Here is a 51,171-nt window from a genome sequence, read left to right as displayed (position 1 = left end):
CCGCAGCACCACAAGCGAAACACCACAGACGCGGCACGCCGAAAGGCCGCCGCACCAGAAGTGCAGCTCCGCAGAGGCGGTCCGCAGGAAGGCCGCAGCACCACAAGGGAAGCACCAGGCCGTGGAGCACCGGATGAGACACACCACCACAAGGCAGCGCCCCAAGAGTGGAGCGCTGGAACGAGCGCAGCCCCAGCAGCGGGAACGCCGCGCCTGTGAAAGCGTCGAAAGGCCGCAGCGGCAAAGGGAAGCGCCGCGCGGACGGAGCGCCACAACGGCGCACCGTGGTGGCACCGGCCGCTGCACGTCCTCATCGGCGACTCGAACGTGCCCGAGATATCACGCGCAACCGGATCCGCGCTGCCCGCGAGCTGTTGCGGGCAGCACGGAGTGCGGTGTACCGCTCGTCGCAGTGGGGCGGGTGCTGCGCATCGCGCGCCGCCAGCCACCAGTCAGGGTTGCCACCTCAGCAGCGGCACCCCGCTCGTCGTGCGGATTTCCAGCGCCTTGATCTCCTCGGGCGGCAGGTCGGTGCCCACCGAGATCCGCGCGTCCCGGTCCGGGGAGGCGTTCCACGTCGCCAGCTCGGCCTCCGAACCGTCCGCCCGGACGGCCACCAGCAGGTACCCCGCCCCCTGGTAAGCGCCCCGGTAGCTGCACGACATGTCCACCCGGCTGCCACCCGACACCTCCGCCACCGCGGCCGTCGCCTGCACCGGATACGCACCCAAGGGCGTCATCGCCGTTCCGCCGGCCCCATCGGGCTGGGGCACGAAGATCGCCACCAGCACCGCCGCCGCGGCGGCCACCGCCACCCCGAACGTCGTCAGCACCCGCCGGCGCCGGACACGGCGCACCGAGCGCAGCAACGCCGGCAGCAACCGGTCCGGCGGCGGCTCCCCCTCGACCATGTCCGGCGTCACCTGCGACAGCAGCCCGGGCAGGCCGGCCAGCTCGGCCACCGCCCGGGAACACGCGTCGCATTCACGCAGGTGCTCCTCGTACGCGGCGCGGTCCTCCGGCGAGAGGGCGCCCAGCACATACGCCGCGTCGTAGGTGACGAACTCGTCGGGCTCGGTCACCGGGTCACCCCCTTCTCCTCCAAAGCGAGCTTCAGCGCCCGCAGCGCGTAGTGCGTCCGGGACTTGACCGTCCCGGCGGAAATCCCGAGCCGCGCGGCCGCGTCGGCGACCGAGAAGCCCTGGAAGTAACACAGCAGCAGCACCTCGCGGTGCGCCTTGGACAACCCCTGCAACGCTTCCGCCACCAGCCAGCCCTGCAGCGCCCGGTCGGTGTCGTCCGGCGCGGCCAGCTCGGGCGGCGAATCGGTGGTCACCTCCGACCGGTGGGCGGCCGACCGCCAGTCGTCGATCGCGATGCGGCGCGCCACCGTGAACAGCCACGCCCGTGCCGACCCCCGCGTCTGGTCCAGCACCCGCGGGTGCTTCCACGCCCGCAGCAGCGTCTCCTGCACGACGTCCTCGGCGCGAGCCCGGTCACCGCCGGTCAGGCGCAGCGCGTAGGACCAGAGGGCGGCCGCGTGGTCGTCGTGCAGCGCCCGCATCAACTGGTCTTCCGCGCCGTCGGTCACGCGAGCACGCTCTGCTTCCGCCGCACCCGCTGCGCGACCAGCAACGCCACCCCGAACACCACGCACCCGGCCTCGGTGACCACGCCCCACCTCTCCGCCGAGGTGACGAACCGCTCATGCACCCCGAACAACCCGCCGGGTGTCAGCGAGATCAGGTACGCGCCCAGCGTCGCGGCGCCGAACCCGATCGCGGCCAGCACCGGCAGCCAGTGGTGCCAGAACAGCACCGCGAGCGCGATCACCACTCCCGCGGCGACGTTGACCAGGAACAACGGGCCGATCACGTCGATGTCGTCGAAGCCCTCGTTGGCCCACAAGTCGTAGTGCACCCACGCCGATCCGAGCAGCCCGAGGACCACCAGGATCCGCAACAGCCACGCGACCATGACCCGACCTCCTCCACCGGCGATCCTTGCACCCGTTCACCACGGGCGGGAACGCGTTCGGGTTCAATCCGGCGGCGGATTGAACCGGGCGGGGCCCGCTCCCGTGTCACGGAGCATGACTGCTCACTCACCCACCCGCCGTACCGTCCTGACGACCGGGGTCGCCGTGGCCGGCGCCGCCGCGGGCACCGTGGTCCTGGCCGCGTGCGGCGGCAGCGACAGCGGCACGTCCGGAAGCAGCCAGAACACCGGCCCGGCCCCGGCCGGCACCACCGTCGCGGCGCTGAACGACGTCCCGGTCGGCCAGGCCAAGTCGGTCACGGTCGACGGCGAGCCGGCCATCCTCGCCCGCCCCACCGACACCACCGCGGCCTGCTTCAGCGCCGTGTGCCCGCACCAGGGCGGGACGGTGGCCCCCGAGGGCGGCGTCCTCAAGTGCCCGCTGCACGGCTCGGAGTTCGACACCCTGACCGGCGCGCTGGAGAAGGGCCCCGCGGAGACCGGCCTGACCCCGATCCCGGTCAAGGTCGAGGGTCAGAACGTGGTGACCGCCTAGTCCCAGGCGAAGAGCTGCTCGCCGGCGTCGACGGTGCCGCCGGTGAGCACGCCGGACAGCGCTTCGGCGTCCGCGTCGAGCGCCACCACCGGCACCACCGGTGAGTACCCCGCCGCGGCGACCGCGTCCGGGTCCCAGCTGATCAACGGCTGCCCGGCGCGCACCGACTCGCCCTTCACGACGTGCAGCGTGAAGCCCTCGCCCTTCTGCTTGACCGTGTCGATGCCCAGGTGCACCAGCACTCCCTGACCGCCCTCGGTCGCGACGACGAACGCGTGCGGGTGCAGCGTCACCACCGTCCCGTCGACCGGGCTGAGCGCGTCCTGCCGCCCGCCCGCGGGCAGCACCGCGACTCCGGGACCCACCATCGACTGCGCGAACACCGGGTCGGGCACCTCGGACATCGGGGTGACGCGGCCGGCCACCGGGCTCTGCACGCTCAGGCTCACATCAGGTCCTGGATGTCGCTGGCGATGGTGTCCGCCTCGGGACCGACGACGACCTGCACCACCGAGCCCATCTTCATCACGCCGTGCGCGCCGGCCGCCTTGAGCGCGGCCTCGTCCACCAGCGAGCCGTCCTCGAGCTCGCACCGCAGCCGCGTGATGCAGCCTTCGATCTCGACGACGTTGTCCGCGCCGCCCAGTGCCGCGAGGATCTTTTCCGGCCTGTCGTCCGCCACGGCGGCCTCCTTCTCTGCTTGCCGAACACGAACCCGTAACGGTGGTTGACACCCGCCCGGGTAGCGGAGCATTCTGCCCCATCAAGAAATGGTCTAGACCGGAACGTACCAATTCCCGGCGTCCGGTGCGACCCCGGAAACCAACCCGAAACCTGGAGGTGGCATGGCGCAGACCGCGACCACCGCCGACCGCGTGGTGGACGGGCCGACACCGAAACACGCGCAGCTGCGGGAGATCCTGCGGCGCACGATCGAGCGCGAGCTGCCGCCGGGGTCGCCGATCCCGTCCGAGCGCGAGCTGGCCGAGCGCTACCAGGTGTCCCGGCTGACGGTCCGCTCGGCGATCGGCAAGCTCGTCGAAGAGGGCCTGCTCACCCGCGCCCGCGGCAAGGGCACCTTCACCGCGACGCGGCGCATGGAGCTGCAGCTCTACCTGATGTCGTTCACCGACGACATGCGCCGCCGCGGCCTGACGCCGGCCACCGAGCTGCTGCACTGCGGCCTGGAGAACCCGCCCGCCGAGACCGCCGGCGCGCTCGGGCTGGGCCCGCGCGAACCGGCCTACCGGCTGGTGCGCCGCCGCCGCGCGGACGGCACCCCGCTGGCCGTCGAGCGCGGCTGGTACCACCCGGGCCGGGTGCCCGGGCTGCCGGATCTGGACCTGACCTCCTCGCTGTACGCCCAACTGGCACAGCACTACGACCTCCGCTTGGACCACGCCCGCCAGACGGTGTGGTCGGAAGCGGCGGACCGGGAGACCGCGCGGCTGCTCGGCATCCGCACCGGCGACCCGCTCCTGGTCTTCCGCCGGGTCTCCAGCGCGTCCGGAGTCCCCGTGGAGGACATGACCTCGTGGTACCGGGGCGACCGGTACCAGGTGTCCATGCAACTCGATCGCACAGTCCCCGCCGAACACGGAGGTAACCCGTGAGCGCCACCGTCGCAGATGGAACCAAGGGCAAAGGCAGGGGGATGGCGGGGCTGCAGCGCTTCGGCCGCAGCCTCATGCTTCCCATCGCCACCCTGCCCGCCGCCGGCCTGCTGAGCCGGCTCGGGCAGGACGACCTGCTCGGCAAGGACGGCCTCGGCTGGGACAAGGTCGCCGCCGTGCTCGCCGCGGCCGGTGGCGGCCTGTTCGACTGGCTGCCGCTGCTGTTCGCGGTCGGCATCGCCGTCGGCTTCGCGCGCAAGGGCGACGGCTCGACCGGGGTCGCCGCCGTGGTCGGGTTCGTGGTGTTCAACAAGGTCGTGCAGGTGTTCGCGCCGATCAGCGACCTGGAGGGCTTCAAGGAGGGCTGGTACCTGCAGCCGATCAAGTGGCCCTACAGCGTGCTCGGCGGCATCGTGGTCGGCCTGGTCACCGCGGCGCTGTGGCAGCGGTTCCACCGCGTGAAGCTGCCGCCGTACCTGGCGTTCTTCGGCGGCCGCCGGTTCGTGCCGATCATCAACTCGCTGGTGCTGCTGCTGATCGGCGTGGTGTTCGGCCTGGTGTTCCCGGCCGTGGACAACGCGATGCAGTGGCTCGGTGACGCGGTCACCGGCAACGCCGTCGTGGGTGGCGGGATCTACGGTCTGCTCAACCGGCTGCTGCTGCCGATCGGCCTGCACCAGCTGATCAACGTGCCGGTGTGGTTCATCTTCGACGGCGGCGACATCACCAACTTCTTCAACGGCGACCCCAACGCCGGCGCCTTCACCACCGGCTTCTTCCCGATCTTCATGTTCGCGCTGCCCGCCGCCGCGCTGGCGATCTGGCAGACCGCGCGGCCGGGCCAGCGCAAGGTGGTCGGCGGCATCATGATCGCCGGTGCGGTCACCTCGTTCCTGACCGGCGTGACCGAGCCGATCGAGTTCGCGTTCATGTTCGTCGCGTGGCCGCTGTACCTGATCCACGCGGTGCTGACCGGCCTGTCGCACGTCATCTGCAACGCGCTGGACATCCACCTCGGGTTCTCGTTCTCGGCCGGGTTCATCGACTTCGCGCTGAACTCCTCGGCACCGGCGGCGAACCGGGCGTGGCTGCTCATCCCGATCGGGCTGGTCTACGCGGCCATCTACTACTTCCTGTTCCGGTGGGTGATCACGAAGTGGAACCTGCGCACGCCGGGCCGGGAGGACGACGCCGAACAGCCCGCGGCCGACGCGAGCACGCCCAGCAAGTGAGGAAAGGGAGAACATGCCGCAACGACGTGTGACGGTCGCCAGCAAGGTGGGCCTGCACGCCCGCCCCGCCGCCCTGGTCGCGAAGACGGCGGCCGCGCAGGCGGTGCCGGTGACGATCGCCAAGGACGGCGCCGACCCGGTGCCGGCCGGGAGCCTGCTCAGCCTGATGACGCTGGCCGCGGGCCACGGTGACGAGGTGGTCATCGCCGCCGAGGGCGACGGGGCGGAGGCCGCGGTGGACGCGGTCGCCGAACTGGTCGCCAGCGACCTCGACGCCTGACTCGACGGCGGCTGTCCCCGGCGCGGGACAGCCGCCGTTTAGGCTTGCGGTATGCGGAGCCTGGAGCGGATCGATCAGTGGCCTGCCCCGCACGCGGCGGCGGCCGTGGTGCGGGCGGACGGAACGGTGGCGGGCAGCCACGGCGACACCGCGCGCACGTTCCGGCTGGCCTCGGTGACCAAGCTGCTCACCGCGTACGCGGCGCTGATCGGCGTGGAGGAGGGCGTGGTCGAGCTGGACACGCCCGCCGGGCCGGAGGGTTCGACGATCCGGCACCTGCTCGCGCACACCGCGGGCCTCGGGTTCGACTCCGACCGCGTGATGGCCCAGCCCGGCACGCGGCGCATGTACTCCAACGCCGGCTTCCAGGTCCTCGGCGACGCCCTGGCCGAGCACTCGGGCATCCCGTTCGCCGAGTACCTGTCGGAGGCCGTGCTCGCGCCGCTCGGCATGACCTCGACGCGGCTGGAGGGCTCCCCCGGTGCGGGCGGGGTGTCTTCGGTGGACGACCTGGTGCGGTTCGCGGCCGAGTTGCAGGCGCCCAAGCTGCTCGACCCGGCCACGCTGCGCGCGGCGACCACCGTCGCGTTCCCCGGCCTGAACGGCGTGCTGCCCGGGCTCGGCCACCAGAAGCCCAACGACTGGGGACTGGGCTTCGAGATCCGCGACTCGAAGAGTCCACACTGGACCGGAGCGGACAGCTCGCCGCGGACGTTCGGGCACTTCGGGCAGTCCGGCACGTTCCTGTGGGTGGACCCGGACGCGGCCGCCGCGTGCGTCGTGCTGACGGACCTGGACTTCGGCCCGTGGGCGATCGAGGCGTGGCCGCCCTTCACCGACGCCGTGCTCGCCGAACTGCGCGCCGCCTGACGCTCGGGCAGGGCCACCGGCGGCGAGTCGGCCGCTCCGCGGTGGTGCTGGAAACCCGGCCACTGGTCGTAGGCCATCCGGGTCATTCCCCGCCACCCGATCCGAATTGACGACTTTCGTCGGGTTCTTCTCGCGCTAGCTTCGGCGCTGTCGCGCACATCGTCGGGCGCGAATACCTCACCCCTGCGGAGGTTTAGTCGTCATGCGCATTTTCCGGTGGATTTCCACCATTCTCGCCGCGGCGGGTATCGCCGCGGGCGGCGCCACTCCGGCATTCGCCGCGGGACCGGCCGTCGAACCGTTCATCATCGGGGGCAGCACCGTGTCGAGCGCGCCGTGGGCGGCGGCCGTGTTCGTGGGCGGCCAGTTCAACTGCTCGGGCACCATCATCGCGTCGCGGTGGGTGCTCACCGCCAAGCACTGCCTCGGCTCGGGCATGACCGTGCGCGTCGGCAGCGTGTACCGCTCCTCCGGCGGCGTCACCGCGACCGTGACGCGTCAGGTCGCCAACCCCAGCACCGACTTCGCCCTGCTCCAGCTCGGCACGTCGGTCAGCACCACCTACGCCCGGCTGGCCAGCGCGGACCCGGCGGTCGGCAGCACCAACTCCATCTACGGCTGGGGCCGCACCAGCTACAACGGCTCCGCCTCCGAGCAGCTCAAGACCGCGACCGTGCGCAACACCCGCATCGGCGGCAGCTGCACCGACGCCTACGGCGGCCGCGCGATCTGCTCCACCGGCGTGAGCGGCGTGGCCTGGAAGGGCGATTCCGGCGGCCCCCAAATGGTCAATGGCGTTCAGGTCGGGGTGGCTTCGATGGCCGACGGCAGTTCTTCGCAAATCTACGGCAGCGTGGCCGCGAACCGCACTTGGATCAGCCAGACGGCGGGGGTCTGAAAATGCGGAAATCACTGCGCGACACAATCCGCGGCGCCATTCTCGCGACCACCGCTTTCGCCACCGCGCTCGCCGCGGCGCTGACGCCGGCTCAGGCCGCGCAGCCGGCCGGGGACACGGTCACCCCGTTCGTCGTCGGCGGCACCAACGCCACCCAGGGCCAGTTCCCGTGGATGGTGCGGCTGTCCATGGGCTGCGGCGGCGCGCTCGTCGCACCGCGGGTCGTGCTGACCGCGGCGCACTGCGTGTCCCGGACCGGCACCAACTCCAGCATCACCGCCACGATCGGCAAGGTGGACCTGCAGAGCAGCGGCGGCCAGTCGATCAAGTCCACCTACGTCTACCGCAGCCCGGCCTACGCCAGCACCGGCGCGCAGGACTGGGCGCTGGTCGAACTGGCCTCCGCCCCGTCCGCGCCCACGCTGAAGTTCGCCGCGCCCGGCGACACCTCCCTCAACAGCGGCACCTTCACCATCATGGGCTGGGGCGCCACCGTCGAGGGCGGCGGCCAGTCGCGCTACCTCAAGTACGCGACCGTGCCCTACGTCAGCGACTCCACCTGCCAGCAGTCCTACGGCAGCGAACTGCAGCCGGCCTACGAGTTGTGCGCCGGCTACCCGGAGGGCGGCACGGACACCTGTCAGGGCGACTCGGGCGGCCCGATGGTCAAGAAGAACGCGGCCGGCGAGTGGGTCGAGGTCGGGATCGTGAGCTGGGGCGAAGGCTGCGCCCGGCCGGACTACCCCGGTGTCTACGCCGAGGTGCAGTCCTTCTCCGCCAACATCAGCAACCGGATCAGCTCCAGCGGCACGATCGTGCGCTGAGCCGGCCAGGGGCGCCTCCCCGCGCGGGGAGGCGCCCCGTCACAGCGTCATGACCCGGACCGGGTTGCCGTCCCGCCAGGCGGCGATGTCCTCGACCGCGTCGCGGTAGAAGATCTCGTACACCTCGCGCGTCACGTAGCCCAGGTGCGGGGTCAGCGTGGCGTTGCGCATCGCGCGCAGCGGGTGGTCGGCCGGCAGCGGCTCGATGTCGTAGACGTCCAGCGCGGCGTGGATGCGGCGCGCCCGCAGCGCGTCCAGCAGCGCCTGCTCGTCGACGATCGGGCCGCGCGAGGTGTTGACCAGCAGCGCGCCCGGCTTCATCGCGGCCAGCTCGGCCGCCCCGACCAGACCGCGGGTGCGCTTGGACAGCACCAGGTGCACCGACAGGACGTCCGCGCGGGCGAACAGGTCCTCTTTGGACACCGCCGTCACGTCGTGCTCGGCGGCCCGCTCGGCGGTCAGGTTCTGGCTCCAGGCGATGGTTTCCATGCCGAAGGCCTGGCCGATCTTCGCCACCCGCTGGCCGAGGTTGCCGAGCCCGAGCAGGCCGAGCGTCTTGCCGTGCAGGCCGGTGCCCACAGTGGACTGCCAGGCGCCGTCCCGCATGGCGGCCAGCTCGGTCTCCAGGTGGCGGTGCGCGGCGAGGATGAGCGCCCAGGTGTGCTCGGCCGTGGGGTGCGGCAGGTAGCCGGTGCCGCAGACCGTGATGCCCAGCCGCTCGGTGGCCTTGAGATCGATGGCCGCGTTCCGGCGGCCGGTGCTGACCAGCAGCTTCAGGTCGGGCAGCCGCTCCAGCAGCTCGGCGGTGAACCGCGTGCGCTCCCGCATCGCGACGACGACCTCGGCGCCGGCCAGCCGCCGCACCAGCTCGTCGTGGTCACCGAGGTAGGTGGTGATCACCTCGACCTCGGCGCCCAGCGAATCCCAGTCCGCGAGGCTCCGCGCGATGTCCTGATAGTCGTCCAGCACCACGATCTTCATGGCGACCACGCTAGTCCAGCGGCAGCGGCAGGATGCCGCCCGTCGCCTCCCGGAGGGCGTCGCGCATCGCCTCGCGCGGGGCCGGCCGTCCGGTGAAGTGCTCGACCTGCCCGAACGCCTGGTGCAGCAGCATGTCCAGTCCGGTGGCGACGCGGCCGGCGGCCGCCTCGGCCAGCGGCGTGGGCCACGGGTGGTAAATCACGTCCAGCACGCACGGCGCCGCGGCCAGCTCGGCCACGTGCTCCGCGACCGCGGCGGGCGGGACCGTGCTCACCAGCACCGCGCAGTCGGCGGCGAGCTTGCCGAAGTCCGCCGAGGCCCACACGCGCACGTCGGCCTCGAGGCCGGCCCGGCCGGCCGCCTCGACGGTCTCCCGCGCCCGCGCCGGATCGCGCACCACGAGCACCGCACGCCGGATGCCCAGCGCCGCGAACGCCACCACGGTCGCGGCGGCCGTGCCGCCCGCACCCAGGATCAGGCCGGTGTCCCCGCCGGTGAAGCCGCCCGCGCACCGCAGTGCCCCGGCGACGCCGTCGACGTCGGTGCAGTCGGCCAGCCACCCGTCCGCGGTCCGCACCAGCGTGTTGGCCGCGCCGGCCGCCACCGCCCGTGGGGTGGCCTCGCTCGCGAAGTCCAGCGCGGCCCGCTTGCCCGGCATGGTCACCGACAGGCCCGCCCACTCCGGGCCGAGGCCGCGCACGAACCCGGGCAGCCCCTCGGCGTCCATCTCGACGCGGTCGTAGGTCCACCCGTCCAGGCCCAGCGCCGCGTACGCCGCGCTGTGCAGCACCGGCGACAGCGAGTGCGCCACCGGCTTGCCCAGCACCGCGGCCCTGCGCTCAGTAGGCACCGCGCTGCCTCGCCAGCGTCTTGTTCTGCTCGTGCTCGGGCAGGTCCGAGGCGAAGCAGGACAGGCCGTTCTTCTCGCACTTGACGAAGTACACGTAGGTGCCCTGGGTGGGGTTGGCCGCCGCCTCGATGGCCTCCGGGCTGGGCGAGGAGATCGGCGTCGGCGGCAGCCCCGGGATCTTGTACGTGTTGTACGGGCCGGGCCGGTTGCGGTCGTCGTCGGTGGTCGTCACGACCGGTTTGTCCAGCAGGTAGTTCACCGTCGAGTCCAGCTGCAGCCGCATGTTCTGCGCGAGCCGGTTGTAGATGACCTGCCCGATGTTCTCGAAGTCCTGCTTGACGCCCTCCCGCTCGATGAGCGAGGCGACGATCAGCGTCTCGTACGGCGTGCGGCCCTGGAACTGCGACGTCCCGCTGAGCCCGGCGGTCTGGATCCGGGTGGCCGAGGTCTTCAGCACGTAGCCGAGCAGCTCCTCGGCCGACCAGCCGGGCTTCACGTCGTACACCCCGGGCGCGACCAGGCCCTCGATGCGGCGGGCGTCGGTGGATCCGGAGATCACCGGCACCGCCCAGTCCGGCGCGCCCAGCGCCTTCAGGTCGGCCTTGGCCGCGGTGTCCCGCAACTGCTCGACCGGGATGCACGTGCTCCGGCCGTTCAGCTGCGCGCACGAGGCCTTGGACAGCAGCGAGAACACGCCCGGCGTGACAGTGCCGTCGGGCTGGGTGATGTCGTCCAGCTGGGTCCCGGCGCGCACCTGCAGCACGCCGACGCGCGAGCCGTCCTGGGTCAGCTTCGCCACCGCCGCGGCGCCGGACATCTTCGTCTTCACGACGTAGTAGCCGGGCTGCAGGCTCAGCACCTTCGAGTTGTCCTCGCTGGCCTTCACGAACGCCTTCGCGCTCGCCACGACCCCGGCGCCGGCCAGTTCCTGCCCGATCGCGCCGGTCGAGTCGCCGGCGTTGATCTCGATCAGGACGTCGGACTCGCCGCCGCCCTCGTAGTCGTCGTAGCCGAAGACGGCGTCGATGCCGTACCAGGCCCCGCCGCCGATGAGGGCGAGCACGACGAGCGCGACCAGCCAGCGCACCGGCTTGCGCCGCTGCCGCGTCTCGACCGGTTCGCTGTCGTCGGGCGGCTCGATGTACTCCGGCTCGGCGCGCTCCTCGTCGGCGTTCTCCGGGTAATCGTCGTACTCGTCGTAGTCGTAGTCGTCCTCGAGGTGGATGATCTCGGTCGGCGACTCGTCCGGCGGCGGCTGGCGCGGCCGGCGGGGGCGCGGCGGCGGTGGCCGCTCGTCGAACAGGTCGAGACCGTGGTCGGCCGGCGCGGGACGGCGTGCCGGCGGGCGGCGCGGCGCCACCGGGGGCGGTGCCTGCGGCGGCGCGGGCGGCGGTGGCTGGGGCGTCTCGGGGCGCGCGTGACGCGGCGCGCCGGGACGGCGGGCCGGCATCGCCCGGTCCCCGCCGCGCGGCGGGACCGGCGGCGGGGGCACGGGCGGACGGCGCCGCGGCGGACCGGGACGTGGGGAGCCCTGGTGTGGGGAGCCGGGGTGCGGGGGCTGCTCGCTCACGCCTCACCCGCCCGTGCCCGGTGGGCGGCCCGGGCGTCGAGCCAGCCCTGCAGGATCTCCACGGCGGCGGCCTGGTCGACCACCGCGCGCTGCTTGCGGCCCTTCACGCCGCGCTGGGACAGCATGCGGGACGCGCTGACCGTGGTGAGGCGCTCGTCGGCGAGCCGCACCGGAACCGGCGCGATCCGCCCGGCGAGGGCGTCGGCGTAGCCGGCGGCGATCTCCGCGGCCGGCCCGTGGCGGTCGGCAAGCGTGCGGGGCAGTCCCACGATCACCTCCACCACCTCGTGTTCGGCCACCAGTGCGGCAAGCTGCTCGAGATCGCTGTCGCTGTTCGCATCACGCGACAGGGTAACCAGCGGGCTGGCGAGGACGGGCGAGGGATCGCTGAGCGCCACACCGACCCGGACGGATCCGACATCGACGCCGAGCCGCCGGCCGGCCCCGGGATCGTGCTCCCCGGGGCGGTCCGGTTTCCGCGCGGTCACCCTGCCGCGACCGCGCCACGCAGCGCCGTGATGGCCTGCTCGATGCCCGCCGGGTTGCTGCCGCCGCCCTGCGCGAGGTCCGGCTTGCCGCCGCCGCGGCCGCCGACCGCCTCGGCGAAGGCAGGCACCAGCTTGCCCGCGGCGAAGCCCTTGTCGCGGGCCGCGGCCGTGGTCGCCACGACGAAGCTGAGCTTCTCGCCCTGCGGCGCGAACAACGCGACCACGCCGGGACGCGAGCCGAGCCGGTTGCGGACCTCCTGGGCCAGCGAACGCAGGGCGCCCGCGTCGACGTCGCCGTCGAGCTTCTCCGCCACCAGCGAGACGCCCTGGACGTCGCTCGCCTTGTCGGCGAGCGATCCGGCCGAGCCGAGCACCTGCTGGGTGCGCAGCTGGGCGATCTCCTTCTCCGCGTTGCGCAGGCGGGACAGGACGTCCTCGATGCGGGAGGGCAGCTGGTCGCTGGGCACCTTGAAGGTGTTCGCCAGTTGCGAGACCAGCAGCTGCTCCTTGCGCACGTGCTTGAGCGCGTCGGTACCGACCAGCGCCTCGACGCGGTGCACGCCGGAGCCGATCGACGAGTCGGACACGAGCTTGACCAGGCCGAGCTCGCCGATGCGGCCCACGTGGGTGCCACCGCACAGCTCGCGCGAGTACTCGCCCATGTCCACGACGCGGACGTTGTCGCCGTACTTCTCGCCGAACAACGCGATCGCGCCCAGCTCCAGCGCCTTGTCCTTGGTCGTGGTGTAGGCCTGCACCTCGACGTCGTTCTGGAGGTAGTCGTTGACCTCCTCCTCGACCTCGGTCAGCACGTCGGTGGAGACCGGGCCGGGGGTGGTGAAGTCGAACCGCATGCGGCCCGGCGAGTTCAGCGAACCGGCCTGCGCGGCGCGGCGGCCGTAGGCACCGCGGACCGCGGCGTGCACCAGGTGGGTGGCCGAGTGCGACCGCGCGATCGAGCCGCGCCGGGTCTGGTCGACCGACCCGGTCACCTCGGTGTCCAGGCCGATCTCGCCCGCGATCACCTCGACGCGGTGCACCCACAGGCCGGGCACGATCTTCTGCACGTCGACGACCTTGGCCTCGCCGCCGGAGCCCAGCAGGACACCGGTGTCGGCGACCTGGCCACCGCTTTCGGCGTAGAACGGGGTGCGGTCGAGGATCAGCTCGGCCTTGTCGCCCTCGCGCACGACCGGCACGCCCTGGCCGTCCTTGAGCAGGCCGATGACCTTGGCGCTGGCCTGCAGGTCGGTGTAGCCGAGGAAGTCGGTCTCGCCGTGCCGCTCCAGCAGCTCGCGGTAGACCGACAGGTCGCCGTGGCCCTTCTTGCGGGCCGCCGCGTCGGCCTTCGCGCGCTGGCGCTGCTCCTCCATCAGCGTGCGGAAGCCGTCCTCGTCCACCGACAGCCCCTGCTCGGCGGCCATCTCGAGGGTCAGGTCGATCGGGAAGCCGTAGGTGTCGTGCAGCTGGAACGCGCGGTCACCGGCCAGCACGTTGCCGCCGGCCTTCTTCGTCTCCTCCGCGGCGAGGTCGAAGATCCGCGACCCGCTGGTCAGGGTCTGCAGGAACGCCTCCTCCTCGACCCGCATGACCTCGCTGATCCGGTCGAAGTCGCGCGCGATCTCCGGGTAGGACGGCGCCATCGCGTCCCGCACCACCGCGGCGAACTCGGGCAGCACCGGCTCGTGCACGCCGAGCAGGCGCACCGAGCGCACGATGCGGCGCAGCAGGCGGCGCAGCACGTAGCCACGTGCCTCGTTGCCCGGGGTCACGCCGTCGCCGATCAGCATCACGCCGGAGCGGGCGTGGTCGGCGATGACGCGGAAGCGCACGTCGTCGGTGTGGCTGGCGCCGTAGCGGCGGCCGGAGAACTCCTCGGCGCGCGCGATCACCGGGCGCACCAGGTCGGTCTCGTAGACGTTCTCCACGCCCTGCAGCAGGTAGGCGACGCGCTCGACGCCCATGCCGGTGTCGATGTTCTTCTTCGGCAGCTCGCCGATCGGCGGGTGGCCGTACTTGGGGCTCTGCTCACCCCGCACGTCCTGCATGAAGACGAGGTTCCAGATCTCCAGGTACCGGTCCTCGTCGACGACCGGGCCGCCGTCGCGGCCGAACTCGGGGCCGCGGTCGTAGTAGATCTCCGAGCACGGGCCGCCGGGGCCGGGCACGCCCATGTCCCAGTAGTTGTCGCGGCCGTCGCGCGCCTGGATGCGCTCGGACGGGATGCCGGCGATCTTCTGCCACAGTCCCGCGGCCTCGGAGTCGTTCTCGTAGACGGTGACCCAGATGCGGTCCGGGTCGAAGCCGAAGCCGCCGTCGTCCTGGGATTTGGTGATCAGCTCCCAGGCGTTGGCGATGGCGCCTTCCTTGAAGTAGTCGCCGAAGGAGAAGTTCCCGGCCATCTGGAAGAACGTGTTGTGCCGGGTGGTCTTGCCGACCTCGTCGATGTCGCCGGTGCGCACGCACTTCTGGATGCTGGTCGCGCGCGGGTACGGCGGCGGCACCTCGCCCAGGAAGTACGGCTTGAACTGGACCATGCCGGCGTTGACGAACAGCAGCGTCGGGTCGTCCAGGATCAGCGACGCGCTCGGCACCGGGGTGTGGTCCTTGCCCTGGAAGTGCGCCAGGAAGCGCTTGTTGATCTCGTGTGTTTCCACTGGTCAGTCCTCGTGGGGAAGCGGCGGGCGCCGCGGATGTCAGGGGCTGCGGCGTCGGCGGAGGGCGCGGCGGCTGGGCCGCGTCAGCCCTCCGCCCGGCGAGCTCGCGCCGGGCGCCGGGCCGCGTGCCGTCCTTCGGAGGCGCGCGGGGTGCTCACCCCGGACCGGTCCTCCACCATGTGACGCAGCTCCTGTTCCCGCTCGCTCATCCCGGCGCGCACGTCGGCGCCGAACGATCCGATGGCGCCGGCCAGCTCGGACACGGCGTCACCCAGGTTCGAGGCTAACCCCGCCGGCGACGCTTGACGAGCGGTTTGACCTGCCTTGCGGGTCAGTGCGACGCCGGTCACGACGCCGACGCCGAGCCAGAACAGGCGCTTCACTTGCGGCCCCGCTTCCGGCTGTGCTTGCCCTCGGCGAGCTCCTTGCTCTTGCGGCGCGAGCGGATGGCCTTGCTCAGGCCGTAGGACAGGGCGGCCGTCTTGACCAGCGGGCCGCCGAGGGTCGCGGTGAAGACCGACGACAGCGCGGAGACGTTGCCGCTCACGGCCTGGGCGTTGGCGGTGATCCCGTCGACGCGCTCGAGCTGGGTGTTGACGTGCGTGATCGTCTCGTTGGCGCCGAGCAGGATCGGGTCCGAGTTCTCGTGCGCCTTGCGGATGGCGATCGTCGCCTCGTCGAGCGTGCGACCGAGCTTGAGCAACGGGATCGCCAGCAGCAGCACCAGCAGGACGAACGCTCCTGCGGCGATCAACGCGGCGATCTGCCCTGCCGACACGGGCCCTCCTCGGGTTCTAGCGGCGTGAATGCCGGTCAGGTTACCGTGCGTCGCCGCCGGTGGCTGGACGGGCCCTCCGGGCTCAAGCGGTCCGGACGCGCGGGTCCCGGCGAGATCGACTTCGCCAGGTTTCGCTCCGGGTCAGCCGCCGCGCACCGAGCGGCGCAGCCGGGGGACGCGTTCGGACAGCGTGCGTTCGGCGCCGCGCTGGGTGGGGTGGTAGTAGTCCACGCCGACCACCTCGTCCGGCGGGTACTGCTGCGCGACCACGCCTTCGGGCACGTCGTGCGGGTAGCGGTAGCCCTGGGCGTTGCCGAGCTTGGCCGCGCCCGCGTAGTGGCCGTCGCGCAGGTGCGGGGGCACCGTGCCCAGGCGGCCGGCGCGCACGTCGGCCAGTGCGGCGTCGATGCCCATGACGACGGCGTTCGACTTGGGCGCGGTGGCGAGGTGGATGGTGGCCTGGGCCAGCGCGAGCCTGCCCTCGGGCATGCCGATGAACTGGACGGCGTGCGCGGCGGCGACCGCGGTCTGCAGCGCGGTCGGGTCGGCCATGCCGATGTCTTCGCTGGCGTGCACGACGAGGCGGCGGGCGAGGAACCGCGGGTCCTCCCCCGCCTCGATCATGCGGGCCAGGTAGTGCAGCGCGGCGTCCACGTCGGACCCGCGGATGGACTTGATGAACGCGCTGATGACGTCGTAGTGCTGGTCGCCGTCGCGGTCGTAGCGCACCGCGGCCTTGTCCACGGTGGACTCGACGATCGGCAGGTCGATGGTCTTGTGCTCGGTGGCCGCGGCGGCGTCGGCGGCGGCTTCCAGTGCGGTCAGCGCGCGGCGGGCGTCGCCGGAGGCCAGCCGGACGAGGTGGTCCTCGGCCTCCCGGGTGAGTTCCAGCTCGCCGTCCAGGCCGCGCTCGTCGGCCAGCGCGCGGCGGATGAGCAGGCGCACGTCGTCGTCGGTGAGGGGTTTGAGCTGCAGCACCAGCGAGCGGGACAGCAGCGGGGAGACGACGGAGAACGACGGGTTCTCGGTGGTGGCGGCGACGAGGAGGACCGTGCGGTCCTCGACCGCGCCGAGCAGGGCGTCCTGCTGGGTCTTGGAGAACCGGTGCACCTCGTCGATGAACAGGACGGTGTTCTCGGCGTTGTACTGGCGGCGGCGCCGGGCTTCCTCGATGACGCCGCGGACCTCCTTGACGCCGGCGGAGAGCGCGGACAGGGCGACGAAGCGGCGGCCGGTGGCGGTGGAGACCAGGTTGGCGAGGGTGGTCTTGCCGGTGCCGGGCGGGCCGTAGAGGAGCACCGAGGCCGGGGCGGCGCCCTCGACGAGGCGGCGCAGCGGGGCGCCTTCGCCGAGGAGGTGCTGCTGCCCGACCACCTCGTCGAGCGAGCGCGGCCGCATCCGGACGGCGAGGGGCGAACCCGGCGGGACCGGGGCCGTCTGGGGCTGCGTCACGCGCTCCGGCGGCGGCTCCAGGTCCGGGTTCACCGTGAAGAGTTCGTCCTGCACGCCTCCACCGTAATGCGGACCCCCGACGAAACCGTCACTGCTCCGCCGGTTCCAGTTCCAGGGGCTCGACGCGGCGAGCGCGCCAGGAGTCGAGCGCCGACCGGGCCACGATGGCGGCGGCGTAGGGCAGCAGGTCGCGGCCGCGGCGCCACAGCCAGGGGATGCCCTTGACGACGAGCCAGCCGACGTGGTCGACGGTGCGGGGCGCGACGCCGCCGGAGCAGACGAGGCTCACCGGCGAGGGGACGGAGATCCCGGCGTCGGCGAGGAGTTCGGTCACGCCGCGTGCCAGGAGGCGGTGGCCGAGTTCGGAGGGGTGCAGCCGGTCGACGCTCCAGGCGGCGAGGTCGTACGCGCCGGGCAGGGAGCCCAGGTCGAGGCAGGTGGCGCCGTGGCGGCGGGTGATCAGTTCGATGACGTCGTTCAGCTCGCCGATGCGGGCGGTGAGGGCGCGGCGCAGCGGGCCGGGGAGCCGGAAGACGCGGCTGTGGTCGTGGAAGCGCATGGTGACGACGGTGGCGCCGACGCCGTGCAGGGCGGTGATCACGTGTTCGAGGTCGCGGGCCAGGCCGAGGGGGTCGAAGTCGGACCGGAGGGTGTCGTTCATGCCGACGATCAGGATCGCGACGTCGGGCCGGTGGTGCAGGGCCGCCGGCAGCTGGTCGGTGCGCACGCAGCGCATGCGGGCCCCGGTGAAGGCGGTGTTGAGGTACCCGGCGGGCGGGATGCCCAGCGCGTCGGCGACCAGCGGGCCGACGCCGCGCCAGGAGCCGCCGGGCACGGGGTCGCCGAGCCCCACGGCGGTCGAGTCGCCGAGCACGGCCAGGCGGACCGCACGGCGGGGAAGCGGGTCAGGGGTCTGGGTGAATTCTTCACGCACCGCAGTCACGTCTGAAGACCATCAGGCACGGACCCGCCCACCACGTGATCGGCGGGTAACACGCCCCGGACGGCTCAGCGAACGTCTGGGTTTGGGGGGTGTGGGTGGGTGGGGGTGCTGGCGTGGGTGTGACGTGCCCGGTCATGCGGCGGGGCCGGTCGTTGGCGCACGGAAGGGGCCAGTCGCGGGCGCACGAGAGGGCCAGTCGCATCACGGCCAGCCGCACCCGCACGAACGGGCACACTCGCGGCCACACGAGCGGACCACTCGCCGCAGTACGAGCGGACCACTCGCCGCCGTACGAGCTACCCACTCGCATCCGCACGAGAGGGCCACCCGCACCCGCACGAAAGGGCCAGTCACGGCCGCGCGAATGGGCCACTCGCAGGTGCACGAGCCGGCCACTGGTCCCCACGCGAGTCGGCCTGTCGCCCCCGCACGAAAGCGCCAGCCGCGGCCCCACGACCTGCGCCACTCGCGGCCGCACGAAACGGCCACTCCGCACGAAAGGCCCACTCACGGCCGTGCGAGTGCGCCACTCGCACTCGCACGAACGGGCCGCCCGTACCCCCCGCACACGGGCGGCAACCGGCTCCCGCTATCCCGAGAACCCCGCAGCCTCAGCGGAAAGCCGGGTACAGCGGCAGCTCCAGCCCGGGCCCGAAGCGCGTGTCCAGCGCCTTCGCGACCGCCCGGGCGTGCTCGGCGACCTCGTCCCGGCCGCCACGCTCGGCGTAGGTTCCCAGGTCCTTCCACCAGCTCACCAGCGCCGCCACGCGGCCGGGTGAGATCTCCGCGGCCACGCCGCCCAGGTCGGCCCACGTGGTCACCCACACGAGCAGCATCTGGTGGTCCAGCAGCTGCGCCGACAGCACGTCGTTGTCCGCGAGCGCCGGCCAGACCCCGGACACCTCCGCCTTCCACGCCGCGATCATCGCCTCGCTCATGCCGCTCGGCAGCGCCCGCGCGTCGTCGCAGGTGGCGAACGGGACGCGCAGGTGCGCGGCGTCCACCAGGGCGTTGCGGACCAGGCCGCGCTCGAAGTCCAGGAAGTGCACGCCGCCGCTGGTCACCAGGTTGTTGTCCGGGCTCAGGTCCACCGGGCTGAACGCGCGGTACGGCGACGACGCCGAGCCCTCGCACACGTTCTCCGCGTAGGCCCGCACGTCGTCCGGCGTGGCGACCCCGACCGCCTCCTCGAGCAGCGTCGGCAGCCGCGCGCACGCCACCGCCGGCGTGGTGTCCTCGTCCGGCACGAACCCGCCCAGCCGCCGCAGCAGCGCCTCGAAGTCGGCCTCACGACCCGCGGTTGTCGCGTGCAGCCGGCCCAGCGACCGCGCCCACGACAACAACGCCCGCTCGGCCAGCCGCGCGTCCTGCCCGCGCAGCTTGTCCCACAGGGTGGGCGCGCGGCCGAGGTCGTCGATCACGATCACGCGCAGCGGCCCGTCGTGGGCGAGCAGTTCCGGGCACATCCGGTCCTCGGCCGGCAGCGCGGTGAACAGCTGGTAGCTGACCGCCTCCTGCGCGAACGGGTCGGCGACCCCGCGCGGCGGCGCCTCCGGGTAGTGCTTGATCACCAGCGTCCGCGGCAGCCCGAACGGGGACGCGGCGATGCGGGCGCGGACCACCGTCGCCGGTCCGCTCCCGGGCAGCGCCTCCGGCTCCACCAGCCCGATCGGGCTGCCGAAGCGCCGCGTGAGCACGGTTTCCGCCGCCTGGACGGCCGCGTCCACGGTCTCCGTTCCGCTCACCGGAACAGCCGCCACAGCCGGGTCCTGGTCGTCCTCCGTGCCTGGGGAAGTGTCCACCGTCATCGCCTTCGACCCTACTAGCGGGCGAACGTCGCTCACCACAACGATTTTTCCACTTCCGGCAACGGCCGCACGGTGACGCGGTCCCGGTTTCGCCGCCGCAGCAGCAAAACGACGGCCGCCGCCGCAACGATCCCGACCAGGTTCACCGCCAGCTGACCGAACGAGTAGGCCGCCTTGACCCACTCCCCCACGACCGCCGCGACCACCGCGTACCCGGCCGCGGGGACCGTGGTGACCGAAATGAACACACCGACCAGCGCGGCCGATTTCGCCGACGTCATCGACAGCATCCCGGCCGCCCCGGCGAGCAGCGCGACGATCAGCGAGTACCACCCGACCTCGTAGACGAAGTCCACCTCGTGGGCTTCGCGGAAGCTGCTCACGTCGAGCAGCCCGACGGCCCAGCTCAGCACCGTGACCCCGGCGGTCACCAGCATCGCGAGCGGGAACCCGAGCCCGAGCGCCAGCAGCGCGCGGCGGATGAGGTCCCCGCGGCGCAGCACGAGCCCCACCGCGATCGCGGCGAGCGGCCCGAACTCCGGCCCCACCACCATCGCGCCGACGATCGTGACCGGCGAATCGGTCACGATGCCGACCGAGGCCAGCAGGCACGCGATCGTCAGGAACGTCAGGAACGTGGCGTTGAGCCGCGACTCCTCGCCGGTGCGGTTCAGCAGCTCCTGCCAGACGACCGCGTCCGCACCCTCGCCTGGCGCGTTTTCCTCCGCGCGGTCGGCCGAATCGGACAGCGCCGTGTCGAGCGCTTCGAGGGTGATCGCGCCGCTGTGGTCCAGCCCCAGCTCGCACAACGCCTCGACCACGTCGTCGGCGGCCTCGCGCGCCACGTCGGCCTCGATGAGGTCACCGGCCGGGGACACGGCGGCACCGGTGTGCACGATCAGGTGCGCCGTGCCCGGCTGGTCCCGCAGCACCGCCAGCGCGCGCTCGGTGTCCTCCGGCGGGCTGACGACCCGCAGGTGCAGCACCGCGGTCAGCCCTTGGGCGCCGGCGGCTTCGCGTCGACCCCCGCCTCGCGGCGCTGCTGGGCGGTGATCGGCGCCGGGGCACCGGTCAGCGGGTCGTAGCCGCCGCCGGTCTTCGGGAACGCGATGACGTCCCGCAGGGACTCGGCCTTGGCCAGCAGCATCACGATGCGGTCCCAGCCGAACGCGATGCCGCCGTGCGGCGGGGCGCCGAAGGAGAACGCGTCGAGCAGGAAGCCGAACTTCTCCTGCGCCTCGGCCTCGGACAGGCCCATCACTTCGAAGACGCGCTTCTGCACGTCGGCGCGGTGGATACGGATCGAGCCGCCGCCGATCTCGTTGCCGTTGCAGACCAAGTCGTAGGCGTAGGCCAGGGCGTTGCCCGGGTCGGACTCGAACTTGTCGATCCACTCCGGGGTCGGCGAGGTGAAGGCGTGGTGGACCGCGGTCCACTTGCCGGAACCGACGGCGACGTCGTCGGTCTCGTCGGCCGGCTCGAACAGCGGGGCGTCCACCACCCACACGAAGGACCACTCGTCGGGGTCGATCAGGCCGAGGCGGTGGCCGATCTCCACGCGGGCCGCGCCGAGCAGGGCGCGGGCCTCCTTGGGCTTGTTCGCGGCGAAGAAGACGCAGTCACCGGGCTTGGCGCCGACGGCCTCGGCCAGGCCCTCGCGCTCGGATTCGGAGATGTTCTTGGCGACCGGGCCGGACAGGGTGCCGTCCTCCCCGATGAGCACGTAGGCCAGGCCCTTCGCGCCGCGCTGCTTGGCCCACTCCTGCCACGCGTCGAGCTGGCGGCGCGGCTGGTTCCCGCCGCCGGGCATGACGACCGCGCCGACGTAGGGCGCCTGGAAGACGCGGAACGGGGTGTCGGCGAAGTACTCGGTCAGGTCGGTCAGCTCGAGCCCGAAACGCAGGTCCGGCTTGTCGGTGCCGTACTTGGCCATCGCGTCGGCGTAGGTCATGCGGGTGATCGGGCGCGGGATGTCGTGGCCGATCAGCTTCCACAGCGCCGACACGACCGCCTCGCCGACGGCGATCACGTCGTCCTGGTCGACGAAGCTCATCTCGATGTCGAGCTGGGTGAACTCCGGCTGCCGGTCGGCGCGGAAGTCCTCGTCGCGGTAGCAGCGGGCGATCTGGTAGTAGCGCTCCAGGCCGCCGACCATGAGCAGCTGCTTGAACAGCTGGGGCGACTGCGGCAGCGCGTACCAGGAGCCCGGGCGGAGGCGGGCCGGCACCAGGAAGTCGCGGGCGCCCTCCGGGGTGGAGCGGGTCATCGTCGGGGTCTCGACCTCGACGAAGCCCTGGCCGTGCAACACCTCGCGGGCGGCGCGGCTGACCTCGCTGCGCAGGCGGATGGCGCGGGCCGGGCCGCTGCGGCGCAGGTCCAGGTAGCGGTACTTGAGCCGCACCTCCTCGCCGACGTCGACGCGGTCGTCGATCGGGAACGGCAGCACCGCGGCTTCGGACAGCACCTCCAGCTCGGTGGCGAGCACCTCGATCGCGCCGGTGGGGATGTCCGGGTTCTCGTTGCCCGCGGGGCGCCGCGCGACCTCGCCGGTGACCTTGACGCAGAATTCGGAGCGCAGCTGGTGGGCGCGCTCGGCCATCTCGCCCTCGCGGAACACCACCTGGGCGACACCGCTCGCGTCCCGCAGATCGATGAAGATCACCCCGCCGTGATCGCGCCGCCGGGCGACCCACCCGGTGAGCGTGACGATCTGGCCGGCGTGCTCGGCACGCAGGGTGCCGGCGTCGTGGGTGCGAAGCACTGCGGTTGTTCTCCTTGCGAGGCGTTCAGCTCGTGGCGTCAGCAGGGATTTTCCTGCCCGTATGAGGCTAACGAACGCCCCGGTGGGCGAGTCCACCAGGTTATGGCCGGGCGTTCGCGCGAGGGGGTGCGGGGGCGCCGCGGCGGGCTGGTGACCGCCGGTGGGGGTGCGGCCGGGTTATGGCAGGGGCGGCTGCGGGTGCGCCGGCGGCTGCGCTGGGTCGGCAAGGCGGCGACGCCGCAGGTCCTCATGCCACCGGCGAAACGCGGCCCCGGGCCCCGCGGCCGGCTACAGCAGGCTCAGCTGCTCGCCCGGCAGCCGCGCTGGGAGCGCCGCCGGGCGGCACCGCGGGGCCTCATCCCACCGGCGAAGCGCGACCCCAGGCCGCACGGCCGGCTAGAGCAGGCTCAGCTGCTCCCCCTGCGGCGGGCGCTCCGGGGCGCGCGGGGACGGCGTCCGGTGGGACTCCTCGCGGCGGTTGAGGCCGTGGCGCCTCAGCAAGGGCGCGACCCGGGCGGACAGCGCCCTCCGGTAAGCGGGCATCGCGTAGCTGCCGTGGCCGTAGATCTCCCGGTAGCGCTCCACCAGGTCCGGCCGGTGCGCGCCGAGCCAGCGGGCGAACCACTCGCGCGCGCCGGGCCGCAGGTGCAGCGCCAGCACGGTGGCACGGGCGGCCCCGGCGGCGGCGATCTCGGCGAACAGCGGCTCCAGCGCCTCCTCGGTGTCGGTGAGGCCGGGCAGCACCGGCGCGACCATGACGTGGCAGGGCAGGCCGGCGTCGGCGATGCGGCGGACCAGGTCCAGCCGGGCACGCGGGCTCGGGGTGCCTGGCTCCAGACTGCGCTGCAGGCCGCGGTCGAGCAGCGCGATCGACACCGCCATGCCGACGTCCACCTGCCCGGACACCGAGGTGAGCAGCGGCAGGTCCCGGGTGAGGACGGTGCCCTTGGTGAGGATCGAGAACGGCGTGCCGGAGTCGGCGAGCGCGCGGATGATGCCGGGCATCAGCCGGTAGCGGCCCTCGGCCCGCTGGTAAGGGTCGGTGTTGGTGCCCATCGCGACGTGCTCGCGGTTCCAGCTCGGCCGCCGCAGCTGGGCGGCCAGCACCTCGGGCGCGTTCACCTTCACCACGACCTGGGTGTCGAAGTCGCGGCCGGCGTCGAAGTCGAGGTAGGTGTGCGTGTTGCGGGCGAAGCAGTTGTGGCTGACGACCCCGGCGGCGATGAAGTCGCCGGTGCCCGTGGTGATGTCGAACAGGGTTTCGGCCCGGCCCAGCGGCTCGATCGCGACCACGTCCAGAGCGGCGTCCTGCTCGGCCACCGCACCGGCGGGGCCCACCAGCGTGTCGCCGGGCGCCAGGTGCGGCCGGTCGTCGCCGGTGACGTGGCGCCAGCCCTTCGCCGTGAGGAACCGGTGGTCGCCACTGGCGACGAGGGTCGTCCCGTTCCGCAGGGTCAGCCGGTGGGCCGGCTTCACGGTGGCCCAGTGGGCCAGCACCGTGGTGCGCACCAGGTGGCGGTCCTCGCCGCGCGGCTCGGTGCCCTGGATCTCGTCGCCGACGCGCAGGTCTGCCAGCGGTCTGGTGCGCCCGTCGGCCATCAGGATCGGGGTGTCCCCGGCCAGGCAGTAGGTGCAGGCGTGGCTGCAGCCCCGGTACGGGTTGACGGTCCAGCCGAACGGGACCATCGACTCGCCCGGCACCTTGTTCAGCACCGAGCGGGCGTGGACCTCGTGGAACGTGACGCCCTGGAACTCCGGCAGGCGTCACGGTCCGGACGAGGCCGTCCAGTCCCAGCAGGGCCGGTTGCGCGTCACGGCCGGCGCGTTGACTCTCCCACCTCACACACTCAGTCGAACACGCGTTCGAAGCGCTGTCAACACCAGGAGACCAGGAGGTCGGCCAGCTCACGGGGGCGGCTCAGCGCGGCCAGGTGCCCGCCCGGGATCTCGTCCAGCTCCAGGCCCAGCCGCTCCCGCACCACGCGGCGCTGGAACTCCAGCGGGAAGAACCGGTCGTCGCGGCCCTGGACGAACCGGGTCGGCACGTCCGGCCACTTCGCCAGCGGCCACGGGGTGGTGAACGGCGTCCCGGACTGCCGCGGCTCACCCTGCCGGAGGGCTTCGGCCTTCACGTCCGGCGGCAGGTCGTGCAGGAAGTCGCGCTCGCTGTCCATCTCCTCCGGGTGGGCCTGGTCGTAGCCGGTGTTCGCCCACCACTCGCCGCCCGTTTCGCCCGGCGCCGGGACCATCGCGTTGAGCAGCACCAGGAGCGACACCGGCACGCGTTCGCAGACGAGCGGAGCGGTGAAGCCGCCCATCGACTGGGCGACCAGGACGACGTCCTCCCGGTCGCCGATCGCCCGCACGACCACGTCGGTGTACTCGGCCAGCCCGGCGGAATCGTCCTCGGCCGGCAGGTCAACGGCGATCGCCTCGTGACCGCGGCGCATCAGTTCCGGGACGAGCCGGTGCCAGTACCAGGCCTGGCCGCCGGCGCCGGGGACGAGCACGAAGGTGGCCATGTCATCGCCCCCGCCGGGCGAAGTCCTCGGCGGTCCCGCCGCCGGGGAACCGCTCCTGGAAGTCGAAGGTGCCCACCCACTCCGGCCGGACCGCGATCCGCGCCATCCGCACGCCGGGCCGATCCGCGTCAGCGACGGCCGCTTCGCCCTGCTCGGGCCCGTAGTAGCGGCGCTGGGCGGCGGCGTATTCGGGCAGCACGCCGTCGACCTCGGTCACCACGGCGTTGCCGCGAACGAGCAGCACCTCCGGCGGCGGGCCGGCCCGGTCGATGGTGATAGCGACGGCGGGACGGGCCCGGAGCGCGGCGAGTTTGGCGGTGCCGGCGAACGTCGCCATCACCACCTCCTCGCCGGTCCTGTGGAATAGCATCGGCAGCACGCGGGGCGTGCCGTCCCGGGCGACGTAGGCGAGGCGGGCCAGCTCGGTCGAGGCGAGCATCCGCTGAGCCAGATCGGTGCCGAGGAGCTTGAGGTCTCCCTGCGGGAGCGTGGTCGTCATGCTCCTAATTTAGGAGTGACTGGTGTCATAGTGCAAGCGGCAGCTACTCTTTTCTCGTGCGGAGTTACGACGACCCGTGCGGGGTGGCCCGGGCCCTGGACGCGGTGGGTGAGCGGTGGGCGCTGCTCGTGGTGCGCGAGGTGCTGCTGGGGCCGAAGCGGTTCCGGGACCTGAGCCGGTCGCTGCCGGGGATGAGCCAGAACGTGCTGTCGCAGCGGTTGCGGGAGCTGGAGGGCGCGGGCGTCGTGCGGCGGCGACGGCTCGGACCGCCGGCGAGCACCAGCGTGTACGAGCTGACCGAGCACGGTGCCGAACTGGAGGCGGTGGTGATGGCGCTGGCGCGATGGGGCAGCCGGCGACCGGTGCCGCCGGCCGGGGAGCTGAGCGTGGACGCACTGGTGCTGGCGCTGCGGACGACGTTCTCCCCGGCCCTGGCGGAGGGATTGTCCGCACGCGTGGAGCTGCAGCTTGGCGACGACACCTTCACGGCGACGATCGATTCCGGTGAGTTCTCGATCCGCCGAGCCCCCGCGGAGGACGCGGACGTGGTCCTGCGGACCGACGCCACCCGGCTCCGGTCGCTGGTGTTCCTCGGCCAGCCGCTCACCGAGGCCGACGTGGTCGCGGGTGAGTTCGGCGCGGCGGAGCGGTTCGTCCGCTGCTTCCCGCGCCCCGGCGCTTGACGGGCACCACCGGCCTGCCACTCGCGCGGAGCTGGGGGACGACACGTCCACGGCGGTGAGCGATTCCGGCGAGCTCTCGATCCGCCGGCACCCGGCGGACGACGCCGAGGTGACCGCGGGTGAGTTCGACGTGGCGGAGCGGTTCGTCCGCTGCCTCCCGCGCCCCGGCGCTTGACGGGCACGTGACCAGAAGGCGCCCCGGTGAGCGGACCGGAGTCAGACCGCTCGTTCGAGGAGCTCGTGCAGCAGAGTGACCACCTCCTCCGCCGCGAAGTCCATTCCGTTCTCGCCCACGCTCACCTCGAACGAGCACCGCCGCGGGTCCGGGGACGAGCGCACCCTCAGGAACAGTTGCACTCCCTTGTCCGCCACCAAGTCCGCGGCCGCACGCTCCACCGCGGCCTTCGGTGCGGGCAGGTGGACGTGGAACATCCCGGCCTGCGGCGGGTCCGGATACGCGTACGCCACGCCGTCCCGGTTGATCGCCGTCGCCAGGGCCCGCGCGTGGGCGTGGAACTCAGGCATCCGGGGCAGCAGCGACTCCAGCCCCTCCAGGGCCGCGACCGCCAGCGGCCACGCGTCCGGGATCGCCCCGCCCAGGCGACGGCGCCAGACCGCGGCCTCCGCGATCAGCGTCTGGTCCGCGGCCAGCACCGCGCCCCGCACGCCTTGCAGTCCTTTGTAGAGCGACACGTACACGCTGTCGAAGAGTCCGGCGATCTCCGCGAAATCCTTGCCGTAGAACGGTTGCGACTCCCACAACCGCGCACCGTCCACATGCGCCGCCGCACCGCGCGAGCGCGCGAAACCGACCTGCGCGACCAGGTCGTCCCACGACGGCAGCACCCCACCCAGGTCCCGCTGCGGCAACTCCCACACCACCGCGGCCAGCGGCTCCCCCACTGCCTCCAGGTCCGCCAGCCGCATCAGCTCGTTGCGGTCCCCCACCGGCCGGAACCGCAGCCCGTGCACCGCCGCGTAGCCCTGGTCCTCCCAGTTGTCCAGGTGCGTGTACGGGTGCGCGGCGAACGTCCACCGCCCGGACCGCTCCGCGTGCACCCGCAACGCGACCTGCTGCGCCATCGTCCCGCTCGGGAAGAACAGCGCCGCCGGTGTGCCCAGCAGCGCGGCGATCCGGGCCTCCAGGGACGCCACCGGCTCGGCGGGCGACACGTCCTCCCCCACCCGCGCCAGCCATCGTTCGAGCACCGCCCTGGGCCGCCGCCGCACCGGGCCGTGCGACGCGAGCGTCCGCTTGATCTTCGTCTCGTCCACGAGCGCGATCATCGCAGGCACCACCGACAGTTTTCCCGCCTTCCACTCAGTGAAAGACCCACTGGTGCGTCCCGGGCAGCTCGGGAGGATGGCGGAAAACCTCGCGCATCAGGAGTGACAGTGAGCTTTCTCGACGACGAGAAGTGGACCGGACGCGTCTTCACCGGCAGCTGGGAGCGCGCTGCGGGCGGCGACGCGGCGGTCGTCGAGCCCGCGACCGGCGACGAGCTGGGACGCGTCGGCATCGCCTCGCCCCAGGACCTCGCGGCCTCCGCGGCCAAGGCGGCCGAAGCGCAGCGCGCGTGGGCGGCGACCTCGTTCCAGGAACGCGCCGCGGTCCTGCGCCGCGCCGGCGACCTGTGGCAGCAGCACGCCGCCGAGCTGAAGGACTGGCTGATCCGCGAGTCGGGCAGCATCCCCGGCAAGGCCGACTTCGAACTGCACGTCGCCGCGCAGGAGTGCTACGAGGCCGCCGCGCTGCCGAGCCACCCGACCGGCGAGGTCCTGCCGAGCGAGGCGCCGCGCCTGAGCATGGCCCGCCGCGTCCCGGCCGGTGTCGTCGGCGTGATCGCCCCGTTCAACGCGCCACTGATCCTGTCGATCCGCTCGGTCGCGCCGGCGCTGGCGCTGGGCAACAGCGTCGTGCTCAAGCCGGACCCGCGCACCGCGGTCTGCGGTGGCGTGGCGCTGGCCCGCGTCTTCGAGGAGGCCGGGCTGCCGGCCGGGGTGCTGCACGTGCTGCCGGGCGGCCCAGACGTGGGCGCCGCGCTGGTCGAGGACGAGCACGTGCGCGTCATCTCGTTCACCGGGTCGACCGCCGCCGGCCGCGCGGTCGGCGAGTCCGCCGGCCGCCACCTCAAGCGCGCCCACCTGGAGCTGGGCGGCAACTCGGCGCTGATCGTGCTCGACGACGCCGACCTGGAGCAAGCGATGAGCGCCGCCGCGTGGGGCTCGTTCTTCCACCAGGGCCAGATCTGCATGACCACCGGGCGGCACCTGGTGCACGCCTCGCTCTACGACGAGTACGTGGACCGCCTCGCGGAGAAGGCGAACCACCTGCCGGTCGGCAACCCGTTCACCGACCAGGTCGCGCTCGGCCCGATCATCGACGAGCGGCAGCGCGACAAGATCCACGGCCTGGTGACGTCCAGTGTGGACGCCGGGGCGAAGGTCGCGGCGGGCGGCACCTACGAAAACCTCTTCTACCGCGCCACCGTGCTGGCCGGCGCGGGCCCGTCGGTGCCGGCCTACGACCAGGAGGTGTTCGGCCCGGTCGCGCCGGTGGCGAAGTTCGCCACCCTGGACGAAGCGGCGAAGCTCGCGTCGGAGAGCGAGTACGGGCTGTCGCTGGGCATCATCACCGCGGACGTGGCGAAGGGCCTGGCGCTGGCCGACCGGATCCCGACCGGCATCGCGCACATCAACGACCAGACGGTCAACGACGAGGCGCTGGCCCCGTTCGGCGGCGTGTTCGACTCCGGCACCGGCTCGCGCTTCGGCGGCCCGGCCGCGAACATCGAGGCGTTCACCGAGACCCGCTGGGTCACGATGCGCGGCGACGTCGCCGGCTACCCGTTCTGACGGCGCGTCACCGCGCGCGTCCATTACCCGGCGGGTAATCGACGCGCGCGGCCGGCGTGCGCCACGGTCGGTGGATGGACAAGACCAACAAGCAACTGGTTGTCGAGGGATTCCGCGAATTCGCCTCGGGTAACACCGAAGTGCTGCGCACCCTTCTGCACGAGAACTTCATCGAGCACAGCCCCGGCAACCCCAGCGGGCGGGACGCGTTCATCGAGTTCATCGCCGCCGCCCCGGTCGCCGGCGCGCACCTCGATCTCAAACGGGTCGTCGCCGAGGACGACCTCGTGGTGATGCACTACAGCATGACACCGGAGGGCGACGAGCGCGGTGTCGCCGTCGTGGACATCTGGCGCCTGGAGGACGGGAAGATCGCCGAGCACTGGGACGTCGTGCAGCCCGTGCCGGAGGCCGATCAGATCCCGAACGGGATGTTCTGACCCGTCGCGGCTACCGGGCGGGCGGGGGCGCACCGAGCGCCCCCGCTCAGCCGACGATCCCGTCCACGAAGCACCAGCGCCAGTTCTCGCCGGGCTCGTAGCTGCGGATCACCGGGTGGCGGGTGTCGTGGAAGTGCTGGGTGGCGTGCTTGCGCGGCGAGGAGTCGCAGCAGCCCACGTGCCCGCACTCCAGGCACAGCCGCAGGTGCACCCACGACGAGCCCTCGCGCAGGCAGTCCACGCAGCCTTGCGCGTCGGTCTCCGGCGCGCCCGCCTTCTCCAGGTGGTCGCAGGTGCCCGCGGTGGCCGCGGGGGTCTCCAGTTCACGTTCCATGCCCGGCTCCTCCTCGGGTCGCTCCAGCAGCGACTCCTCGATGTCCAGCCCGTCCATCACCCGCCGGAGCACCTCGTCGTCGGCGGTGCCCTGGTCCCGCGCGGTGAGCAGGACCTCCCGCTCCGCCGTCAGCATCTCGGCGCGCAGCCGACGGTACGCGTCGCTGGGGGTCTCCTCCACCGCACTCAGCCGTCCGAGGTTCTCCCACGCCGAATCCGACCGGTAGGACTGCTTGTCCCGCAGGCGGTCGATGACCTCCGGCGGGTCCTGCGGCCGGCGGATCTCCTCCAGCCGCGCCAGGCCCGCGGACGTCATGTCGTGCAGCAGCGCGGCTTCCTGCAACGCGTCCTCCGCCGGGTTGGGCGGCGGCAGGCTCAGGCGGCGCACCAGGCCGGGCAGGGTCATGCCGTGCAGCAGCAGCGTGCCGGCCACCACGACGAACGCCGCCAGCACCAGCACCGCCCGCTGCGGAGTGTCGTCCGGGAGCACGAACGCGGCGGCGAGGGTGACCACGCCACGCATGCCCGCCCACGAAATCACCGTGAAGTACGACCACGGGGTCCGCTCCCCCGGCCGCATCCGGGCCACGAACCCGTAGGCGAACACCCACACGATCCGAGCCAGGATCGTGGCCACGAGCACGCCGGCGCAGATCAGCGCGAGCGACCAGGCCGACAGCCGGGAGTCGCCGACCTCCTCGACGATGCGCCGCACCTGCAGCCCGATCAGCAGGAAGACCACGTTCTCCAGCAGGAACTGGACGGTGCGCCAGTTCAGCCTGCTGGCCAGCCGCGACGGCCCGGACAGCAGCTTCGGCGTCTGGTGCCCGACGATCAGCCCGGCCACGACGACCGCGACCACGCCGGAACCGTGGATGGCCTCGGCGGGCAGGTAGGCCAGGAACGGGATGACGAACGACCACGCGGTGTCCATCACCGGGTCGGTGAGGCGGCGGCGCAGCAGGCTCGCGGCCCAGCCGATCACCGCGCCCACCACGACTCCCCCGCCCGCGGCGAGCAGGAAGTCGCCGCCGACCTCCCAGACGCTGACCGCACCGGCGATCGCGGCGATGGCGGTGCGCAGCCCGACGAGCGCGGCCGCGTCGTTGAGCAGGCTCTCGCCCTCCAGGATCCGCACGATGCGCCGCGGCATGCCGACCCGGCGCGCCACGGCGGTGGCGGCGACCGCGTCCGGCGGCGCGACGACCGCGCCGAGCGCGAACCCGGCGGCCAGCGGGATGCCGGGCACGATGAGCCACACGACCCAGCCGACCACGAGCGTGGTGAACACGACGAGACCGACGGACAGCGCCGCGATCGGCACGCGGTTGGCGCGGAAGTCGTACAGCGGGGTGCGCAGCGCGGTCGCGTAGAGCAGTGGCGGCAGCAGGCCGACCAGGACGACCTCGGGGTCGAGCCGGTAGTCCGGCACGCCGGGGACGAACGAGGCGAGGACGCCGATCAGCACCAGGCACAGCGGCGGCGACCAGTTGAGGCGCTGCGCGATGCCGGTGACGACGAGGACGACGGCCACCAGCGCGGCCAGCTGGACGGCGACGATCATCGGGACCGGGCCGGCAGCGCTTCGCCGGCCAGCGGCGCGGCGATCTCGTAGAGGCGGGTGGTGGCGCGCCAGAAGTGGCTGCGGCCGACGACCCGGCGGCGGGCGTACCCGCGGCTTTCCAGGGTGTAGACGATCGAGGCGCAGGTGGCGAGCGGGATCTCGGTCGCCCGCGCCAGCGCGGTGAGGGTGAGGCCCTCACCGGCCTCGACGAGGGTCTCCAGCACGGTCAGCGTGCGGTCGACCGAGGGGGATGCCGGCCTGTCCGACGCCATGCGTGGTGCCTCTCGGGGTGATCTTCTCGGATCTCGATGATAGTCACCCCCGTCCGGGGGCGTGAAGATGCGCCCAGGCTCGCGGCTCCGCGGCGAGGAACTCGGCGAACGTCCACGGCCGGCGTCCGGTGACGTGCTCGACGGTGTGGCTGGTGACCGCGACCTCGCCGGTCGCGATCGCCGCGTAGGAGCCGACCCAGCCGTCGATCTCCCAGTCCCGCGCGCCCGCCCGCGACGCGCGCGCCTCGTCCAGGGTCTCGGCGTGGTAGGTGATCTCCCGCCCGGTGACCTCGCTCAGCACCGCCGCGGTCTCGTGCAGGTCGATCGCCTCCGGGCCGGTCACGTCGTAGACCTGGTTCGCGTGCCCGTCGTCGAGCAGGCACTCCACGGCCAGCCGCGCCACGTCCTGACGCGCCACCCAGGCCAGGCGGCCGTCGGCGGCCGGGCCGCGCAGCACCCCGTCGGAGCCGACGAAGTGCGGCGCGACGTCCGCGTAGAGGGTGTTGCGCAGGGCCGTCAGCCGCAGCCCGGACTCCCGGATCAGCCGCTCGGTTTCGGCGTGCTCGCGGGCGAAGGTGAACGTCGCCAGCGGGGCCGCGCCGAGGAACGAGGTGTAGACCACGCGGTCGACCCCGGCCTCGGCGGCGGCGCGGACCGCGTTGCGGTGGAGGTCCATCCGCTCGGGACCCTCGTGGCCGGAGACCAGGAACAGCGTGGACACCCCGTCCAGCGCGGCGCGGAACCCGGCGGCGTCCGCGTAGTCCGCCGCGACCACCTCGGCGCCCTCGATCTCGGGCGCCCGCGCCGGGTTCCGCACGCACAGCCGCTGCGCGACACCCCGCTCGGCGAGCAGCGCGGCGACCCGCGAACCCAGCTGCCCGGTGGCCCCGGTGACGGCGATCCTGCCCACTGGTCCTCCTTCTCAGGTCCCGGTACCCGGCAGGATACGGTCGGCGGCCGGCCGCGCGAGGGCGCGGTTCACCGCCGTCGGCACCTGCGCCGGATCGGTGAGGACGGCCGCCACGTGGGCGTCCGGCCGGATCACCCAGATCTCGCCGGGCCGGGCGGCCAGCGCTTCGCCGAGCACCCCGGTCACGTCGATCTCGGACAGCCGCAGCAACCGCACCGGGGCCGCGGTGTCCACGGACGGTTCCAGGTCCACCCCGTCGGTGGTCAGCAGCAGGACGCCGTCGCGGGCCAGCTCGCGGAACCGGCCGCAGGAGGAACCGGTCACCGACACCGGCACGTCCGGCACCAGGATCCCCGGCCCCGCCGGCGGGACCTCCCCGCGCGGCGGACGCCCGGCGAACGGGCGCGACTCCGCGGGCGTGGTCAGCGGCGACTCCACGTACCAGAACGGTTCGGCCAGCCGGCCGGAGTCGACCTGTGCCCGCATCGCCGGGTCGGTGGCCGCGGCCTCCAGCACCTCGCGCCGCCGCCGGTGCTGCTCGGCGGTCTGCGGCACCAGGAAGTCCATCGTGGCCGTGGTGACCGCGATGTTCTCCAGCGCCGCGGCGTGCCGTTCGTCGTGGTAGGACTCCAGCAGCTCCTCGCCCGCCCAGCCGTGCAGCACGAAGGCGAGCTTCCACGCGGCGTTCTCGGCGTCGCCGACCCCGGAGTTGAGGCCGCGTGCGCCGAACGGCGACACCAGGTGCGCGCAGTCCCCGGCGAGCAGGACGCGGCCCACGCGCATCCGGTCGGCCACCCGCGAGTGGAAGCGGTACACCGACTTCCACACGATCTCGTAGGGCTGATCGCCGATGATCGCGCGGATGCGGGCGTCGAGCGCGCCACTGGCCTCTTCGGCGGCCAGGTCGTAGTCGCCGGGGACCTGCCAGTCGATGCGGAACGTCGAGCCCGGGCACGGGTGGATCAGCACCTGCCGGCCCGGGTTCCACTCCGGGTCGAAGTAGAACCGCCGCTCCTGCGCCCAGCCGGGCAGGTCGGCCCGGATGTCGCAGATGAGGAACCGGTCGTCGAAGGAGTGCCCGCCGAAGCCGACGCCGAGCATCCGCCGGATGTCCTCGCCGCGGGCCCCGGCGCACGCCACGGCGTAGTCGGCGCGCAGGTCCGCCTGCCCCTCGACGGCGAGCGTGACGCCGTCGACGTCCTGGGCGATGCCGGTGACCCGGTGGCCCCAGCGCACGTCGATCAGGGGCTCGGCGGCGATCCGCTCGTCCAGGATGTCCTCGGTGCGCGCCTGGGAGATGTTGACGAACGGGGGAAACGCCGAGCGGCCCGGATCGGCCATCGTGTAGGCGAACAGCTCGCGGTCCCGGTGGAAGGTGCGCGCGGTGGTCCAGGTGACGCCCTCGGCGGCGATCCGCCGCCCGGCGCCCACCGCCTCCCACACGTCGAGCACATCGCGCTGCTGGCAGATCGCCTTGGAGCCGACCAGGTCGCGCTCGGCCCGCCCGTCCAGCAGCACCACCGGCACGCCCCACCGGGCCAGCAGCAGCGCGGTGGTCTGCCCGACCGGGCCGTTGCCGATGACCGCCACCCGGTGATCTCTGGAAGCGGGGTCTGTCGTCGTGGTCATCGCTCAGCCCTGCAGCTGGTCCCAGACCTCGCGGTCCCGCTGCGCCGTCCAGATGACCGGGCGCTCGATGCCGGACAGCTCGTCCCACAGGCGGGAGACGTCGAAGGGCAGGCAGTGCTCGAAGATCGGCCAGTGGCCGTACTTCGGGGCGAGCGCGGCGTGGGTGCGCTCGAACGCCTCCTTGAGCGTGCCACCGGCCCGCTGCACCGCGCCGACCTCGCGGATCATCACGTCCAGGAAGCCGCGGGTCTGCTCGATCGCCGCGTCGACGGCGTCCCGGCCGCGGCTGACCGCACCGCGGCCACCGACCAGCGCCTCCGCGCCGAAGGACTTGACCCGGTCCAGCGTTCCCGCGGCCCAGTCGCGGTGGAAGGCGTCGCCGGTGTAGAGCGCGGCCTCGGCCTCGACCAGGTCGCCGGCGAACAGGATCTTCTGCCGGGGCAGCCACGCCACGATGTCGCCCTCGGTGTGCCCCCGGCCGCAGTACTGCAGCACCAGGTCGCCGCGGTCGCCGCCGAGGTCGATGGTGAGCCGGTCGGAGAAGGTCAGGGTGGGCCAGGTCAGCCCGGGCACCGAGTCCGCGCCCTTGGCCAGCCGCGGCATGCGGCCGAACTCGCTCTCCCAGTCCTCCTTGCCGCGTTCGGCGACCAGGGCGCGGGTGTTCTCGTGCGCGACGATGACCTCGGCGTCGAACGCGGACGCGCCGAGCACGCGCACGGCGTGGTAGTGGGACAGCACGAGGTACCGGACCGGCTTGTCGGTGTGTTCCCGCAGCTTGGCGAGCCACTCCCGGGCCGCGACCGGCGTGGCCAGCGCCTCGAAGCAGACGAGGAAGTCCTCGCCCTCGATGGCGCCGACGTTCGGGTCGCCCTCCGCGGTGAGCGCGTAGACGCCGTCGTCGAGCACCTCCAGGGTCTGCGCCTTCTCCGTCAGGTCGCCGGACGAGGCGAACGTCTTCTGAGCCACCCCGCACCTCCTTTGATCAAACCTTTGACTATTCGACGGCAGTCAGGGTAACCCGGGTCACCCCGCAAGGGAAGACTACGTCGGAAAGAGGACGTTGTTCGGTCGAACGGCGCGCGGGGGCCTAGCCTGGGGCGCATGACCGCAGAACCGGCTGCCCCCGACGAGCTGGACTACCTGACGTTCGTGGACTACGCGATCGCGAAGACGACCGCCGAACTGCCCGCGGTCGACGCCACCGCGATGCGCCTCGGGCTCACGCTGCACCGCCTGACCAGCGCACTCGTCTACGACTGGGAGTCCACGGTGCACCGGCCGCGCGGGTGGAGCTGGGGCGGGTTCCGGGTCCTGTTCGTGCTGTGGTTGGCCGGCCCGATGGAGGCCAAGCGGGTCGCGCGGCTGTCCGGGATGAGCCGGGCGGCGGTGTCCGCCCTGGTCAACACGCTGGAGCGGGACGGGCTGGTGTCGCGCAAGCAGGCCGAGCACGACCGGCGCGCGGTGCTGCTGAACCTCACCGAGGCCGGCCACCAGGCCATCACCAGCGCGTACGAGGCCCACAACGCACGCGAGCAGGCGTGGGCCAACGCGCTGACCAAGCCCGAGCAGACCATCCTGATCGGACTGCTGGAGAAGCTGACGACCAGTTCCGCGGCGCTCGACGCCAAGCGCCGCTTCTAGGAACCGGCCCCTTGATCGGCGTGGCGCGGGTCACTGAACTACCGCGCCACTTTCATCAAATCTTTGACTGCTTCAGGCGGCCGGGAGGGCAGCTTCGATCGCCTCGACGACCTCCGGGGCCTCCGGGTCGGTCCGCGGCCGGAACCGGGCCACCACCTTGCCGTCCGGGTCGACGAGGAACTTCTCGAAGTTCCACTGCACGTCCCCGCTCTCGCCGTCGGCGTCCGGCGTCTGAACCAGCTCGGCGTAGACCGGGTGCCGGCCGGGGCCGTTGACCTCGATCTTTTCGAACATCGGGAACGTGACTCCGTAGGTCGCCGAGCAGAACGTGGCGATCTCCTCGGCACTGCCCGGCTCCTGCCCGGCGAACTGGTTGCACGGGAAACCGACTACGGAGAACCCCCGGTCGCCGTAGCGTTCCTGCAGCCGCTCCAGCGCGGCGTACTGCGGCGTCAGGCCGCACTTGGACGCGACGTTCACGACGAGCAGAGCCTTGCGGCCCAGGCCGCCCAGGGTCGCGGGTTCGCCGGCGAGCGTGCGCAGCTCGATGTCAGCCAGGGCCATGGAGATCCTTCCGCGGTGATCGGTGCTACCACCCGTGGCAACGCCGGCCCGGCCGCGCCGTTCCCCAGCCGGCGCCAACCGTGACCAGCGTTACACCCGATCAGCCGAGCCGTTGCGCCGGAACCGGCGTGATCCCCTCCGCCGGCTTCAGCCCGAGGGCGTCCAGCAGCAGCGCGCAGTCCTCGGCGTCGGCCGCCGCGGACGCGACCGCGCGCACCGCGCGCCGGCGCTGCGCCGCGATCATCTCGGTGTCCTCGGCCGACGTGACCGGGACGTTGAAGCCGGCGACCTCCTGCAAATGGTCTCGCATGTCCATCCCCTGTCCGCACGTGATCCGTGTAGGGCGGCAGCCCCCGGGGTAGCCGGGGACCGGAGAAAGGAGCGGTTGATGAACTACTCCCCGGACCCGGTGCGTGCCGAGGGCCCGGCCGCCGTAACCGAAGGTACCCCGGACGGGCCGACCGTGCTGGTGCTCGATCCGACCGGCCTGGCCAAGCACGAGGGCCTGCCGGCGACCTGGCGGGACAAGACCGACCGGTGGCGGATCGTGTGGTGCCGGCTGCCCTCCGACGGCGGGCTGACGCAGGCCGACGACCTGCTGTCCGACCCGCCCGGCGAGGCGGTGCACGTCGTGGCGAGCGGGCCGTTCGCCGACGGCGCCCTGCGCCTGGCCGAGAAGCACTCCGCCGCGCTGCGCTCGGTTCTGCTGGTCGACCCGGCCGCGGACCAGTTCGTGCCGCCGGGCGACGGCGAGATCGCCGACCGGCACTGGGTGGACGACCACCGTGAGCGGATCGACGCGCTCGCGGAGTCCGGCGTCGAGGTGCGGGTGGTGGCGCACAGCACCGGCGGTGCCGAGGACCGGATCCCCGCGCCGCTGCCCCTGGGCCACCCCGACGTGGTCGCGGGCGTCGAGCAGGCGATCGCCGAACTCGAGAAGACCCACTGACACGAGGAGGGATTGGCGTGACCGAGCCCGACGAGGAGTCCGTCCGCGAAGCGCTGGAGCGGGAGTCGCCGCTGCCGCCCGACCCCGAGGCCCCGGTGGCCGACGCGCTGGCCCAGCGGCAGCACGTGGACGCCCCGCGGCGGACCGGCCCGGAGCCCGGGCTCCCGGCCGAGGCGGACCCCGGTGACGTGGCCGAGCAGCAGCAGGAAGTGGAGTTCGAGACGGACGAGGAGGCACTGCGTGGCTGACCCCGCCCGGATCGTGATCATCGGCGGTGGTTACGTCGGCGCCACGACGGCGCGGCAGCTGCGCAAGCGGCTCACCGCCGAGGAAGCCCAGCTGACCGTGGTCGACCCGCGGTCCTACATGACCTACCAGCCGTTCCTGGCCGAGGCCGCGGCCGGATCCGTCGAGCCGCGGCACGTGGTCGTGCCGCTGCGCGAGGTGCTGCCCGGCTGCACGGTGATGGCCGCGGAGGCGACCGGCATCGACACGACCTCGAAGTCGGTCACGCTGCGGGTCGCCGACGGGCACGTCGAGCGGCTCGGCTACGACATCCTCGTGGTCGCGCCCGGCTCGGTGTCCAAGACGCTGCCGATCCCCGGTCTGGCCGAGCACGGCATCGGGTTCAAGACCCTGGAGGAGGCCGTCTACCTGCGCAACCACGTGCTGTCGCGGCTCGACATCGCGGCCAGCACGGTGGACCGGGAGCTGCGGCGCAAGCTGCTGACGTTCGTGTTCGTCGGCGGCGGGTACGCGGGCATCGAGGCGATGGCCGAGCTGGAGGACATGACCCGGCACGCGCTGCCCGCCTACGGCCTGGACCGGTCCGAGCTGCGGTGGGTGCTGGTCGAGGCGGCCGACCGGATCATGCCGGAGGTCAGCTCGTCGCTGGCGAGCTACACGCTGGACGTGCTGACCAAGCGCGGCTTCGAGGTGCACCTGGGCACGACGCTCAAGTCGTGCGAGGACTGCCACGTCGTGCTCGGCGACGACACCGAGTTCGACGCCGGCACGATCGTGTGGACCGCGGGCGTCAAGCCGAGCCCGATGCTCGCCGACACCGACCTGCCGCTGAACCCGCGCGGCCGGGTCTGCTGCGCCACGACGCTGGAGGTGGACGGCACGCCGGGCGTGTTCTCGGCCGGCGACGCGGCCGCGGTGCCGGACGTGACCAGCAAGGAGCCGGGCGCGGTGTGCGCGCCCTCGGCGCAGCACGCGTCGCGGCAGGCGGTGGTGCTGGCGAAGAACATCGTCGCGACGCTGCGCGGCGGGCCGCTGGCCGGTTACCGGCACTCCTACGCGGGATCGGTCGCGAGCCTGGGCCTGTACCAGGGCGTCGCACAGATCTATGGCGTCAAGCTGCGTGGCTGGCCGGCGTGGGCGCTGCACCGCGCCTACCACCTGATGACGATGCCGACCGCGCACCGCAAGACGCGGATCGCCGCGGACTGGCTGATCTCGCTGCCGTTCGGGCGGCAGGTCGTGGCGACCGGCGAGCAGCACCACCCGCGGGAGCAGTTCGTGCGAGCCAGCCGGAGGTAGCCGTGGGGTTCCCGGTCGCGCGCAAGCTGATCGAGAGCCACCTGGTGTCCGGTGAGCCGGTGCCGGGTCGCGAGATCGGGTTGCGGGTCGACCAGACCCTCACCCAGGACGCCACCGGCACGCTGGTGATGCAGGAGCTGGAGGCCCTGGGGCTGGACCGGGCGCGCACCGAGGTGAGCGTCCAGTACGTCGACCACAACCTGCTGCAGGCGGACGAGAAGAACGCCGAGGACCACGCGTTCCTCCGCTCGGCGTGCCGGCGGTTCGGGCTGTGGTATTCCAAGCCGGGCAACGGGGTTTCGCACCCGACGCACATGGCGCGGTTCGGGGTGCCGGGGCGCACGATGGTCGGGTCCGATTCGCACACGTGCGCCGCCGGGTCGCTCGGCATGCTCGCGGTCGGGGTCGGCAGGCTGGAGGTCGCGCTGGCGATCGCCGGGGAGCCGCTGTACCTGCGAATGCCGGAGATCTGGGGCGTGCGGCTGACCGGGTCGCTGCCGGAGTGGGTGTCGGCCAAGGACGTGATCCTGGAGATGCTGCGCCGGCACAGCGTCAAGGGCGGGCTGAACCGGATCGTGGAGTACCACGGGCCGGGGCTGGCGTCGTTGTCGGCGATGGACCGGCACGTGATCGCGAACATGGGCGCCGAACTAGGGGCGACGACCACGGTGTTCCCCGCCGACGACGCGGTGCGTGATTTTCTGCGGGCGCAGGGCCGGGCGGAGGATTTCGTCGAGGTCCTGCCCGATCCGGACGCCGTGTACGACCTGTCCGAGGAGATCGATCTGTCCACTTTGGAGCCGCTGATCGCGCGCCCGTCGTCGCCGGACGACGTGGTGCCCGTGCGGGAGGTGGCCGGCACCGAGGTGCGGCAGGTGGTGATCGGCTCGTCGGCCAACCCCGGGCTGCGGGATTTCGCCGTGGCGGCGGCGATGGTGCGGGGGCGGCAGACGCACGACGCGGTGAGCTTCGACGTGAACCCGTCGTCACGGGAGATCCTCGCGGATCTGACGAAGATGGGCGCGACGCTGGATCTGGTGTCCGCGGGCGCGCGGCTGCACCAGGCCGGGTGCCTGGGGTGCATCGGGATGGGGCAGGCGCCGGCGGCCGGGCAGAACTCGCTGCGCACGTTCCCGCGGAACTTCCCCGGCCGGTCCGGGACGCGGGAGGACCGGGTGTGGCTGTGCTCGCCGGAGACCGCGACGGCGGCCGCGCTGACCGGCGTGATCACCGATCCGCGGGAGCTGAGCATGGGCTACCCGTCGGTGACGCTGCCCGAGCGGGCGAGCGTGAACACGGCCATGCTGGTGCCGCCGCTGCCGCCGGAGCGGGCCGCGAAGGAGGAGCTGGTCAAGGGCCCCAATATTTCGTCGCTGCCGGATTTCCCGCCCCTGCCGGACGACATCGAGGCCGTCGTGTTGCTGAAGGTGGGCGACAACATCTCGACCGACGAGATCTCCCCCGCCGGTGCCGCGGCCCTGCCGTTCCGCTCGAACATCCCGAAGCTGGCCGACTTCACCTTCACCCGCGTCGACGAGACGTACCCGTCGCGGGCCCGCAAGACCGACGGCGGGCATTTCGTCGTCGGCGGGGACAACTACGGGCAGGGGTCGTCGCGCGAGCACGCCGCCATCACGCCACGCCACCTCGGTTTGGTGGCGGTGATCGCCAAGTCGTTCGCCCGCATTCATTGGCAGAACCTCGCCAACTTCGGGATCCTCGCGCTGGAGTTCACCGACCCGGCCGACTACGACCGCGTCGAGCAGGGACACGTCCTCGCGCTGCGGGCGTTGCGCGCGCAGCTGCCCGAAGGCGAGGAGATCACGGTCACCGACACCACCACGGGCGTGGACATCCCGGTGCGGCACCGCTTGTCGCCGCGCCAGGTGGAAGCGGTCCTGGCCGGCGGCCGGATCCCACTCCTCGCCCGGCGGTAACCTCGGCAAGCCGGGGTTGTGTTCAGTTGCTCGCCCGGCGGTCACCCCGCGCCGGGGGTTGTGTTCAGTTGTCAGAGTCCGGATCGGTCACCTCCTTTGTGGACATAGTGGGTTCTATCGGAGCCAAGAGCCCGGCGTCGGCGCGAGACGGAGCCGCTCGGGTGGCCGCCGTCCGAGCAGGAGCAGCTCGACCGGTGCCGGAGAGCGGGTGAGCCAGACGAAGACGCGCTCGCCCTCACGAACCGGCAGGCGCGGATAGTCATTGCGGCGGGAGGAGCTCTGGAAGGAGGCGAGCGGTGGAGCCCCCGCGGCGGTGAGGATGGGCGCAAGTTCCTGCTGGAAGTAGGCCGCGAACGCCGCCGGATCATCCGGATAACACACGACGATCTCGAAATTCGCCACGCGCGGCGGCCCGGTGCTTTCCTCACCAGAGCGCACCGCCGCTCCCGTACCGTGTCCGCCGGGGTGCGCCGTCGCCTCGGGCGGTGCCGCGTCTCCCCCGCCTGAACGCCGCGCATCCCTCAGCGGGATCGTGCCCTCCCCATCTGAACGCATCGGCGGCCCCGTACCTTCTCCGCCGGGGTGCGCCGTCGCCTCGGGCGGTGCCGCGTCTCCCCCACCGGACCTCGCCGCGGCGCCCGGCGGTGCAGCGCCATCCCCACGGGAATCGACTGTTTCGGGCGCGGCCGTGCCCCCTTCACCGGAACCCCGCGCCACCGCGGGTAACTCGGCGCCGCCCCCGCCCGAACCCCGCGCCACCGCGAGCGGCGCCGCGCCTTCTCCGCTGGAATCCAGCGGCTCGGGTGCGGCCGTGCCGCGTCCGGCGGGGCCCGCCACCCCAGCCGGCGCCCCACGTGCCGCTTCCAAGCCGCCCGTCACCGGCTCCAGCAGAAGCACGTCATCCGAATCCACCATCGTCGCGTTGGCGGCTTCCCGGTGGGTCAGCCACGCCGGATGTCGCTCGTAGAAGGCGGCCAGCGCCTCGGCTCTCCGGGCCGCCTCCGGGAAGCCCCGGATCCACACGAAGCGGTCCGGGTCGTCCAGGTCGCGGAACTGGCCGTACACCCGCATCCCCGCCTCGGCCTGTGACTCCACGAACTGCGCGTCGAACAGCGCGATCAGCTCGTCGCGCCGTCCCGGGCGCAGCGTGTACCGCCGGAGCTCGAACAGCTCGGTCATCGGGTCCCCCTCGTCGTGATCCACCAAGACGAACCGACGCTAGCGGCCCCCACCGACAATTCCGGCCCACCGGTTGCCGCCATCCGGTTTACTTCACCTGTCCGAAAAACTCCGACATCCCGCCGACACCGTCGGCTGCCATCCTGAGCCGGGACGATCAAGGAGGCAGCGGTTGAGCACCACCCCAGCACAGGCGAAACAGTCCCCCGCCGAGCGCGTTCTCGGCTTCGTCGAACGGGTCGGCAACCGCCTGCCGGACCCGTTCTTCCTGTTCGTCTACCTGTTCGCGGCGCTCGGGGTGATCACCACCGCGGTCGCCGCCTTCCACGTCACCGTCACGGTGCCCGGCACGACGCAACCGGTGGCCGTCAAGGGCCTGTTCACCGGCGAGGGCGTGCGGTTCCTGCTGAGCAAGCTCGTCGACAACTTCGTCACCTTCCCGCCGCTGGGCAACGTCCTGGTGATGCTGCTGGCCGTCGGCCTGGCCGAACGCGCCGGGCTGCTCGAGGCGGCCGTGCGCGCCGTCTTCTCGCGCGCCCCGCGCTGGCTGCTGCCGTTCGCGGTGTCGCTGGTGTCCTTCCAGGCACACGTCATGGCCGACGCTGGCATCATCGTCATCCCACCGCTGGCCGCACTGGTGTTCCGCGCCGCCGGGCGGCACCCGGTGGCCGGCGCGGTGGGCAGTTTCGCCTGCGTCACCGGCGGTTACGGCGCCGGCACCCTGCTCGGCAGCTACGACGCCCTGCTGTCCGGGCTGACGCAGAAGGCGGTGACCGTCGTCCCGGTCGCGGTGCAGCCGCAGGTCACCATGGCGATGAACTGGTTCTTCACGGCGGCGGCCGGGCTGATCCTGCCGTTCCTCGGCGCGTGGCTGACCGCCCGCGTGCTGGAGCCGCGGCTGGTCCCCTACACGCCGCCCGAGGGCACCGCGGCGGACGAGAGCGCGGCGCTGACCGCGGTGCAGCGCAAGGGTTTGCGGCGCGCCGCGATCGTGCTGGCGGGGTACGTCGTGCTGGTCGCCGTGGCGTGGCTGCTGCCGGGTAGCCCGCTGCGCGGCGACAACGGCTCACTGATCAGCTCGCCGCTGCTGACCGGGCTGGTGCTGGTGCTGTTCCTGGCGTTCGTGCTCGCCGGGCTCACCTACGGCGTCACGACCGGCACGATCACGAAACCCGGTGACGTGCCCTCGATGATGGCCGAGGCCGTCAAGGACATGGCCGGCTACATCGTGCTGATCCTGGCGATCTCGCAGTTCATCGCCGTCTTCACGTGGAGCAACCTGGGCACCCTGCTGGCCGTGCGCAGCGCGGAGTTCCTGCGGTCGGTGCACCTGACCGGGTTCGCCGGCATCCTGGCGTTCGTCGTGCTGGTGTCGGTGCTGAACCTGTTCATCACCTCCGGCTCGGCGCTGTGGTCGCTGGTGGCGCCGGTGTTCGTGCCCGCGTTCATGCTGCTGGGCTACGACCCGGGGTTCGTGCAGGCCGCCTACCGCATCGGCGACTCGGCCACGCAGATCATCACCCCGCTCAGCCCGTACCTGTTCGTGCTGCTGACCGTGCTGCGCCGCTACGAACCTGATGTCCGACTTGGCACGTTGATCGCCCGCATGTCGATCTTCGTGATCCCGTTCTGGGTGGTGTGGGTGGGTCTGCTCGCCGTGTTCTACTTCGGGGACATCCCGTTCGGGCCGGGGGTGCACGTGCACCTGCCGCGATGAGAGGAGCCTGATGGATCTGGTCGCCCTGCGCCGGGACGTGCACGCGCACCCCGAACCCGCCTTCTGCGAGGTGCGGACGGCGGCGACGGTGCTCGCGCACCTGCGGGAGCTCCCGGTGGAGGTGCGCACCGGCGTCGCGGCCATGCGGCGCGAGGGCGTGCCCGCCTATCCGGACGAAGCGACGCTGCGGCGCTTCGCGGACCGGGCCGTCGAAACCGGCGCGGACGCCGAGGACGTGCGGCGGTTCGCCGCCGAGGGCACCGCGATCATCGCCGACCTCGCCGGCCGCCGCCCCGGGCCGACGTGGGCGCTGCGGTTCGACATGGACGCGCTGCCGGTCACCGAGGCCGACGACCCGGCGCACGCGCCCGCGGCGAACGGGTTCCGCTCCCGGTACGAGGGGTTCATGCACGCGTGCGGGCACGACGGGCACGTGGCGATCGGGCTGGAGCTGGCGCGACGCCTGGCCGACCGCGACTTCCCGGGCACCGTGCGGTTCCTGTTCCAGCCCGCCGAGGAGGGCGGCCGGGGCGCCCGCGCGATGCTCGCGGCGGACGCCGTCGCCGGGGTCGACCGGTTCCTGGCTGTGCACCTGGGCCTGGATCTGCCCGCCACGACCGTCGCGGCGGGGATCACCGGCATCTTCGCCACGACCAAGATGCGCGCCCGGTTCACGGGGGTCGCCTCGCACGCGGCGGCAGCGCCCGAGGACGGCCGCAACGCGCTGCTCGCCGCCGCGACGGCGGTGCTCGGCATCCACGCCCTGCCCCGGTTCTCCGCCGCCGACACGCGGGTCAACGTCGGCACCCTGCACGCCGGGGGCAACGTCAACATCGTGCCCGCGGTCGCCGAGCTGACGTGCGAGGCGCGGTCGAAGGACGGCGCGGTGAACGCGGACCTCACCGAGCGGGTCAAGCAGGTGCTGTGCGGGGCCGCGCAGGCACAGGGCGTGGCCGTGGAGATCGAAGAGACCGGCGGTTCGACGTCGCTGGCCTGCGACGACGAACTGCTGGACGCGGTGCTCGCGGCCGCCGCCGCGACCGGTCACGGCGAGCGGACCGTGCGGCTGCACGAAATGGGCGGCAGCGACGACGCCAGCCTCTTCGCCGAAGCCGTGCAGCGCGCGGGCGGCCTCGCCACGTACACGGTCGTCGGGGGCGGCAACCCGGCGCCGCACCACAACCCGTACTTCGACGTCGACGAGGCCGCGCTGCCCGTCGCGGCCGACGTGCTGGAGGCGCTTGTGCGCCAGACCACACCTACGGATGACAATACGTAGCCGACTCGGTGGTTCGGCGGATGTGTGCTCCGCTCGCCGGCGGGCACCCTTTGTGGTATGACCGCGCAAGAACTGCAGGCCCTGGCCGACGCGGCCGCCGGGCTCATCCTGTTCCACAATGGCCTGTGGGGGGCGCCCACCTGCTACATGTGGGCCGGCCCCGACGGCGCCGCGGCCGGGCGCGTCCCGCCGTGGGAGTGCGAGGCGCTCGACCGGCTCAGCTGGCGCAAGCTGATCTCCGCCACGCCCGGCCCGGGCGCCGAGGACGTGCCCGTCGTGCCCACCGAGGCCGGACTCGCCGCGCTCCGGGCGCAGCAGGCGCACGCCGCCTGAGCATCGTGGTCACCGCACCAGCGCGGTGAAGTCCCGCGTGAACCGGGCCAACAGCTCCGCGAGCGCCGCCCGGTCGTCCGGATCCCACCCGGCCGTCACCTCGGCGACCACCCCGGCGCGGAACGCCTGGATCTCCTCGAGTGCCCGCCGGCCACCGGCCGTGGGCTCCAGCAGTGAACGACGGCCGTCGCCCTGGTCGGCGCGCCGGCGCAGCAGTCCCGCTTCCAGAGCCTGCGCGGTCAAGCGGCTCGCGCGGGGCTGATCGGTACCGAGCGCGGCGGCAGCTTCGGTGACCGTCGGCGGCCGCTCGGCGGCCGCGACGACGTCCAGCAGCTCGTACACGGCGTCCGGCACCGGGCTGCGCCTCCCCCGCTCCCGCGACAACCGGCCCAGCGCGCGGCGTGACTGCGCGCGGCGCAGGGCGGCCAGCGCGCGGGCGATCGTTTCGGCGTTGCGGTCCATCCGCGTCCTCATTCATACTCTAAGACAACTACATGTCATCTTACATAGGAGTTGTCGTGGACCCGCTCGACCGGCCCATCGGTTTCTGGCTCAAGCACCTGCACAACCTGCTGGAGGACGGCCTCACCGGCGTGCTCGCCGACCGCGGCCTGACGCGGCGGCACTGGCAGGCGCTCAACACTTCGCGCCACGGCGCCGAGGCGCTGGCGGTGTTCGACGGCGCCGACGAAGCCCGGGCCGATCTGGTGACCCGCGGGTGGATCACCACGGACGGCACCCTCACCGACGACGGGCGCACCGCGCGGGCGGAGATCGCCGAGCGGGTGCGGCGTTTCCGCGAGCTGTCCCTCACCGGCCTGACGGACGACCAGTACGCCGACACGGTCCGGACATTGGCGACGATGGCCCGCAATCTGGAGACCGCACGCTAAACCTCCAGCTCCGCGCGCACCTCCCGGAGCAGGGCCGCCGCCGCGGGGGACAGTGGCCGCGTCGCCGAGTGGATCACCGAGACCGACCAGCGCAGCGGCTCGGCCAGCGGCACCGACACCACGCCCGTCATCTCCTCCGCCGCGCCCGAGGGCAGGAAACCCACCCCGAGCCCCTGGCAGATGAGCGCCCGCGCGGTGACGTAATCCGACACCTCCAGCGGCACCTGGCGGCTCAGGCCCGCGCCGGCGAAGGCGCGGTCGACCAGCGTCCGGTTCCCCCACCCGACCGGGAAGTCCACAAAGGACTCGTCAGCCAGCTCGGCGAGCGTCACCACGCCCCGGCGCGCCACCGGGTGGTCCGGCGCGGCCAGCAGGCTCAGGTCCTCCTCCGCGATGATCTCGTGCGCCAGCCCGGCCGGCGCCCGCCCCGGCAGGGACGCCAGCGCCAGGTCCATCCGCCCGTCCAGCACCGCCCGCGCGTGCCCCGCCGAGCCGGACGGCGAGTACTGCAACCGCACGGCGGCGCGCGGGTGCCGACGCGAGAACCGCCCCAGCAACCGCGGCACATTCACCCTCCCGGTCGACAGGAGCGTGCCCATGGTCACGATGCCCCGCACCTCACCGCTCGCGCCCGCCGCGGCCTGGGCCGCCGCGCGTGCCGCTGCCAGTGCGGTCCGCGCCTCGGGCAGCATGGCCGCGCCGGCGGCGGTCAGGGCGACCCGCCGGCTGTCCCGGTCGAACAACTCGGCGCCGACCTCCCGCTCCAGCGCGCGGATCGCGGTCGACACGGCCGACTGCACGACCCGCAACCGCTGGGCCGCGCGCGTGAAGCTCAGCTCCTCGGCGACCGCCACGAAGTACGACAGCTGACGCAGTTCCACCCTGGCTATCTAACACCGCGATAGCTGCGAGCGAAAACATTCGTTGGACGAGATGGCCGAGCGGGCGCACTCTGGGGTCGTGATCACTGAGACCATCACCCCGCGCACCGCGTCCCGACGTCACGGCGCGGGCTTCTGGCTCGTCGCCTACACCTTCGCCGTGACCATGGGCTTCTCCGCGGCCCCGGCGCCGTTGTACGTGCTGTACCAGGCCAAGGACGGGTTCGGCCCGTTCACGGTCACCCTCGTCTTCGCCGCGTACGCGCTCGGCGTGATCGCCAGCCTGTTCGTGGCCGGTCACGTGTCCGACTGGGTGGGCCGCCGCCGCGTGCTGGTGCCCGCGGTGCTGGTCAACGTGCTGGCCGGGGTCGTGTTCCTGGCCTGGTCGTCGGTGCCCGCGCTGCTCGCGGCGCGGTTCCTGTCCGGCATCAGCATCGGCATGCTGACCGCCACCGCCACCGCGCACCTGACCGAACTGCACCTGGCCGCCCGGCCGGGCGCCGCGCGGACCCGGGCCGACGTCGTCGCGACGGCGGCCAACCTCGGCGGCATCGGGCTGGGCCCGCTCGTGGCCGGGCTGCTGGCCGAGTACGTGGGCGACCCGCTGCACGTGCCCTACCTGGTGTTCCAGGCGCTGATGCTGCTCGGCGCGCTCGCGGTGATGCTGACGCCGGAGACCGTGACCGCCACGCGTGTGCGTTACCGCCCGCAGCGGGTCTCGGTGCCGCCGCACGCGCGCTCGCGCTACCTCGCCGCGGGAGCGGCCGCGCTCGCCGAGTTCGCCGTGTTCGGCCTGTTCACCTCGCTCGCGCCGGGGTTCCTGGCGAACACCCTGCACCAGCACTCGCACGCGCTGGCCGGGGTGAGCGTGTTCGCCGTGTTCGGGGCCGCCGCGGTGGCGCAGATCGTGCTGGCGCGCACGGCGCTGCGGCGGTTGCTCGCCACCGGGCTCGGGCTACTGACGGCCGGGCTCGTGCTGGTGACGGTGGCGGTGTGGCTGCCCAGCCTCGCGTTGTTCCTGCTCGGCGCGGTGCTCGCCGGCGCCGGGGCGGGCGCCGGGTTCAAGGCCAGCATCGGGATCGTGCTCGGCCTGGCCCCGGCGGAGAGCCGTGGCGAGGCGCTGGCCGGGCTGTTCCTCGCCGCCTACGCCGGGCTCGCGGTGGCGGTGCTCGCGCTCGGGGTGGCCACGCAGGCGGTGGACATCCGGGTCGCGCTGCTCGGGTTCACCGTGGCGTTGCTGGCGATCCTGGCCGCGGTGGTGCGGCGGTTGTTCCGGGCGAGCTGAGCGCCTGCACGTCGGCGTAGGCCGGGACGGGCGGGATCTCGCCGCCGGTGGCGACGGCATGGGCCGTGCGGACCACCGCCTCCAGCGCCGCCCGGAACAGCAGCGAGCCGAGGCTGACCCGCCGCACGCCCAGTTCGCCGAGCCGGTCCAGTGACGGACCGGACGGCGAGAACAGCACGTTCACCGGGACGTCGGCCGCCGCGACCACCGCGGCGATCGACGCCTCGTCCGGCAGACCGGGCACGAACACCCCGTCGGCCCCGGCCTCCTGGTAGGCGCGGACGCGGGCGACGGGGTCCTCGCCGGTGGCGAGCCAGTGCGTGTCGGTGCGGGCGTTGACGAACAGGCCGGGGGCGGCGGCCTTGAGCGCGGCGATCAGTTCTTGCTGGTGGGCCGGATCGGCTAGGCGGCCGTTGTCGCGGCCGTCCTCGAGGTTCACCCCGGCCACGCCCAGCGCGGCGAGTTCGGCCCCGAGGGCGGCGACCTCGGCGGGGTCGTCGTAGAAGCCGCCTTCGATGTCCACGGTGATGTGGCAGGGCAGCCGGGTGAGGCGGCGGGCGAGCGCGAGGGTCTCGTCGCGGGTCGCGCCGGTGCCGTCGGGCAGGCCGGCCGCGGCGGCGACGCCCAGGCTGGTGGTGCCGATCGCCGGAAAGCCCTCCGCGACCAGGACCGCGGCGGAGGCGTGATCCCAGGCGTTGGGCAGCAGCAGGGGTTTGCCGGTGTGGTGCAGCTCGGCGAAGCTCATACCGGCACGCTAGCGCCCGGAACTGTCGGTGGCGGCCGATACGATCGGCTCCCGCGGGAGAACCGTTGTGTTGAGAAGCCGCTGCCGGGCTCACCGGGCGATCGGCTCCCGGGGGAAGACCCGCGCCCCGCCGGGGGAGCCGCACGCTCGGCCGATTCCGCGCGCCGCCGCCTGCACCAGGGGCGCCAGCGTCGCCGGCTGGGCGCCGTTCGCGTGGACCACCAGGGAGACCGCCGCGATCACCGTGCCCTCGCCGTCCCGCACTGGCGCGGCCACCGAAACCGCGTCGGTCGTCACCTGGCCGTCGCTCACCGCGTAGCCGGTCTGGCGCACCGCCGCGAGCATCTCCCGCAGCCGGGCCGGATTCGTCACCGTCTTCTCCGTGTACGCCTGCAGCGGCGCGCCCAGCACCTCCTCCTGCACCTCCACCGGCGCGTGCGCCAGCAACGCCAGCCCGACACCCGTGGCGTGCAGCGCGAACCGGCCGCCCACCCGCGTCCACACCGGAACCGCCTTGCGGCCCGAAATCCGTTCCACGAACACCAGCTCCAGGCCCTCGCGCACGGCGAGCTGCACGTTCTCGTGCGTGACCTCGTACAGGTCCTCCAGGAACGGCATCGCCGCCTCGCGCAGCCCGAGACCGCGCGGCGCCAGCGAAGCGACCTCCCACAGCCGCAACCCGACGCGGTACCGGCCATCGGCGCCGCGCTCCAGCGCGCCCCACGCCACCAGCTCCGCGACCCGCCGGTGCGCGGTCGCCAGCGACAACCCGGCCCGCCGCGCCAGCTCCGACAACGTCAGCTCCGGGCAGGCCGGCGTGAACGCGCCGAGCAGCGCGAGAACCTTGCCGGTGACACTCCGGACTTCGCCGTCCATCCGATCATCCTGCCCCGGGGCGGTCTACAGATCCAGCACCAGCCGCGGCCCGCACGACCGCGACACGCAGATCATCATCGTGTCGTTCGCCGCTCGCTCCTCCTCGGTGAGCAGCGAGTCCCGGTGGTCCGGCACACCGTCCAGCACCGGGGTCTCACACGTGCCGCACGTGCCCTCCTGGCACGACGACAACACGTTGACCCCGGCCTCCTCGACCGCCGCCAGGATCGACTTGTCCGCGGGCACGGTCACCGTCCGCCCGGAGGCGGCCAGCTCCACCTCGAACGTCGTCCGCTCCCCCGCGTCCGCGCCCGCCTTCGGCGAGAACCGTTCGACGTGCAGCGAACCCGGCGGCCAGGACGCACAGCGCTGCTCGACCGCGGCCAGCAACGGCTCCGGCCCGCAGCAGTACACCGCCACCCCCGGGCGCGGCCGGCGCAGCAGCGCGTCGAGGTCGAGCAGCCCGGTCTCGTCCTGCGGCCGGATCTCGACCCGGTCGCCGTAGCGCGCCACCAGCTCCTCGCGGAACGCCATCGACGCCCGCGACCGCCCGCCGTACACCAGCCGCCAGTCCGCGCCTGCGGCCGCGGCCCGCGCGATCATCGGCACGATCGGCGTGATCCCGATCCCGCCGGCGACGAACAGGTACCGCGGCGACTCGACGAGCCGGAAGTGGTTGCGCGGACCACGGATCCGGACGGTGTCCCCTGTGGACAAACGATCGTGCACGTGGGCCGAACCGCCGCGCCCGTCCGGCTCGCGCAGCACCGCGACCTGCAGCGCCGAGGAGTCGGCCGGGTCCCCGCACAACGAGTACTGGCGCACCAGCCCCTCGCCGAGCAGGAGGTCCAGGTGCGCGCCCGGTTCCCAGGCGGGCAGCGGCTCGCCGGACGGGTGGCGCAGCGTCAGCCGCACCACGCCGTCGGCGAGAACTTCCTTGTCCGCCAACCGGACGTCGAGTTCCACTTCGGTCAGCACCGACGTCATCGCGACCTCCCCGCGCCCGCGAGCACCGGGTCGCCGGCGGGCTCCGCCGGCCCGTCGTGGCCGTCGGGGTGGGCCAGCAGCCACTCCCACAGCTCGACCGGGTCCTCCGACTCG

Annotated in this window: 55 protein-coding genes (1 of these 55 only partly in view); 20 read left to right on the top strand and 35 right to left on the bottom strand. The window is 72.9% G+C overall.

Translation table 11 applies throughout. From position 1 onward, the window contains the following. Positions 1 to 452: 452 nt before the first annotated feature. Genes IE290_RS34725 through IE290_RS34715 form a run of 3 tightly spaced genes read right to left on the bottom strand, consistent with a single transcriptional unit; the run spans position 453 to position 1,977 of the window. A complete protein-coding gene (locus IE290_RS34725) occupies positions 453 to 1,082 on the bottom strand; it encodes an anti-sigma factor family protein (RefSeq protein ID WP_191248961.1) in 630 nt (209 codons plus the stop codon). Beyond that, positions 1,079 to 1,591 (bottom strand): sigma-70 family RNA polymerase sigma factor, encoded by a 513-nt coding sequence (locus IE290_RS34720; RefSeq protein WP_191248960.1) that lies wholly within the window; start codon positions 1,589 to 1,591, stop codon positions 1,079 to 1,081. The genes IE290_RS34725 and IE290_RS34720 overlap by 4 nt, the downstream gene beginning before the upstream one ends. Then, positions 1,588 to 1,977: a hypothetical protein gene (locus IE290_RS34715; RefSeq protein ID WP_191248959.1), complete on the bottom strand. Its 390-nt coding sequence runs from the start codon at positions 1,975 to 1,977 to the stop codon at positions 1,588 to 1,590. Before IE290_RS34715 ends, IE290_RS34720 begins: the two co-directional genes overlap by 4 nt. A 115-nt stretch (positions 1,978 to 2,092) precedes the next feature. Here IE290_RS34715 and IE290_RS34710 point away from each other — a divergent pair, with 115 nt between their 5' ends. Then, the gene (locus tag IE290_RS34710) at positions 2,093 to 2,533 is read left to right on the top strand and encodes a Rieske (2Fe-2S) protein (RefSeq protein WP_191248958.1); all 441 of its coding nucleotides are present in this window, start codon (positions 2,093 to 2,095) and stop codon (positions 2,531 to 2,533) included. On the opposite strand, the gene IE290_RS34705 is transcribed toward IE290_RS34710, so the two are convergent. Both IE290_RS34705 and IE290_RS34700 read right to left on the bottom strand, forming a co-directional pair. Next, entirely contained in the window at positions 2,530 to 2,982 is a 453-nt protein-coding gene (locus IE290_RS34705) for a PTS sugar transporter subunit IIA (RefSeq protein WP_191248957.1), read from the bottom strand. The two genes, IE290_RS34710 and IE290_RS34705, sit on opposite strands and share 4 nt — an antisense overlap. After that, positions 2,979 to 3,287 carry a PTS sugar transporter subunit IIB gene (locus IE290_RS34700; RefSeq protein ID WP_268246446.1) on the bottom strand — a complete coding sequence of 103 codons (309 nt, stop codon included), beginning with the start codon at positions 3,285 to 3,287 and terminating at the stop codon, positions 2,979 to 2,981. The genes IE290_RS34705 and IE290_RS34700 overlap by 4 nt, the downstream gene beginning before the upstream one ends. Positions 3,288 to 3,378: 91 nt before the next feature. Between IE290_RS34700 and IE290_RS34695 the strand changes: the two genes are divergently transcribed. From IE290_RS34695 to IE290_RS34670, 6 genes are all read left to right on the top strand, one after another. After that, entirely contained in the window at positions 3,379 to 4,146 is a 768-nt protein-coding gene (locus tag IE290_RS34695) for a GntR family transcriptional regulator (protein ID WP_191248956.1), read from the top strand. A 41-nt stretch (positions 4,147 to 4,187) separates the two neighbouring features. Further along, a complete protein-coding gene (locus tag IE290_RS34690; protein ID WP_191248981.1) occupies positions 4,188 to 5,378 on the top strand; it encodes a PTS transporter subunit EIIC in 1,191 nt (396 codons plus the stop codon). 13 nt (positions 5,379 to 5,391) lie between these two features. Then, a complete protein-coding gene (locus IE290_RS34685; RefSeq protein WP_094008030.1) occupies positions 5,392 to 5,658 on the top strand; it encodes an HPr family phosphocarrier protein in 267 nt (88 codons plus the stop codon). A 51-nt stretch (positions 5,659 to 5,709) separates the two neighbouring features. Beyond that, positions 5,710 to 6,528, top strand: coding sequence for a serine hydrolase domain-containing protein (locus tag IE290_RS34680; RefSeq protein WP_191248955.1), 819 nt, complete (start codon positions 5,710 to 5,712; stop codon positions 6,526 to 6,528). A gap of 202 nt (positions 6,529 to 6,730) precedes the next feature. Further along, entirely contained in the window at positions 6,731 to 7,426 is a 696-nt protein-coding gene (locus tag IE290_RS34675) for a S1 family peptidase (protein ID WP_191248954.1), read from the top strand. Positions 7,427 to 7,428: 2 nt separating this feature from the next. Beyond that, complete coding sequence (locus IE290_RS34670; protein ID WP_191248953.1) at positions 7,429 to 8,250, top strand: S1 family peptidase; 822 nt, start codon at positions 7,429 to 7,431, stop codon at positions 8,248 to 8,250. Between the two features lie 39 nt (positions 8,251 to 8,289). On the opposite strand, the gene IE290_RS34665 is transcribed toward IE290_RS34670, so the two are convergent. The 15 genes from IE290_RS34665 to IE290_RS34595 all read right to left on the bottom strand — a co-directional run bounded on the left by IE290_RS34665 (position 8,290) and on the right by IE290_RS34595 (position 25,559). Further along, entirely contained in the window at positions 8,290 to 9,231 is a 942-nt protein-coding gene (locus IE290_RS34665; RefSeq protein ID WP_191248952.1) for a D-2-hydroxyacid dehydrogenase family protein, read from the bottom strand. Positions 9,232 to 9,241: 10 nt separating this feature from the next. Next, positions 9,242 to 10,057: a shikimate dehydrogenase gene (locus tag IE290_RS34660; protein WP_229874895.1), complete on the bottom strand. Its 816-nt coding sequence runs from the start codon at positions 10,055 to 10,057 to the stop codon at positions 9,242 to 9,244. 13 nt (positions 10,058 to 10,070) lie between these two features. Continuing rightward, entirely contained in the window at positions 10,071 to 11,531 is a 1,461-nt protein-coding gene (mltG, locus tag IE290_RS34655) for an endolytic transglycosylase MltG (protein WP_268246445.1), read from the bottom strand. 116 nt (positions 11,532 to 11,647) lie between these two features. Further along, positions 11,648 to 12,139: a Holliday junction resolvase RuvX gene (gene ruvX, locus IE290_RS34650; protein ID WP_094008024.1), complete on the bottom strand. Its 492-nt coding sequence runs from the start codon at positions 12,137 to 12,139 to the stop codon at positions 11,648 to 11,650. Then, positions 12,136 to 14,796 (bottom strand): alanine--tRNA ligase, encoded by a 2,661-nt coding sequence (gene alaS / locus IE290_RS34645; protein WP_191248950.1) that lies wholly within the window; start codon positions 14,794 to 14,796, stop codon positions 12,136 to 12,138. Before alaS ends, ruvX begins: the two co-directional genes overlap by 4 nt. An 83-nt stretch (positions 14,797 to 14,879) precedes the next feature. After that, positions 14,880 to 15,179, bottom strand: a complete 300-nt coding sequence (locus IE290_RS34640) for a hypothetical protein (RefSeq protein ID WP_094008022.1) — start codon at positions 15,177 to 15,179, stop codon at positions 14,880 to 14,882. Beyond that, positions 15,176 to 15,574 carry a DUF948 domain-containing protein gene (locus IE290_RS34635; RefSeq protein WP_191248949.1) on the bottom strand — a complete coding sequence of 133 codons (399 nt, stop codon included), beginning with the start codon at positions 15,572 to 15,574 and terminating at the stop codon, positions 15,176 to 15,178. The genes IE290_RS34640 and IE290_RS34635 overlap by 4 nt, the downstream gene beginning before the upstream one ends. A gap of 141 nt (positions 15,575 to 15,715) precedes the next feature. Next, on the bottom strand, positions 15,716 to 17,080 hold the full coding sequence (locus tag IE290_RS34630; RefSeq protein WP_191248948.1) for a replication-associated recombination protein A: 1,365 nt from the start codon (positions 17,078 to 17,080) through the stop codon (positions 15,716 to 15,718). Between the two features lie 34 nt (positions 17,081 to 17,114). Next, complete coding sequence (locus tag IE290_RS34625) at positions 17,115 to 17,960, bottom strand: SGNH/GDSL hydrolase family protein (protein WP_373300622.1); 846 nt, start codon at positions 17,958 to 17,960, stop codon at positions 17,115 to 17,117. Between the two features lie 620 nt (positions 17,961 to 18,580). Next, positions 18,581 to 19,777, bottom strand: coding sequence for a phosphotransferase (locus IE290_RS34620; protein WP_191248947.1), 1,197 nt, complete (start codon positions 19,775 to 19,777; stop codon positions 18,581 to 18,583). Positions 19,778 to 19,809: 32 nt separating this feature from the next. Beyond that, the gene (locus IE290_RS34615) at positions 19,810 to 20,763 is read right to left on the bottom strand and encodes a DUF389 domain-containing protein (protein ID WP_191248946.1); all 954 of its coding nucleotides are present in this window, start codon (positions 20,761 to 20,763) and stop codon (positions 19,810 to 19,812) included. A gap of 5 nt (positions 20,764 to 20,768) precedes the next feature. Then, a complete protein-coding gene (gene aspS, locus IE290_RS34610; RefSeq protein ID WP_191248945.1) occupies positions 20,769 to 22,538 on the bottom strand; it encodes an aspartate--tRNA ligase in 1,770 nt (589 codons plus the stop codon). 396 nt (positions 22,539 to 22,934) lie between these two features. Then, entirely contained in the window at positions 22,935 to 24,251 is a 1,317-nt protein-coding gene (locus tag IE290_RS34605) for an Rv2578c family radical SAM protein (RefSeq protein WP_229874884.1), read from the bottom strand. A 161-nt stretch (positions 24,252 to 24,412) separates the two neighbouring features. Further along, positions 24,413 to 25,060, bottom strand: coding sequence for an alpha/beta fold hydrolase (locus IE290_RS34600; RefSeq protein WP_191248944.1), 648 nt, complete (start codon positions 25,058 to 25,060; stop codon positions 24,413 to 24,415). Between the two features lies 1 nt (position 25,061). After that, the gene (locus tag IE290_RS34595; protein ID WP_191248943.1) at positions 25,062 to 25,559 is read right to left on the bottom strand and encodes a pyridoxamine 5'-phosphate oxidase family protein; all 498 of its coding nucleotides are present in this window, start codon (positions 25,557 to 25,559) and stop codon (positions 25,062 to 25,064) included. A gap of 56 nt (positions 25,560 to 25,615) precedes the next feature. On the opposite strand from IE290_RS34595, the gene IE290_RS34590 reads away from it, so the two are divergent. Further along, a complete protein-coding gene (locus IE290_RS34590) occupies positions 25,616 to 26,242 on the top strand; it encodes a winged helix-turn-helix transcriptional regulator (RefSeq protein ID WP_229874883.1) in 627 nt (208 codons plus the stop codon). 216 nt (positions 26,243 to 26,458) lie between these two features. On the opposite strand, the gene IE290_RS34585 is transcribed toward IE290_RS34590, so the two are convergent. After that, positions 26,459 to 27,529, bottom strand: a complete 1,071-nt coding sequence (locus IE290_RS34585) for a threonine aldolase family protein (protein WP_191248942.1) — start codon at positions 27,527 to 27,529, stop codon at positions 26,459 to 26,461. Between the two features lie 108 nt (positions 27,530 to 27,637). Here IE290_RS34585 and IE290_RS34580 point away from each other — a divergent pair, with 108 nt between their 5' ends. After that, a complete protein-coding gene (locus IE290_RS34580) occupies positions 27,638 to 29,098 on the top strand; it encodes a benzaldehyde dehydrogenase (RefSeq protein WP_191248941.1) in 1,461 nt (486 codons plus the stop codon). A gap of 74 nt (positions 29,099 to 29,172) precedes the next feature. Next, complete coding sequence (locus tag IE290_RS34575) at positions 29,173 to 29,538, top strand: nuclear transport factor 2 family protein (RefSeq protein ID WP_191248940.1); 366 nt, start codon at positions 29,173 to 29,175, stop codon at positions 29,536 to 29,538. Positions 29,539 to 29,584: 46 nt separating this feature from the next. Here the strand turns inward: IE290_RS34575 and IE290_RS34570 are convergent, their stop codons facing one another. The 5 genes from IE290_RS34570 to IE290_RS34550 are packed head-to-tail and all read right to left on the bottom strand — an operon-like array spanning position 29,585 to position 35,212. Then, positions 29,585 to 31,435 carry a Na+/H+ antiporter gene (locus IE290_RS34570; protein ID WP_191248939.1) on the bottom strand — a complete coding sequence of 617 codons (1,851 nt, stop codon included), beginning with the start codon at positions 31,433 to 31,435 and terminating at the stop codon, positions 29,585 to 29,587. Next, the gene (locus tag IE290_RS34565) at positions 31,432 to 31,707 is read right to left on the bottom strand and encodes a helix-turn-helix domain-containing protein (RefSeq protein WP_191248938.1); all 276 of its coding nucleotides are present in this window, start codon (positions 31,705 to 31,707) and stop codon (positions 31,432 to 31,434) included. Before IE290_RS34565 ends, IE290_RS34570 begins: the two co-directional genes overlap by 4 nt. Before the next feature lie 43 nt (positions 31,708 to 31,750). Beyond that, positions 31,751 to 32,617 carry an SDR family oxidoreductase gene (locus IE290_RS34560; RefSeq protein ID WP_191248937.1) on the bottom strand — a complete coding sequence of 289 codons (867 nt, stop codon included), beginning with the start codon at positions 32,615 to 32,617 and terminating at the stop codon, positions 31,751 to 31,753. Between the two features lie 12 nt (positions 32,618 to 32,629). Beyond that, positions 32,630 to 34,246: an FAD-dependent monooxygenase gene (locus IE290_RS34555; protein WP_191248936.1), complete on the bottom strand. Its 1,617-nt coding sequence runs from the start codon at positions 34,244 to 34,246 to the stop codon at positions 32,630 to 32,632. Positions 34,247 to 34,249: 3 nt separating this feature from the next. Further along, positions 34,250 to 35,212 carry an MBL fold metallo-hydrolase gene (locus tag IE290_RS34550; protein WP_191248935.1) on the bottom strand — a complete coding sequence of 321 codons (963 nt, stop codon included), beginning with the start codon at positions 35,210 to 35,212 and terminating at the stop codon, positions 34,250 to 34,252. Between the two features lie 135 nt (positions 35,213 to 35,347). Between IE290_RS34550 and IE290_RS34545 the strand changes: the two genes are divergently transcribed. Next, a complete protein-coding gene (locus IE290_RS34545) occupies positions 35,348 to 35,887 on the top strand; it encodes a MarR family winged helix-turn-helix transcriptional regulator (RefSeq protein WP_191248934.1) in 540 nt (179 codons plus the stop codon). A gap of 72 nt (positions 35,888 to 35,959) precedes the next feature. On the opposite strand, the gene IE290_RS34540 is transcribed toward IE290_RS34545, so the two are convergent. Continuing rightward, positions 35,960 to 36,451, bottom strand: coding sequence for a glutathione peroxidase (locus IE290_RS34540; RefSeq protein ID WP_191248933.1), 492 nt, complete (start codon positions 36,449 to 36,451; stop codon positions 35,960 to 35,962). Between the two features lie 100 nt (positions 36,452 to 36,551). Beyond that, positions 36,552 to 36,767, bottom strand: coding sequence for a hypothetical protein (locus IE290_RS34535; RefSeq protein ID WP_191248932.1), 216 nt, complete (start codon positions 36,765 to 36,767; stop codon positions 36,552 to 36,554). Positions 36,768 to 36,839: 72 nt separating this feature from the next. Here IE290_RS34535 and IE290_RS34530 point away from each other — a divergent pair, with 72 nt between their 5' ends. The 4 genes from IE290_RS34530 to IE290_RS34515 are packed head-to-tail and all read left to right on the top strand — an operon-like array spanning position 36,840 to position 40,882. Continuing rightward, positions 36,840 to 37,400 (top strand): hypothetical protein, encoded by a 561-nt coding sequence (locus IE290_RS34530; RefSeq protein ID WP_191248931.1) that lies wholly within the window; start codon positions 36,840 to 36,842, stop codon positions 37,398 to 37,400. Positions 37,401 to 37,417: 17 nt separating this feature from the next. Continuing rightward, positions 37,418 to 37,648: a hypothetical protein gene (locus IE290_RS34525; RefSeq protein ID WP_191248930.1), complete on the top strand. Its 231-nt coding sequence runs from the start codon at positions 37,418 to 37,420 to the stop codon at positions 37,646 to 37,648. Beyond that, entirely contained in the window at positions 37,641 to 38,945 is a 1,305-nt protein-coding gene (locus IE290_RS34520; RefSeq protein ID WP_191248929.1) for an NAD(P)/FAD-dependent oxidoreductase, read from the top strand. Before IE290_RS34525 ends, IE290_RS34520 begins: the two co-directional genes overlap by 8 nt. Before the next feature lie 2 nt (positions 38,946 to 38,947). After that, positions 38,948 to 40,882: an aconitate hydratase gene (locus tag IE290_RS34515; RefSeq protein WP_191248928.1), complete on the top strand. Its 1,935-nt coding sequence runs from the start codon at positions 38,948 to 38,950 to the stop codon at positions 40,880 to 40,882. 114 nt (positions 40,883 to 40,996) lie between these two features. Here IE290_RS34515 and IE290_RS38115 read toward each other — a convergent pair whose 3' ends face one another. Further along, entirely contained in the window at positions 40,997 to 42,061 is a 1,065-nt protein-coding gene (locus IE290_RS38115) for an NIPSNAP family protein (protein WP_229874882.1), read from the bottom strand. Between the two features lie 172 nt (positions 42,062 to 42,233). Between IE290_RS38115 and IE290_RS34505 the strand changes: the two genes are divergently transcribed. Genes IE290_RS34505 through IE290_RS34495 form a run of 3 tightly spaced genes read left to right on the top strand, consistent with a single transcriptional unit; the run spans position 42,234 to position 45,390 of the window. After that, entirely contained in the window at positions 42,234 to 43,778 is a 1,545-nt protein-coding gene (locus IE290_RS34505) for an AbgT family transporter (protein WP_191248927.1), read from the top strand. Between the two features lie 10 nt (positions 43,779 to 43,788). After that, positions 43,789 to 45,057 (top strand): amidohydrolase, encoded by a 1,269-nt coding sequence (locus tag IE290_RS34500; protein ID WP_191248926.1) that lies wholly within the window; start codon positions 43,789 to 43,791, stop codon positions 45,055 to 45,057. Between the two features lie 57 nt (positions 45,058 to 45,114). After that, positions 45,115 to 45,390 (top strand): hypothetical protein, encoded by a 276-nt coding sequence (locus IE290_RS34495; RefSeq protein WP_191248925.1) that lies wholly within the window; start codon positions 45,115 to 45,117, stop codon positions 45,388 to 45,390. A gap of 9 nt (positions 45,391 to 45,399) precedes the next feature. Here the strand turns inward: IE290_RS34495 and IE290_RS34490 are convergent, their stop codons facing one another. Then, positions 45,400 to 45,864, bottom strand: a complete 465-nt coding sequence (locus IE290_RS34490) for a MarR family winged helix-turn-helix transcriptional regulator (protein ID WP_229874881.1) — start codon at positions 45,862 to 45,864, stop codon at positions 45,400 to 45,402. Between the two features lie 44 nt (positions 45,865 to 45,908). On the opposite strand from IE290_RS34490, the gene IE290_RS34485 reads away from it, so the two are divergent. After that, positions 45,909 to 46,283, top strand: coding sequence for a helix-turn-helix domain-containing protein (locus tag IE290_RS34485; protein WP_191248924.1), 375 nt, complete (start codon positions 45,909 to 45,911; stop codon positions 46,281 to 46,283). On the opposite strand, the gene IE290_RS34480 is transcribed toward IE290_RS34485, so the two are convergent. Then, positions 46,280 to 47,164 (bottom strand): LysR family transcriptional regulator, encoded by an 885-nt coding sequence (locus IE290_RS34480; protein WP_229874880.1) that lies wholly within the window; start codon positions 47,162 to 47,164, stop codon positions 46,280 to 46,282. The genes IE290_RS34485 and IE290_RS34480 overlap by 4 nt on opposite strands. A gap of 79 nt (positions 47,165 to 47,243) precedes the next feature. On the opposite strand from IE290_RS34480, the gene IE290_RS34475 reads away from it, so the two are divergent. After that, positions 47,244 to 48,449, top strand: coding sequence for an MFS transporter (locus tag IE290_RS34475; RefSeq protein WP_191248923.1), 1,206 nt, complete (start codon positions 47,244 to 47,246; stop codon positions 48,447 to 48,449). On the opposite strand, the gene IE290_RS34470 is transcribed toward IE290_RS34475, so the two are convergent. The 4 genes from IE290_RS34470 to IE290_RS34455 form a co-directional block, all read right to left on the bottom strand. Then, positions 48,388 to 49,194, bottom strand: a complete 807-nt coding sequence (locus tag IE290_RS34470; RefSeq protein ID WP_191248922.1) for an isocitrate lyase/PEP mutase family protein — start codon at positions 49,192 to 49,194, stop codon at positions 48,388 to 48,390. The two genes, IE290_RS34475 and IE290_RS34470, sit on opposite strands and share 62 nt — an antisense overlap. Positions 49,195 to 49,284: 90 nt before the next feature. After that, positions 49,285 to 50,070, bottom strand: coding sequence for an IclR family transcriptional regulator (locus tag IE290_RS34465; protein ID WP_191248921.1), 786 nt, complete (start codon positions 50,068 to 50,070; stop codon positions 49,285 to 49,287). A 24-nt stretch (positions 50,071 to 50,094) separates the two neighbouring features. After that, positions 50,095 to 51,057 carry a PDR/VanB family oxidoreductase gene (locus IE290_RS34460; RefSeq protein WP_191248920.1) on the bottom strand — a complete coding sequence of 321 codons (963 nt, stop codon included), beginning with the start codon at positions 51,055 to 51,057 and terminating at the stop codon, positions 50,095 to 50,097. Next, positions 51,054 to 51,171 carry the 3' portion of a hypothetical protein gene (locus IE290_RS34455; protein WP_191248919.1) on the bottom strand. 104 nt of this gene lie beyond the right edge of the window, so the window shows 118 of its 222 coding nt (coding positions 105-222); its start codon lies beyond the right edge, outside the window — the gene reads right to left on this strand; the stop codon is at positions 51,054 to 51,056. The genes IE290_RS34460 and IE290_RS34455 overlap by 4 nt, the downstream gene beginning before the upstream one ends.

It is taken from the genome of Amycolatopsis deserti (genome assembly GCF_014653945.1).
Classification (GTDB): Bacteria; Actinomycetota; Actinomycetes; order Mycobacteriales; family Pseudonocardiaceae; genus Amycolatopsis_E; species Amycolatopsis_E deserti.
Note: the sequence above shows the minus strand (reverse complement) of the source record. Positions and strands in the feature narration are given on the sequence as shown.

Excerpts from the sequence above, each read along its gene's own strand:
- IE290_RS34715 (WP_191248959.1), bottom strand. The coding sequence starts at position 1,977 with ATGGTCGCGTGGCTGTTGCGGATCCTGGTGGTCCTCGGGCTGCTCGGA.
- IE290_RS34710 (WP_191248958.1), top strand. The coding sequence starts at position 2,093 with ATGACTGCTCACTCACCCACCCGCCGTACCGTCCTGACGACCGGGGTC.
- IE290_RS34700 (WP_268246446.1), bottom strand. The coding sequence starts at position 3,287 with ATGCTCCGCTACCCGGGCGGGTGTCAACCACCGTTACGGGTTCGTGTT.
- IE290_RS34695 (WP_191248956.1), top strand. The coding sequence starts at position 3,379 with ATGGCGCAGACCGCGACCACCGCCGACCGCGTGGTGGACGGGCCGACA.
- IE290_RS34690 (WP_191248981.1), top strand. The coding sequence starts at position 4,188 with ATGGCGGGGCTGCAGCGCTTCGGCCGCAGCCTCATGCTTCCCATCGCC.
- IE290_RS34685 (WP_094008030.1), top strand. The coding sequence starts at position 5,392 with ATGCCGCAACGACGTGTGACGGTCGCCAGCAAGGTGGGCCTGCACGCC.
- IE290_RS34680 (WP_191248955.1), top strand. The coding sequence starts at position 5,710 with ATGCGGAGCCTGGAGCGGATCGATCAGTGGCCTGCCCCGCACGCGGCG.
- IE290_RS34675 (WP_191248954.1), top strand. The coding sequence starts at position 6,731 with ATGCGCATTTTCCGGTGGATTTCCACCATTCTCGCCGCGGCGGGTATC.
- IE290_RS34670 (WP_191248953.1), top strand. The coding sequence starts at position 7,429 with ATGCGGAAATCACTGCGCGACACAATCCGCGGCGCCATTCTCGCGACC.
- IE290_RS34665 (WP_191248952.1), bottom strand. The coding sequence starts at position 9,231 with ATGAAGATCGTGGTGCTGGACGACTATCAGGACATCGCGCGGAGCCTC.
- mltG (WP_268246445.1), bottom strand. The coding sequence starts at position 11,531 with ATGCCGGCCCGCCGTCCCGGCGCGCCGCGTCACGCGCGCCCCGAGACG.
- IE290_RS34620 (WP_191248947.1), bottom strand. The coding sequence starts at position 19,777 with ATGACGGTGGACACTTCCCCAGGCACGGAGGACGACCAGGACCCGGCT.
- IE290_RS34600 (WP_191248944.1), bottom strand. The coding sequence starts at position 25,060 with ATGGCCACCTTCGTGCTCGTCCCCGGCGCCGGCGGCCAGGCCTGGTAC.
- IE290_RS34595 (WP_191248943.1), bottom strand. The coding sequence starts at position 25,559 with ATGACGACCACGCTCCCGCAGGGAGACCTCAAGCTCCTCGGCACCGAT.
- IE290_RS34585 (WP_191248942.1), bottom strand. The coding sequence starts at position 27,529 with ATGATCGCGCTCGTGGACGAGACGAAGATCAAGCGGACGCTCGCGTCG.
- IE290_RS34575 (WP_191248940.1), top strand. The coding sequence starts at position 29,173 with ATGGACAAGACCAACAAGCAACTGGTTGTCGAGGGATTCCGCGAATTC.
- IE290_RS34570 (WP_191248939.1), bottom strand. The coding sequence starts at position 31,435 with ATGATCGTCGCCGTCCAGCTGGCCGCGCTGGTGGCCGTCGTCCTCGTC.
- IE290_RS34565 (WP_191248938.1), bottom strand. The coding sequence starts at position 31,707 with ATGGCGTCGGACAGGCCGGCATCCCCCTCGGTCGACCGCACGCTGACC.
- IE290_RS34555 (WP_191248936.1), bottom strand. The coding sequence starts at position 34,246 with ATGACCACGACGACAGACCCCGCTTCCAGAGATCACCGGGTGGCGGTC.
- IE290_RS34545 (WP_191248934.1), top strand. The coding sequence starts at position 35,348 with ATGACCGCAGAACCGGCTGCCCCCGACGAGCTGGACTACCTGACGTTC.
- IE290_RS34540 (WP_191248933.1), bottom strand. The coding sequence starts at position 36,451 with ATGGCCCTGGCTGACATCGAGCTGCGCACGCTCGCCGGCGAACCCGCG.
- IE290_RS34535 (WP_191248932.1), bottom strand. The coding sequence starts at position 36,767 with ATGGACATGCGAGACCATTTGCAGGAGGTCGCCGGCTTCAACGTCCCG.
- IE290_RS34530 (WP_191248931.1), top strand. The coding sequence starts at position 36,840 with ATGAACTACTCCCCGGACCCGGTGCGTGCCGAGGGCCCGGCCGCCGTA.
- IE290_RS38115 (WP_229874882.1), bottom strand. The coding sequence starts at position 42,061 with ATGACCGAGCTGTTCGAGCTCCGGCGGTACACGCTGCGCCCGGGACGG.
- IE290_RS34500 (WP_191248926.1), top strand. The coding sequence starts at position 43,789 with ATGGATCTGGTCGCCCTGCGCCGGGACGTGCACGCGCACCCCGAACCC.
- IE290_RS34495 (WP_191248925.1), top strand. The coding sequence starts at position 45,115 with ATGACCGCGCAAGAACTGCAGGCCCTGGCCGACGCGGCCGCCGGGCTC.
- IE290_RS34490 (WP_229874881.1), bottom strand. The coding sequence starts at position 45,864 with ATGAGGACGCGGATGGACCGCAACGCCGAAACGATCGCCCGCGCGCTG.
- IE290_RS34470 (WP_191248922.1), bottom strand. The coding sequence starts at position 49,194 with ATGAGCTTCGCCGAGCTGCACCACACCGGCAAACCCCTGCTGCTGCCC.
- IE290_RS34465 (WP_191248921.1), bottom strand. The coding sequence starts at position 50,070 with ATGGACGGCGAAGTCCGGAGTGTCACCGGCAAGGTTCTCGCGCTGCTC.
- IE290_RS34460 (WP_191248920.1), bottom strand. The coding sequence starts at position 51,057 with ATGACGTCGGTGCTGACCGAAGTGGAACTCGACGTCCGGTTGGCGGAC.